This window comes from Terriglobia bacterium (genome assembly GCA_020072815.1).
Taxonomy (GTDB): Bacteria; Acidobacteriota; Terriglobia; order Terriglobales; family Acidobacteriaceae; genus Angelobacter.
In genome coordinates this window covers 114895-172565 of record JAIQGE010000012.1, presented here as the reverse complement: position 1 = coordinate 172565, position 57671 = coordinate 114895, and the positions used below count along the sequence as shown (strand labels likewise).

The following is a 57671-nucleotide window of genomic DNA, read 5'->3' as shown; positions in this document are numbered from 1 at the left end:
ACGCCGGGCACCTCGACGGGCGCGCTGAATGTCACCGTGGTGCGCTTGTTCCAGTCATCGGCTGCTGCTCTGGGAACAGCGAGCATGCACAGCACGGCGACTGACAGTACAGTTGCAAACATCTTGAACGATTTCATGTTGACTCCTGCTTTTCTCCGAATAGCTGCACGGTCGCTGGTACGTTGTGGGACCTATTTGTGCTGTCGGCTCACAAAAGGTGTACAGCCGGGGATCCGGCATCTTCTCAACCGTGAAGAGTGTTATCCATGGCTAGTATCAAGGTCTGACTTCCAGATTACTGATCAATATTGAGCTTAACGGTTCACGTGGGCGCCAGAGATCGCTTTGTCGGCCCCTGAGCACTTATGACCAGACTTCTGAAACCGTGAAGGTTAGGATTGGATCAAGTCCCGATGCAAACCGCTGATGATTGGCGGATGGAAGCTTTGCAGGATTAGGCTCCGGCTCTTGAGGTATCCATGGCGCAGCTGATCGAATTCTACATTCCAACGAATGCCGTCTTGCCCGAAAAGGGGATTCCGCCGAGCGAGCGCGGAAAGATCATCGAGTTTCGTGCCCGCGAGGTCATGGAGGTGGAAGCATGGCTTGTCGCCATCACGCGTGAAGTCACCCAGGGGCCCCCGGCCCAATTGGATTCAGTGAACAATGCGAACGCGGACCATCCTGCAACGGCGTTCGCAAATGCTCTCGATCTCGCAGAGTCGCGCTGAGCTCCAAGCGGCGAGAAGAAGGAATGAATGACCACGTTGCTCTTCACGATAGCCATCTCCGCAGAATATCGCGGCGCCCAAGAGATCTATTCAGCGCAAGCCGTCGCGTGCAACGGAGAGAAGCTCTATCATCTGGCTGAAGCGGCGACAATCTCTGAGGCCCTGCAGAAAGTCGTACAAGAAATGCGCCTCCAGGAAAAAAACAGCGCATCCTTCCGATGAAGGCATAGACCCCATGGCTCCGAGTCATCTCAACATTTCCAAAGTTGTTCCGGAAAAGCAACCCAACCTACCTCATTAATCGTTGAAGTGTGCCGTTTTGACCAGACGTAACTGGAAAATATTTTTACCGTTGTCTGGCGTTGGGAATTCCAGTTGGATACAGCCAGCTTCTGGCGAAAGCAAGACGGAATGCTTGGTTGAAGGCGCGAAGAGAATCAGCCATGCGAGACGCCTCGCAACAGCGCGTCGTGACGCCAAGATTAGATGGGCGTCCTGGAACTGGAAGGCAAGAGGAGTATTGAACTATGCACAGCCAAGAGCAAAGTGAAGCGGGCGTCCATCAGCGGAACGAGAGTATCTGCGGGCCCCTTGCTGCCATCTGCGATCAGGACGACGAGCGCCAGTTGATTGCCAGGGCCAAAGAAGGCAGCGAACAAGCCTTTGCTGCTCTGTTCAACATGCACAAGCGGCGCGTTTACACGTTGTGCCTGCACATGTCCAAGGACACTGCCAAAGCAGAAGATTTGACTCAAGACGCGTTCATGCGAGTGTTCCGCAAACTTCATACCTTCAGGGGTGAAGCCAAGTTCTCCACGTGGCTCTACAGAATTGCGCTGAACACCGTGCTTGCGAATTTTCGCAAGGGCAAATCTGAGGCCCTTTCGGTAGACACGGAAATCCGGGTCGACTCCACGTTTGTAAGACAAGAAGTGGGCCGGGGCGATGCTCAACTCCTGGGAGTGATCGATAGGATCACCTTGCTGCGGGCGATTGAAGAATTGCCGCCCGGCTGCCGCACAATATTCATCCTGCACGACGTTGAGGGGTACGAGCATCATGAGGTTGCTGACCTGCTGGAGTGCTCCGTTGGCAACTCCAAGGCCCAACTTCACAAAGCGAGAAAAAAGATCCGCAATTGGCTGATGCTGCCTGGACGTGGCGAAGCCAGGAAAGTGTCGACCCAAGGCGCAGACCAGCAAAGCGCGGCCCGGGCGCGGTCCGTGGGCCGTCCTGATCTCAGAAGCGCGACCAACTCTTGCGGAGTTAGCGCATTGAAAGCCTCATAAAGCGCACTGAATGTACAGAGAGCGTAAACGGCGTGCCGGAAAAGATATGCAGCGGACGGAAAGGGACATAATACTGTGCCGGTTGGTGCGATTGTCGTTCTTGGTGGTCCTGCGCTGGTAGAACGCACCGCTGTGTCTGCTGGCCCTGCTGCCACGAAAACTGAACCGCTGGATTGTCTGGCCGGAACTCCGATTGCGGCCCTAGAGATCTTGGGGCAATCCGCTCTTCAGCGAACGATCAGATACTTGCAGCAGGTTGGCGTAAAGCCCATTTCGCTGACGGCCGCGGCTGGCCTGCCCGATTTGGCTGGTGCGTCAATATCTTCCGCTGTCAACGTGCTGGTTCATCAAACGGGCAAGGTCTGGCCTGTTCTCGGTCGTGTTGTTGATGAGTACATCAAGGGCGGCGTCAAAACTATCTTGCTGATCCGGCTCGGGGCCTACGTGGAATTTGATTTTGCTGACCTTGTGCAATTTCATCGAGACAAGGCACAGCCCATGACGCAGGTCACTGACGGCGATGGACCTCTGGATTTCTGGATGCTTGACGCCCTTCACTTCAGCACAATCGGGATGCACTTGCTCGAAAAGACATGCGCGGCAGGCAGGGGCTCCATTGCGTACTACGACCAGGCCACCTATGTAAATCGCCTTTCAACGGCCTCCGATGTCAGGCATCTTGTTGTGGACGCTTTCAGTTCACGGCATGCCGTCCGTCCATCGGGGACGGAAATCGGGCCAGGGGTCTGGCTGGACGACAATGCCCGCGTGCATCCCCGCGCTCGCGTTGCCGGGCCCGTCTACATAGGACGTGACACACGAGTTCAGGCAACCGCTTTGCTCGCCAGGTTCAGCAGCGTGGAACGGTCTTGCAACATAGGCTGCGGGACCGTGGTCGCCGACGCCTCGATCCTGGCACATACACACCTTGGAGCGTGGCTTGACGTATCACATGCCGTCATCTACGGCAGCAAGGTTGCCCACCTGCGTCACAACGTTACCGTGGATATTCAAGATGACCGATTGATTCGAAGGCGAACATCAGCGTTTCACCGGTTTCTGCCGTCTTTCCCTGATATTCGCGAGCCCTAGACAGAAGCAGGCTTGCAAACTTTTCTCCCGGCGTCCGGAAGTCGATGAGGCACAAATATGATCAATAAAAGAACCGTAGTCGTCATCGAACTGCCGACGCGCCTCACAACAAGGCACGTTCAACGCTTTCTGCGTGGGATAAATGTTCTCTTTAGGGCTGACCGCCCCCGTATTGTCTTCGACTTTTCTCAAGTCCAGGAGATTGATCGTGCGGGTACGGAAATGCTCTTACATTGTGTTGAGCAAGTGATCAGACAAGATGGTGAATTGAGCCTTGCCTCCGTTCCAGCAGAAGTCATGGTGGTACTGGAACTCACCTGCATTGACCGGCTCTTTGAGATCTTTGCCTCCAACTCTGAGGCCGTGGAAAAACTCTCCGGAATTGCCGGCTGATGCCAAGCAAGAAATGAGGAAAAATGAAAACAACGAAACAAGCGTGGTGGATTGGGACAAGTCTGATTCTCGTGCTGTTGAGCAGACCAGGATGGAGTTTGGCGCCGGCGCAACAGCAGGACGGTTCCGCACAAAAACAATCGGAAGAGGTAAAGCCTGCCGAAACTCAACCACAAAAAGCAGAGCCTGCAAGCCCTGATCCGACTGATGGGGTTTCCCGGAGCGAGTCCAAATCCGGTCCTGCTGAACTACCCAGCGCTCCAGTTGCCAAGACGACGCAGAGCACTGACGAGCAAAAGTCTGCAACGCCCACGCAGGCTGACGCTCAGAAGCCAAGCGGCACCGCCGCTGCGGAATCAGAGAAAATGAGCGGAGTTGCCGCGTCCACACCAACCGGAATGGCCATCGCTCCCGCGAAGCAGCATCGCCGCCGCGCTTTCTGGGTCAAACTCGGGGCCGTTGCGGGAGCGAGCGTGGCCCTGGGGACAACCCTGGCCCTCTCCAGGTCCACGTCTAGCAAACCACCGGGCGTCCGCTAAGCGGTGCCTGACAAGAGCGGCACCATCCACGCGCGGCAAATCGTGCGACGGGGCCATCCTGTCTTACTGAGCTTTTCGGGGATCGACGGGGCCGGCAAGACCACGCAGATCACTGCTCTGCGCCGTCGTCTACATGAAGCCGGCAGCCGGGTATTGCTCCTCAGCTTCTGGGATGACGTCGCGGTGCTTACGCATATCCGCAAGGAGCTAAGCCATAGCATGTTCGGCGGAGACAAAGGTGTTGGCAGTCCGGAGAAGCCTTTAAATCGGCAAGACAAGAATGTCAGATCGTGGTACATGACGGTTGCGCGGCTTGTTTTTTATTCACTGGACACCGTGAGGACCAACCTGACTGTTGCGAAAGCGCGCAGGAGCAAAGTTGACGTAGTGATCTTTGACAGGTATGCCTACGATGAATTCGCAAATCTATCTTCTCCCCGATGGCTGACGGGAATGTGCTTGAAATTCTTGCTGAGGATGACCCCCAGACCGGATATCGCCTATCTGCTCGACGCAGACCCGCGGCTGGCTCGCGAGCGCAAGCCTGAATATCCCATTGAGTTTCTCCAGACAAATCGTGCGGCTTATCTGGCGCTCAGTGCATTGGCCGGGATGACGGTGATCAACCCGCTCCCACCTCTCGAAGTGTCACAAAAGATCATGGAAGAGTTCTGCAAGCTTTGTTCCTGCGGCGACGCAGACCAGCCCTCCAGCGGAGCACAGCAGATGAATTCGTCCCGGCCAGGTGGCTCGCCCATACGCACCGCCTGAGCGGGACAACAGAGGCTCCTCCCACCCGCGCCGCGCCCGCTTGAGGCGCGTCTATACAAATCTACAGGTTCATCATCGTTCGACTTGCCATGCTATGCCGATCCCAAAGTGAGCCATTGTGAACAGACCCGGCCTCGGGAACCCTTTAACCTGATGTGTATGAGATTTAGTTTGGGTGTACTGCCACCCAGAGCCCAAAGTGGGAATTCTGGTTCGGGAACGTGAGAGCAGGGACAGGTCAATGAAAATTTGTCTGATAACCGCGTTTCCACCCAGCCGAGGTGGCTTAAGCGAATACGGGTTTCACATTGCTCGCGAGCTTCAAAATAATTCTTCTCTTAGTCTTACTATATTGGCGGACGAATTAGCGGACGCACAGCCAGAGCTGGAAGGCTTTTCAGTCTCGCGCTGCTGGTCGTTTGATGATCCCAAGAGCTTAGGCAGACTCTGGACCAAAATTCGCGAACTTGACCCTGATGTGGTCTGGTTTAATCTCATTTTTTCCACATTCGGACGTAAGCCGTTGGCGGCGTTTTGCGGACTCACTCTTCCTCTCTTGACCAGGCTCAGCGGGTTCTATACTCACGTAACCCTGCACCACTTAATGGAGGACATCAATCTCAAGGACGCCGGTGTGCGTTTCCCGCGTGCTTACCGGGCCGCCGGCGCGCTCGCCACAAAGATACTCCTCAAGTCCAACTCTGTTTCTGTTTTGGTGCCCACTTATCGGAAGCTTCTTGTGGACAAGTACGGAAGCCGCAATGTGCACGTCCGGGCCCACGGGATCCTTTCTCAGTATCCTGAATATCCAGACTTCTCAAGAAGAGGCAATCCCTCGCAAAGGGTGCTGGCATTTGGCAAATGGGGCACGTACAAGAGGTTGGAACCACTCCTGGAAGCGTTTAGCATGGTGGCCAGTTGCTTACCCAACGCCAAGCTGGTCATTGCCGGTAGCGATCATCCCAGCACGCCTGGCTATGTGGCATCCATGGCCAAGCGGTGTGAGGGCGACCCGCGGATTGAGTTCACCGGTTATGTTGCAGAAGCGGACATTCCAAATCTCTTTCAGAGCGCCTCCGTGGCCGTCATGCCCTATTCATCAGCCGCTGGTTCAAGCGGCGTCGCGCATCTTGCCTGTACTTACGGCGTTCCCATCATCTCGGCTGACATCGCGGATTTTCACGAGATGGCCGATGAAGAAGGCCTTGCGATGGAATTCTACGAAGCGGGGAACTCTCTCGATCTTGCCCGCCGCCTGATTTCTCTCCTGGAGTCTACCGAGAAACAGTTGGAAATGGCGGAGCAGAATTTCTCTGCCGCTTTGCGGATGACCATGCCCAAAGTTACTTACCGGTATCTCCGCCAATTTGATCTCGAGCAGAGGACGAAAGCCTTGAAAGCGATTGCGCGGCTCCGCAAGCTGCCGCGCTGGGTCCTGTCCGGCGCCTTGGCAAACATCTCTACCACCTGGAAGTTCGCGGTTCCCAGATATTGGAACAGCCTGCTTCAGTCTATGCCCAGTGGATTCGAAGCAACCTCACTGAATGGCAACGGATTCAGGAGCGGAACTCTGGGCGGCGCCGGATACAGCATTGGGCAGGGCCGTACAGGAGCCGGGAGAGGCTCTGATCTGCTTGAGTTGGGCCGCCGGGTCGCGCTTGTGGGAGCTGAACACAATGGCCATCAGCGGCATGGCCCTGACCACGAGACTCCCATGCAGCAACAGCCGATCTTTGCTGCCGGTGACGTCGACGCCGCCTGAGGTGGCTCCAAGCAGCACAATAACTCAACTCACGCAGTTCCTCGTGCAACCATCGGCGCTCTATTTGGATGCCGCCTCGCGTCCTCGTGCGAAATAGCCGCTCTTCGTACGGACTTGCAAGTCGTTGTGGCCGGCGGAATGCGCCACCACCTTGACGCGCCGATAACCTCCGCTGGTCTGCGGGTTGCTCGGTTTGTAGGTGATTGCGTACTGGTTGCGGATGTCGTGCGCAACTTCCTGGCTGATTGCATCTACTTCGCTCAGGTTCTGCGGGAAGTACGCCACGCCGCCGGTCTGGACTGCCAACGTCTCAAGCGCGCGCCTGGCTTGACGTTCCTTTTCTCCCCTGCCCATGATCCCGATGCAATAAACCGTTGGACCGAGGTCTTTGTCCTTTTGCACCGTGCGAATCGCGTCATCCAAGGACGCGCGGCTGAAGTTATCTTGCCCGTCAGTCACAACCAGCAGGATCTGCTTGCCGCGCCGCGCGTGGCTGGCCAGATGGTCAGCGGCGGCAATCACTGCATCATACAGCGCCGTGTTTCCCCGGGAATCGATCTGGTCAAGGGCTCGACGCAACAGATCAACGTCGCTGGTGAAATCCTGGTCGAGATAGGGCCAGTCATTGAAGTTCACAATGAAGATCTCGTCCAGGGGATGGCCGGCCTTTACAAAGTTCACGACCGCCTTGCTCACAGCGGCGCGTTTCTCCCGCATGGAGCCGGAGTTGTCCACCAAAATGCCGATGGATACCGGGACGTCTTCTCGCCTGAACAAAGTAATCCTTTGGGGTTGCCCGTCTTCATACACCACGAAATCGCCCTGTGCGAGAGTGGTAACAAGGTGTTGTTTGCCATCGACCACCGTCGCCGGAAGGCTGACCTCCTCGGATTGCACGCGTAGAGTGAAGCCGTCGCCGCGTTTGGTGACTTGACCTTCCGGGCTCGGTGGCTGAACAGCAGGTTCGCTTGGTGGAATAGATTTGGAGTTGGTCGCTGGGGCAATCGCCTGGGCAGGGCGCATCCACAACGCAACCGCCGGATCTAACGGTTCCACCCCCAACGGAAGGGACGCAGCCTGAATCTGCTGCTGGTTCTTTTGACGCGGATTGAGCTCCACCAGCCCTGCTACATCTCCTCCGGAGGGATCGACGGCATGTGCGAGTATGTTGTTGAAACCTTCCTTGAGCTCCGGATACTGAGTCACGTAGGCATTGCAAAGGTTGCGGGCATCGTCTTGTACCGCTTTGGAGTCCGCCGTGCTGGGCACAGAGTATTTAATGTTGAGATCGATATTCGTCCGTCCGCGGACGACACTCATCTCGGTAATCTTGTACGTCCGTCCGTTGGAGGAAAAAGCCGTGGCGCTTCCTTCTTCGGGGATATCTTTTGGCCGCACGATACTGGCTTCCTGGTTGATGGTGGAAAGCAGCTTGGTGCTCATAAAGTTGACCGGCGCCATCAGGTTCCAGGAATTCACGTAGTAAAACCAGGAGTTGTGGTTCTGCCCTTTGGCTTTGTAGTCCCGTGCGCGTTGCAGATACCAGAGCCCATCATGGCCGGCAGCCGATTCCGGGCGAATATAGAACCCCGCCAGCTTCCATCCACCGGCGTCCTGGAAAATCATGGTCAATGCGTGCGGCCCTTCGGCGCCGGCAAGGTCATAGATCACAATCGCGTATTTGCCGGCGGGTAGTCCCGGAATATCAAATTCAGCGCTGGTTGCCGTTTGGCCACTCGCCGCGAAGACGCCGCAATAGAAATGACCGTCTGGAGTTGGAGTCTCGCCGGTAGCCAGCATGAACAAGGTGCGAATCTGCGCGTGGTCGCCGGCGAAGACCGCCTTATGGTCGCTTACGGCCGCGGCAATGCCGCCAAAACTCGATTGCAGAGAAGTGATGGCGCTTGCCCGCATCGCGCCTACATCGCCACGAATGGCTTGATCAAGCACCTGCTGCCCGGCATTTTCTATGGCTTTCCTGGATAGTTCGGGGACCTCGTCCCTGGTTTGGCAGGTCTGCGCCCAGGCAGAAAAACTCGCGAATGCGATGACTGCTGCGACAACAGTATTTCGGGTGAGTAGTCTCATAGTGCTCCTCAAATACCCTGGTGCTCTCGTTCAGGCCTCGGCGCCGGTCTTTGCACCAAAGAAACAAGTCCTCTGGCGTTCACGGAATCAAGAACGTGCATGGGCCGACTTGCGGTTGCGTTGGCACACTGGCAGGTGGGGTTTTCCACGGCGGATTTGCAAAGTCAAAGAACTCCGTCATGTCGGGCTGGGCGGCATCGCGGGCCGTCAGCGCCGGCAGGTTGAAACGGGTCTCAATAAACTTGAGGATGGCCGTGTAGTCCATGACGGTGTGTGAAACAAAGTTCTTCCTGGCAAACGGCGAAACCACAATCAGAGGCACGCGAAAGCCGGTATGGTCGTAGGTGGCCTGGACATCGAACGCCTGCAGGAAGCGCGGTGGAATGTTATCGGGCAGTACGGCGGGCTGAGGCGGCACGTGGTCGTAAAAGTTTCCGCCTTCATCGTAGGTAAAAATGAACGCGGAATCTTTCCAGGAAGTGCTGGCCATCAGCGCATTCATCAGTCCCGCAACTTCACTGGCTCCAACTTCGAGTTCAGTATTGGGATGCTCGTCATTGCCGTCGGGCTCAATCAGAGCCACTTGGGGCAGAGTCCCATTCTGAACGTCCGTCAGGAATTGCGTGCGCGCAACGATGTGGTCCGCATGCTGGGATGCAAACGGCTGGAAATAGCTGAGATAGGTGTGTGCGGCAAGGCCCGTCAAGTCCTCTGAGCCGGCTGCGGAGTAAACCCTCCATGTGATGTGAGCATCTTCCAGCAGTTGAAAGATGTTCTTTGCCGTGGAAGGGAACGGTGTGGGGTCATTGTCGGCGGCGGTGCCTGGAGGATAAACGAAGCCGGCATTTGTTCCGCCGAGCCCAAAGATGCGGTTCAACTGCGTGCGGTTCATCACTGGCGAGAACCAGCGGTCAGAGGTTGCGAACTGAGTGGCCATGAAGTAGTAAAACGGGAGATCGGCCGCGGTATAGAAGCCCATCGCTCGCTTTCCTGCTACGTCATTTTCCAGGTTGTCCATGGCAAACTGTCCAGCAGTTTGTGCAAAGCCGTCCATCGTACCGGTGGAAGAAGTTGGGTCAGAGAGATTGAACGAGATGTGACTTTCATTCCAGAATGGGCTCAAAGACTCGCTGCACTTGTCATTGAAGTGGAAACGCGCCACGGGCCCGCTGCCATCGCGGGCCGCGTTGGTGATCCCGGCGGGCGCAACATCCACGACGGCCGGAAGGCCTTGAGACAGCCGGTAGTTATTAAGGTCCCCAAAATAGTGATCAAAAGACCGATTCTCCTGGTACATGAAAATGATGTGATTGATGGACTGGATGCCGGATGTGGTTGGCGTGGGGGAAGGAGTGGGGCTCGGAGCAAAACTTACGGCCGTTCCTCCGCAGCCCGCGACGGTCAACGCAATTGCCAGTCCAGTTGCGATGTGAAGCAGATAAGAGATGCGTTTCGTCATGAATGTTCCAGGCCCTTTGAATCGTCCAACTGACCCTTCGGTCAATAAAGTGGGAAATCCCGCTGCTGAGGTAGATCGCCTGAGGGATGGCAAGGTTGCCGTTCTCAAAACCATATTTCACTGAATTCCAGACCAGTCAGGAACGGCGCCAGCGTTTTTTCGAGTATTGCGATCATTCGCTCTCTTGAAGCCAGGGCAGCGACTGGAAGACTTTGCCGGAAAGTGACTCATTTTGAACAGACGCGCCCGGCGAAAGTTTTTACTCTTGTCATTGGGATCTCCGATTCCGGGCGCTCAATGGACTATCCGTCTGCCCATCAGTGCTCAGAATGGACATTCCGGGGCCTGCATTAGACACACGAACCGCCGGCGAGGGTCTGGAAGAACTTCACCGGCACAGCACGGCGATACCCCCTTGCTGTCATCGCCGGCCGTGCCTGTCCGTGATGGGCCATTTGCCACCAAGTGCAACGCTGGGCCGATGCGTTGACGCGTCGGCCCAGATTCGGATGCCGCCAACCAAAGAAGGGGTCTCCCCAAAGTTAGGTGACCAGTTCATGAAGTTTCTTCGCGCACTAGCTCTCCTCGGGTGTCTGGCGAGCCTTGAAGCGCTGTCTGCTCAGACCGCGTCATCTCCACAGTCAGCCCAGCCCGCATTGGCCGGTATGTCTTCAGCGGCACCGGTCAAAGACAACGCACCCTTGGATAATTTGCAACCAATGCCCCAGGGAAAGCTCTCCCTGCTGGGAGGAACAATTTACTCCGTTGATGGTGTACGGGATGAGCTTGTCCTCCAGACGTTTGGCGGCGGACGCATGAAGGTCCTCTTCGATGAGCGCACTCGCGTCTACCTTGACCGCCTGACAGTTGGCAAGCAACGCGATCTCCATCGCGGCCAGCGTATTCATCTGGATGTAGCACTCAACGGCACAAAGGTTTTTGCGCAAAGCATCTATGTGTTGAGCCAACTCCCCACCATCGAAAGCAGCGGTCAGGTGGTGAGCTACCAGGCCAGCACCCGGGAGTTGGTGATGAGAGAGTCCTCCTTGCAGACGACGGTGAGAGTGCATCTCTTGCCTGGCACAGTGATCGTCCACAAGGACCGTCCGATGTCCCCGCTGGACATTGAGCCTGGGTCGCTGATCTCGGTGGCCTTTCAGCCGGAAGGCGATGGCCGCGTGGTCGCATCCAGGATTTCCGTTGTGGCTACGGCTGGCGAAACGTTTACCTTTGCCGGCCGCGTGGTTCACCTGGATTTACGCTCTCAACTCGTCGTTCTGGAAACTCTTCAGGACCGCAAGACTTATGAGATCTACTTCGATGCCTCCAGTACGCAAGGCGTCGAGCGCCTTCGCGAGGGAGTAGCCGCCACAATATCGGCCAAGTTTGATGGTTCTCGCTATGTCGCCGGCGCCTTGGTCGTAGATCCATAGGCGCGGGGCTGGCAGTTCCGCAGAATCTGTTGATCGCGTAGCTTCTAGTAAGCGCAATGGCGCCTGGATGCGAGCTTTCAGCGCGTGGTTACGGTCCACAGTAAGAAAGGGATATATGACTTACAAGCGATTATTTCTTGCGGCCGTCATAGTGACCGTACTATGGCTCTCTCGCGATGCCGTGGGTGGAGATCTAAGAATCAGTTTGCCGCAGCGCAGCAAACCAACACCTGTCCAGCGGCTCAATCGAGAAGGGGTCGATGCCGTTCGCAGACATCATTACGAAAAGGCCAAGACCCTCTTCTACCGGGCGTATCTCTTTGATCCTGATGACCCCTTTACCTTGAACAACCTTGGATACATTGCCGAGCTGGAAGGCAACGCTGAAAGCGCGAAACGGTTCTACAGCCTGGCGTTGGAGCGGGCGAGCAACGCGGTCATCGATAAAGCCAGTGCGCCGCAAATAGAGGGTAAGTCGGTGCGAAGCGTCCTTGCCGGCACCCAGGACTTCACACAAGTCAACAGCGCGAACCGCGAGGCTGTCCGGCTCTTGTCGAGAGGCCGCGCCGGAGAGGCCCAATCTGTTTTGCAGCGGAACCAGGGAAACGTCCCCCAGAATGCATTCACCTTGAACAACATTGGCGTTGCCAGGGAAATGCAGGGCGACCTTGAAGGAGCGGCGAAATTCTACGGCGAAGCGGCCAGAGCGCCTCAATCCACGGAGCCGGTAACGATAGCGTCTGAGCCCGCCTGGCGCGGGAAACTCGTGAACGAAATGGCCATGGCTAATGCCAAAAAGGTGCAGAAGCGGCTGCAAGCCGAGAGCAACGAGCACACCCGGGCCGTGCGCCTCAGCTTGCTGGGTGTTTCAGCTCTGAACCGCAATGACCGGGCTGATGCTCGCCGGTACTTTGAAAAGGCATATGCGCTGGACAAAGACTACTCGTTTTCACTTAACAACCTCGGGTATCTTGCAGAGCTGGATGGCGACTTGGAAACAGCCCAGGACTATTACGAACGAGCCCGCAACGCCGAACGGCGTGAAGCGCGGGTCGGCCTGGCCACGAGCAGTTCGGCTGAGGGGATGAAACTGTCAAAAGTTGCCCAAGACAACGACCAAAAAGTAGACGCCAAGATCGCAGCGCAGCGTGACCTCCGGATCCGCGATAAAGTTCCGATCCAACTGAAGCAAAGAGAAGGGACCCGCGCCAACCAACAGCCCCCGCCCTCGCCTGACAACAGCATTCCGCGAAAATGAGGACGTGCGCTTCCCGGCCGGGTTGGGTACGCCCTTGCCTAACTCAACATGTTGGCGTCTATCACGGCGTGACGGCGAGATATCGGACTCTCACGTTACGCGTTGACTCCGGGCGTCTGCAGGAACGCTCTCAGCTCGCGATTGGGATCGTGGGGCATATATCGCACAAGATTCTTGGCGTAGCGCCACAAAGTCGCCACGTTGGTCTTATACCAGCAGCATTCCGTCATCCGGACTGAAAAACCACAGATAAGCCGAAATTGCTTCAGGGCAGCTGCTGGATCCATGAGCATGGCGGCTGCAATCCGGTGATTGCCATCCAGTATTGTCAAAGAAGCGTCTTTGTCGGTCCCGATCAGCAGGACCGTGCGATTGACCAGGTCATCGCGAACAAGAGGAGACAGCCGTTGCAGCTTGGAGAGGAAGCCTGGGTCGAGCTGGTTCCTGGGTGCGGAGCGAATTCTCTCCACCGTTTCCACCAGCTCAAAACTACCCTGGGCAGCTCTTCGCCATGGGGCCCGGGGGAACACTCGCAGCTTAGCCAGGTCTTGCAGAGTAAGCTCAACTTCAAACCACTCGGTGTCGGAGGGCAGTTCGCGCCACATGGAGCCGCGTCGAAGATACAGCAGGCTTCGCCGCAGGCTGTTCTCGCGATGATCGTCAAAGTTTGGCTCGTCCACCACGGCCCTGAACGCTTCTCGATATTCAGCGAATTCATCGCGGTGAAATTCATTTCTTAAGAATTCTGCGATCACCTCGTCTTCCGACAACGACCTCAAAGGCCGGACCGTACCGCGATATTGATCCGCGAGCGGAATGCTCTTAAAAGACAAAGCAAACAGAGCAACTACAACAAAGAGCAATAAGCATATGAGTATGAACTGAACCAAGACCACTTGAAATAAGTTGGCGTGAAAGAAATAGATGCCTGCTATCAGTGCGCCGCTGAATGCAAGTTGCACCCATCCTGTATTGGCGATCTTGCGCGACATCTCGTACGCAATTACCACGCTGCTCAAGGCATAAAGCCCGCTGGTAACTGCATACAACACCACCAAAGAGGAAATACGGCCATAGCTTGCAAGCTCGAATTGCGCACCGTACAGCAGTCTCCAGAGAACATTGGGCATTGCCAGCAGGCCGCCGATCAATAGGGCAAGCACCACAAAGACCAGCGCAAGAGAGATCATCAGCAATGGGGTATCTTTCTTCATTGCAGCCCTTCTGCTGGCGGATACGGGGAACATGCTGTTGACCACCGACCACGAGCAGACGTTGACAAGGCGGCCGACGAGCGCCACGGCTGCGTAGATTCCCGCTTCCTCTGAAGGGAAAAAATGCTTCACTAAAATGATGTCAAAATTGTTGATGACCACTTGTCCCGCAAAAAAGACTATGGCCTGCAAGGCTTCTCGAAAGGGAACGCTTATCGCGTGATTGATGGAGCTTGACGCCACTTTCGGTTTTGCCAGCAGATAAGCGCCGACAATGGCGGCGACACTGGCTTCAACGGCGCCGGTGATTCCCAGGCCTAATTTGATGAGCAGCAGGGCGCCCCCCAGCCGCACTAGGCCTTCGAGAAGAAAGTTTCTTGCCAGAGGAGCAAAAGCGCAGATCCCCTGGGTATATCCACGACGAACTCCCAGCGGTATGTAGAACGCGGTTCCAAGTCCAAGTAATGCTATGAGAAGCGGGTTCGGTAGATTCAGGTACCCAGAGATTGGCCCGCAAATCACGGTCAAGAGCAAGCCAAGCGTGATCCCGACCGTCCAGGACTTGCGATGCAGTTTTACATAAACCCCCGCCTTGTCCGCCGGAGAGTCATGTCCGGCCACCAACTTGGCGCACAAAATCTGAAAAGCCAGCGTGATGGCCGACACCAGCATGAGCAGCGTGAAGACCGCTGCAGCGTGGCCGTAACCGGTGGGCCCCAGCAGTCGCGCGACTGCAATATTGTGGGCAAGGTTCAGGATGCCCACAAGGCCGGTGCCGGCGAGCAAGGTGAGGCCGCCCTTGAGCAACTGGGCGCGAAGAGTGTTCAGGGACGTGGCGACCTTTGCGTTGTTTCCGCTCTCAAACGCCAAAGCGCGGCCCGCATCGTTGTTCGTGACGTAGTCGGGCATGGAGTCAGCTAAGCCTGCAACCTAAAACAGCGTGACGCGTACGACCGGCAGAAAAACATTTCTTCCTTGCCCGCCAAAGTTGTAAAACGTCTGTTGTTGGATGCCGAAGGAAAACTTAGCGGGATAGGAGACGCGCAAGTCGCCATTGCCGTCGTCAAGCGACCTGGTGACCGGCCGTACATAGGAAACCAGGAATTGGCTTCTTGCATTGTCGTAAGCATGGAACCCTTCTCCTCGGGAAAAAGTGAACTGTCCTTGCACGGTCCAATGGGTCCCCGCCTTGTACTCGATTTTTGCGCTGGGGAGAACGGCTTGTGCAATCGCAAACTGAGCGTCCTGCACCCTCCAGGACCGCGCGTATTCTCCCAGCATGGTTACCGTCAACTGCTTTCCAAATTTCCGCTGTAGCCCGATGTAAGTTGAAGTCGTGAAGTATTCGCGGATGGCGGGGCGAAACAGCAAATCTCGTGCTGAGTAACCGGTGATCAAAGCCGTCTTTCCCCAGGGGCGTCCAACAACGAACTCGACGCTCGCGGCCAGATCGCGGGAATGCAGGTTCTGTTGCTTGAACGGACCGCTTTCGTGGATCGCCGAACCATGAACTGAAATCCAGTTGAAGAAAGAATTGGTCGAAAAGTAAAGAAACTGGCGAAACAGGTTTTGATTCAGCGCCAGCGGTGAAATCGTGTCACGGCGCAAGGTGAATTGCACCCCGGGGTTAAAGGCCACGCTGTTGGACCCAAAATGAACAACCGGGGTCACTCCGCCGTTGAGCATCGTGTCGTAGGTGTTGCGATCTTGAATTAAGGAGACACTTGGCAATGACAGCCTTCCCGTCGTCATGCCTTCTCCGGCAAAACCGGTAATTGTCGGAAGACCGTGGAAATGCAGGCGATAGTGAACGGCGCCCAGGTCTTGATAGGAATGCCGTGGTGGAGGCAAGAGGGCGGCGTCCGTTACTCCCAAAAGCTTTGCATCCAGCGTGTAAATATTGATGTCTTCAAGCACGGGCTCTAGAGATGCTTGGGCCAGCAGGCTCAGCGTCTTATTGATCTGCCGGCCTTCTTCACCGGCCAATTCATATTCGGACTGCAGGGACTGCTGGCTATCGTCCTGCCCGCGCAACGCCGTGGCACGAGCAAGGCTGGTGAGCGCGTGGATTGTATCCTGGCGTTCCCGATAGATGTTGGCCTCAGCCATCGTGTAGTCGTAATCGTCCTTGTAGACGGTGCGATCGCCCAGGCTCGCCAATTGGGCCTGTGCTTTCGTGGCATCGCCTTGCGCCAGGTAAGTGTTCGCCAACCCGATGGCTACCTCACGCCGGTCGGCGCCAGCCGATTCTGCCCGTTGAAAATATGTTTCCGCGAGATCGAAATCATGAATGCTCAAGAAGATATTGGCTGCTTGGACGAGATCGTCAGGAGTCGCCGGTTCCGCCTCGCCGATTCGCGCCTCAGCAAGGCCCAGCCCAATCTGCCGTCGGGCATCGTCCCAATGGTTCTTGCGGACGAAGATCTCGGCGATCGCCAGCCGCGTGCTGAGACGGTGCCCGTCTGGAGCATCAAGGGCCGTGCCGAACCTTTGCATCGCTGCGTTTTCATCACCCAAAAACAGGAACGCATTGCCGGTGGTCATCAAGATGTCCGCTTTGCCGTTGCCCAGACGCTCCGCTTCTTGAGCGCTGCGCAGCATGTCTTCACGCTTGTGGACCCTGGCATAAGCTTCCGACATGTGGGCATAGATGAATGGGTTATCGGGAGACAGCTCCAGTGCGATGCGGAGAGTGTCGATGGAATCGCTATAAAGATGCAGATGGTATAGAGCGTCTGCAAGCGCCAACTGCGTGACCAGGTCCCTGGGTTCCTCTTTCAGGGCCGCCCGATACTCGAGCGCTGCCTCCGTCAATTGATGTTCTTGACGGAAGGCTTCCGCCCGTCCTAGATGGAAAATGCGGGACGTTCCCAGGAGTTTCTCAGCCAGATCCAATTGTTTCTTGGCCAGCTGGGCACGATGCTGCTGAAGATAAGCGTACGCCAGTCCCAGATGCGCTTCACCGTATTCGGGCTGGAGCGCGAGCGCTGCCTGAAAATCCATGACAGCTTTCGCCGGCGTGAGCAGATCGTTGAACACATACCCGCGGCTTACATACCCGGTGGCCATGTTCGGATCGCGCGCCAGTGCACGGGTGAAATCACTGAGCGCATCCTGCAGCAACCCGGAACGGGCGTGAACATAGCCCGCGATGAGCGCGAAGTCCTTGTTGTTGACGAGCCTTGGCTCATACCTGGCAGACAGCTCCAGAGCTTCCTCATAACGGCCTAAGTAGTAAAGGTCATAGGCCAGATAGACGGGAGCCTCCGCATCGTCGGGCAACTGCTCGAGCACCTTGAATCCCAGGTTCGCTGACTCCAGATAGGAGCCTTTCCAAGTCAGGTATCGCTCGCGTTCACGCATCACCTGGGGATTCTCGTTGGCCGCTCCTTTCGCGCGGTCCAGCCATTGGGCAGCCAACTCAAGATCGTGAGCTTCCAGAGCAGCGTTGGCGCCGCCCGCGATAATCAAGGGGTTATCAGGCATTCTCTTGTAGGCGGCTTCATAGTTCGCCTCCGCGGATGGGAACGCTCTTTCCGATGCAAACAAGTCCCCCAATGCTAGATACGGGGCATAGTTCTGAGGATGCTGGCGAACCACCAGGGTGAAATATTTTTCCGCGTCCTGGTTGTTGCCGGCGTCGCGGGCCAGATAGCCAAGCGAAGACAAAGCAGCGGGATTGTCAGGGTCTGCTTTGATCGCTTTTTCAAACATCGCGCGTGCGGCATCTGGCTGTTTGAGTTTCCACAACAACGAAGCGTAGCTGAGGATGGTGTTCAAATTGGCCGGCGCCAGCGCCAGCGCTTCTTTCAAGTCTCTCTCCGCGCTGACCAGGTCCCCTGAAGCGGCCTCAATGGCGCCGCGCAGCCGCAGAAACTCGGCTTTCGGTGCGCCCTCGCCTTGCGTCGCTTGGATTTCACCGGCGGCCAAGCGGAGCTGCTCTTTCGCGTTGTCAGGGTCGCCGCTTGAGTCGCACACCTGATAAAGATCAAACCGAAGCTGGATCCGATACAAAGGTCCTTCCGGAACAACGGGCGGAAGGTTGCGCAACGCAAGCTGAAACTCGCGAATGGCGCCCGAAGTATTGTTTGCCTGTTTCTCAATCTGCGCCAGAACCGCGTGGAGACGATAATGATTGGGATTCAGTTCCTGGGCTCTTTGCAGAAAGCCGCGTGCAGCATCCAGGCGGTCTACGTTGATCAAGGCCTGCGCAACGCTGAGTTGCAGCTCGACATTTCCTTTTTCAAGTTTTGCAGCCTGCAGATACGTATCTGCCGCTTGCTGCTTTTTCCCCGCAAGCTCATAGGTGTAGGCCAACTCAGCCAGCACGCCAACCGGTTTGGAAGGCAGGGCCAGCAACATAGAGATGGCCAGCTCGTATTGCTGATTGTCGCGATACTGGCCTGCGATGGCCCGCAGGATCTCCGGATCATGGGGAGCGCGGTTCCTGGCCTGCGTCAAATATCGTCTGGCTTCTTCCGTTCGGCCGGAACGCTGATACGCGCGGGCAAGCAACAACTCAGTGCGCGCCGCAGGACGCAAGCTATTGCTGCGTAACAGAACTTCCGCCGCCCGGCTGGGATCAGAATTCACCATCAACTCGCCTGCAAGTGTGAGGGTATTAACGTCATTCGGAGCAGCCTCAATCACTTGTAGCAACAGCTGGCGGGCCTCATCCGTGCGGCCGGACTTGGCATACGTCTGCGCCAGGCCGCTTAGCCCCTGCGCGGACCTGGGCTGAAGCTGCAGTCCGCGTTTGTAAGCATCGATCGATGTAGGGTACCGCCCGGCGAGCCGCGCCGCATAACCCAGCAAGAACCATAGGTTCGCATCTTGGGGCGCAAGTCTTACGGCCTGTTGCGCGTGACTGGCTGCGGCGGCATAGTCGTTCTTGCCCAGGCTATTTTGTGCGGCCCGAGCTTCGCGGGTGACGTCAATGTTTGATCCCCAGCCGAGGCTTTGCGCTTCCGAGCTTGCATGCTTGGTACCGTTGGGCGGATTATGCTTGTCGGTCCCGTGAACGTCAAACGTCTGCGCTTGGACAAGACCGGCGAGCAGTAAAACGCTAAAACCTGCGTAGCACGAATGGGGCTTCATGCTGTCACCATCCGTTGGCGGATAGGGCATGGTTCAAAAGGACATGGTTCAGGGGCGTTTGCGTGAAGCTGCCGCCGCGGATTGAAGTCAATAACTTGAGTTTGAACCGACCGATACAAGAAGCACCTTTTTCCCCAAAACTCTTCGCGCTATTCCGCAGAGAACGCAAACACAGACCTGCTGCAGACCTCCATTGGATGCCCCTGGCGTGATTTTCGGCCATCTGCCGCCAGCGCCAATATCCGGATTCACGCAAAATAAATGTTGAAAAGATGAGTAAACCAAATGGCCGTTCCAGGGCTCGTATATGTTGCCCACAAATGCATCGCATTTGTTGAGCACCCTATGAACGGTGCAAACCCCTACTCGTTTCGTGCGATTCCGCTGCCCGTTATCGTGCTGGTGGCCCTCATGGTGCACGCGCCGCTGCTGCTGATGCAGCTTCCGGCAGGATCGTTTGACGCGAATTTCCACATCTTCTTTGCGTCGCACTACGCCCATCATTGGTTCAGTCCGTGGAATGACAAATGGTTTGCGGGGTTTTCGCAGACCACCTATCCGCCTCTCACGCACCAGTGGATTGCCCTGCTGTCGAGCGTGTTTGGCCTGAACGCCGGTTACGGGTTGGTTCAGCTCGCCGCTCTGCTGTTGTTGCCGGTGGGCGTCTATCGCTTTGGAAAGCTGTGGGTTGACGATCGTTCGGCCAGTTACGCCGCCTTGGGCAGCATCTTTCTCGGCGCGGTGGCGTTCATGGTCTACCAGGCTGGCCAGTTGGCAACCGTAGCCGCTACGGCGCTCTATCTGAATGCCCTACCTTATTTATATGAATGGTCGCGCCTTGCGGAGTGGCGTTCTCTGGCCAAGGGGCTGGCCATGAGTCTTGCCGCCGCCGCTGCGCATCACGTCTCGCTAATTTTTGGTTTGGTTTTCTTTGCGCTGCCGGTTCTAGGGCTCGCCATGATGGATGCTTCAGCCGGCCAGGATAAGGACAAGAAGAGCTCAACTGGCGTTGCGTTACGCGCAGCTGCATTTGCCGCCTTGGCGGGAGTTGGAATTGGCGTCCTGTTGCTTCCCTATTGGATTTCTCTCATTCGGCATCCTGTCCAACAAATGCCGATCCCTCACGACAGCCGCAGCAATTTCTTGCTCAACTCAATCACCGGATTGAACTATTTTGTTATTCCTTACGGACTGCTGATCCTGGCGCTGCCGTTCATCGTGGTTCGTGGCATGGCAGTCCGACGTTTGCGGCCGCTGTTGCTGGGCTTTTGGCTGGCTTTTATCTTCGGACTGGGTGGCACCACGCCTCTTCCAAGATGGTTATTAGGCCGCGCGTTTGAAGTTCTCACCTTTGAGCGGTTCGCGTTCTGGGCCGCACTGCTGGCCATGCCGATCGCAGGTTTGCTGTTCGTGAAGCTGCTGGACCGCTTCGGAGGCAAAGGCGCCGTCGGGCTTGCGCTCGCATCCGTGGCAACATTCGGAGCGGCGCTGGCTTGGGCCACCAACAACCCTTACCGTCCTGCTTCGGTGCTGGACGTGAACCCAGTGATCTCGTTTTTGAACCGCGACGGTCACGGTGATTATCGCTATCTGACCCTGGGATTTGGGAGCGCGCTGGCCAAAGTATCAACCTACGCGGACGCGAACAGTGTGGACGGAGACTACAACTCCGCGCGACTTCTGCCCGAGATGACTCATCACGGCTCAGCCCAGCTCACGAATGCCAAGTTTTACGGAACTGCCGGCATGGATTCGCTGCGAGACATGCTGAAGCACGCGAATCGCTACGGGCTGAAATATGTCTTCGTGCATGACCCGTACTACGAGCCGCTGTTGACGTTTGCCGGATGGCGAAAGATTGAGACCTATGGCGGAGGAGAAATTACAGCGTGGTCTAAAGGTGACGTGCCGCCGGCGCGGAGTATTGAGTCAGACGCCATGCCAACCCGGTGGGAAGGCTTGATGTGGGGCATCTTGCCCATGGCCAGCAGCGTGCTCGTTATTTTCCTGGAACTGCTGTGGCCCGCTTGGAAACGTTCATTCAAAACCGCGGGCGCTCCCGTTTATGTGCCGGAAAGGTCAATCGCCTAGGTGCATCCATGAAGATTGCTGGTCCTATTCTGATTGTCCTGGCGACCGCCATTCTCGTGGCTCTGGGGTTTGTGCAGCCCAGTCGCGGCGGCACCTCCGTGGGCACTACGTCAGGATCAACATTATCTGTTTTGAAGCCGGCAGCCGCCACGCCGGAACAAGGGATCGCCAATTTTCTGTCTGACGTGCGCCGGCGCGACTGGAGCGCAGCCTATCTCCAGCTTGCTAATTCCGGCGAAGGCGATTCGGGACAACTGGCACGGTCCATTGGCGGCAGTGATGGCAGTCTGCGCTCGCTATCCACCCTGGAGAGATGGGAGCTATCCCCGCTTGGTGAGTCGGCGAATGCTGCCGAGGTTCGCGCTGTCTTGCATTGGTCCACGCCAGTGGGGCCGGCCGATGAAGTTCGCGATGTGAAGACGATAAAGTCAGGCAACATCTGGAAAGTGACGTGGCCCGCGGCACATTCCACCAACGTGCCGGTGCAAATCATTTCCGTCAACTATCTCCGTTGGGACCTTGTCACTCCGCCAACCAGCAAAGACGAATGGGGCGGACAAAACATGGATTCACCCCGAGTCCGCATCCTATCCATGAATGCTGTCGAATACCAGGGTGGATCGGTGGTGATGGGAGAGGTGGTTAACGAAGACACGATTCCGGCCTTCGTAAACGTCAACGCGTCTTTGATTGGCGAAGGCGGCCAGGCTATCGACGAAGAGAGCAGCTTTGACAAAATCTCGCACGTCCTCTTGCCGAAGCAGGTGTCCCCCTATCGCATCGATTTTCCAACAGTGCGGCTGCAGACCGTGAAGAACGTGCACATGGACGTAAACGTGAGCGTGGTTCCGGCAGCGGCTGACCCGGTCATTGGGGTGATGGACCAAAAGCAAGAGACTGATGTTCTTGCAAAATCGGTCCTTCGTGGGACGTTGTTGAATGAAAGCGGCCAGGTAGTGAATGTGCCGCATGTGATTGCCAGCTTTTATGACAACAGCGGGAAAATCATCTGGGTTTCTGATGGATACGTGCAACGAGCTTTATATCCACAAACACCAGAGCCTTTTGCTGTGGAGATTCCGGAACAGATTGCCGGCAAGGTGAAAACGTACCATGTGCTCGTTAATCAGTACAGCATCGGCAAGGACTAGCGCCCTGGGGTTGGCCCTTCTGGTATTTATGGTGATGGCGCTCGCACCGGCATCTTCCGCCCAGGTTGAGGGCCTGCGCGTCCCTGATACTGTGGTCGCGTATAGAGCGTTTTCTGTTGCAACATCCGGGAGTGGCAAAGCCACTTTTTATCTAATCGGACCGAGCCATTCCAGCAAACAAGAGATTCAATTGGGGCAAGAAGTGCACATCCTGGGTGATGAGGCAGCGAGTGCCGGCCGCTATCTGGTCGTCCTGTGCGCGAAGACGTGCCGCAGCGAATCGTTCTATGTGGCGCCCACAAAAATTGCCAGTTTGAGTTTCATGGCCCATCCTTCGCGCGTTCCCGTCCGGGCCGAAAATGCTATCAGCGGAGTTGTGTTCGCTTTCGATGAAGGCGACAACTTGATATTGGCGCCCATGGTAATCGATTTCAAGTTCACCGCCGGCGTCAAGGACCTGGGTTCTCGATCTGTCTCGACGAAGAATGGAGTTGCCTGGTTCAGAGCCAACTCTGGGAGCGTTGCCGAAACCCTACAACTGGCCGCCTCATCGGGAAACATCGTTGTTCAGCGGCTTGTGCGTCAAGTTGCCGCCGATGCCTGTAACCTGCGCCTCAAGGCCACTCGCACTCCACGGGGAGTCGCTCTGGAGACCGATGTAGTACGAGACTGCTCAGGAAACCTTGTGCCTGACGGCACAATCGTCACTTTTACCAAGACTGACGAGAACGGGCAGAGCACCGTGGATGCGCCCGTTAAGCAAGGTGTGGCCCGCGCCCAGATGACGTCGTCACGAGGCGTAGTTTCAGTTGCGTCAGGCGTAGTCCTGGGCAACTCCGTTCGGCTGGGTGAGTAGCCGTGGGTACCCGGCTCAAACAGAAATTCTCGAAGGGCATCTCCACCCGCCGGCTGCTGGTGATGGCGATGCTCAGCGTGTTAGCAGCGGGTTTTGGGGCGGCGCGTGCATTGTCAGGCGAGCCACGGGCACGGGTGGAAACAGACTTCACCAGGGCCGCACCCCGTACCGTGGAAGAGCTTACGCAACGCAGCATTACTCGTGACTATGCCTACGCTTGGGACAATCTTGCCGCCGCCTTGAGTTCCATTTCTCCTGAACTATTGAATGGTTACTTTGTTGGTCCGGCAAAAGCCGGATTTGAGAATGCGATCGCCAGTCAAAAGCGCCAGGGGATCCGCTGCTACTATCTTGAGCCACACCACAAACTGAAGGCGGTCTTCTACGCGCCGGAAGGCGACGTGATGGAGTTACATGACACCGCTGAGCTAGACCTGCGCCTGACTGCTGATGGAAGAGTGATTCACGAGGAACACGTGGTTTTGCACTATGTGGTCCTGATGACACCGGCGGCTGACCGTTGGGTGATTCGTCAACTGCAGGCTGTACCCCAGTTCTGATGCATGCGGAGCCCGATTCTTGCCACCAATGAACATTCGAGGGAAAAAGCTGACACTACCAATGGATAAGTCATGTGCTGATCCGGCCGCCGGACGCCGGCGTCTTCCATGCATCCGCGGACGAGGCCTGCGCCGGCAACAGACGGCCCTTGCGATTCTGCTGATGGGCCTTGTGGTCACCGGTGTCTGCACGACGCGTACATTCGCGCAAGACACGCCGCAAACTCCGCAAGCGTCTCCCAGGAAAATAGCCGTCTACATGCCGTGGTTCGGCGATTCCAGACATATTGACGTGGGGTATTCAAGCCAGGACCGCCATGTCCTTCGTCGTCAAATTGAAGCCGCCCGCCGCGCTGGCATCTCGGCGTTCCTTGTGGATTGGTACGGCGATCGTGGTCCATTCCTCGACAAGAGTTTCAAACTGCTGCAACGCGAGGCCCGAGCGAATCATTTTCAGGTTGCGCTGATGTATGACGAAACCGAGGAGAACAACGGGAACGCCACGGAAGACGCGATAAGCGCTCTCAATAAAGCTTACAAGGAATACATCGGTCCAAAAGCGCGGGACCGCGACGCTTATCTCACCTACAACGGCCGGCCGGTGATTGTTATCTTCCCTAAGCGCGGCAAGACGAATTGGAATTTGGTGCGCGAACAAGTGAACACATGGCCGACGCCGCCGCTGCTGTTCTACAAAGATGGGCCCCCGTCAGAATTCGTCAGCGCTTTTGACGGTTACTATGCGTGGATTCATCCCGGAGATAAAGGGTGGACCGCAGACGGAAGTGACTGGGGCAAACAGTATCTGGAAGAGTTTTACAAGAACATGAAGTCCAAGTATCCCGGGAAAATAGCAATGGGAGCAGCGTGGCCTGGTTTCGACGATTCGAAGGCGCCTTGGGGCCTGAATCGCCACATGGATACACGCTGCGGACAAACCCTTAGCGACACTCTGGAACTCTACCTCCGGTATTACGATGACTCTGCGCCGCTGCCCTTTCTGTTGATCGAAACATGGAATGACTACGAAGAGGGTACGGCCATTGAGCAAGCCAATCTTCTTCACTGCGCATCAGCTGATCAACGTAAGTAGTAACAGCGGTGCATTCCCCTGCGTTCCGCTTCGGACCCATTCATCACTGTCCCAAGAGCGGCGTTTCCCGTCAAAGCGATCAATTATGAACAGAACTGGATTGGAAGCTTCGTTTACGGTTGTTCTTGTGATGAGGAGAAATCATGAAACTCAGCGTAAAAGACACAACAGAAGGTACGATTCACCAGATCAAGGGCAGCGTCAAGGAAAAGACAGGAAAAGTGACGAACAATCCTGATTTGGAATCCGAGGGTGAAGGTGAAAAAGTGGCCGGAAAAGTTCAAAAGAAGATTGGGCAGTTGGAGAAAGCGGTCGGCGAATAACGCGGCTTGCGTTTTGCTCAAACCGGGGAGCCCGGGCGTAACTCAGGATTTGTTCTAAGAAGTGGAGACAGTGATGAGTCCAGCGACAATGTTTTTGCTGATCGTTCTTGCGGTGATCGTGGTGGCGGGCATTGCAGCCCTGATGTTTTTCCAAAAGCGACGGACGGAACGGCTGCGCACACGCTTTGGCAGCCCGGAGTATACCCGCGCCATTGAGGAAAGTGGAAGCCGCAAAATCGCGGAGGCTGGCCTCAACGCGCGTCAGGAGCGAGTCGAGGCTTTGGATATCCGACCGATGTCGGCGGTCGATCACGCACGCTTCACGGAGTCCTGGCGCAAGACCCAGACCCGCTTTGTTGATAGCCCCGGAGGCGCTGTGACCGAAGCCGACCAGCTCCTGAGCGATGTGATGGCCACGCGTGGTTACCCGGTAAGCGACTTTGCGCAGCGCGCGGCAGATATTTCCGTGGACCATCCATCGGTGATGACAAATTACCGCCTGGCCCATGACATCGCGCTACGGCAAACACAAGGTACGGCCAGCACGGAAGAATTGCGCCAGGCCATGATCCACTACAGGACGCTCTTTGAAGAGCTGGTTGGCGAGCCAGAGGCTGCCAACTTAAGGACGGCTTCGTGAGCTCATCTGTACAAGCAACCCGGTGGCCCGTGCCGTCGTGTCAAACCCGGTGCTAGACATGCCACGGCGTGCACGGAAATGAACAACCTGGCTCTTCTCTCCACACTCTTGTTAAACGACGGGAAAGTCCATCAGTCCCGGTCGGTTGAATCAAACGCTGAGAACCGGCAAAAGGCTCTGGCAAGTCTCGTCCGTTTCAGTCCGGCAGATTTCTTGTCCCTCACGAAGTTTGCCAATGATCATCACGTGATCGTGCGTTCTCTGGAGATTCTCGCCGACCTAGTACGCGAAGGCAAAGATCAAAGCCGGATAAAGCGGGTTGACAGCGTTCTCAATAACGAACGAGCACGCATAGCTCACGCTCTGTTTGTCCTGGAGAGCATTTGTCGAGGCTGTGAGGCCAAGGGTCTTGAAGTGGTGGTCATCAAGTCGCTGGACCATTGGCCCGATTTGGGCAGCGACCTGGATCTGTACACGAATGCTGGTCCCGCCGATGTATGCCGCATCATGACCCACGACTTCAACGCCAGGCCCGAAGCGCGCAGCTGGGGAGACCGCCTGGCCGGCAAGTGGAATTTTCGGGTACCTGGGTTGCCGGAGTTGGTTGAATTTCACGTGGGCCGTCTGGGGCAGACCGGAGAGCAAGTCCGCTTCGCCCGGCGCGTGATTGATCGGGCTGTCTTCGCGCAGATGGGTGGCCATCAGTTCAGCGTTCCTGCTCCCGAGGACCGGCTGATGATCAGCACCTTGCAACGAATGTACCGGCATTTCTATTTTCGTTTATGTGACATCGTGGATACGGTGCATCTTCTGGAGCACCAGACCGTTGACTTCAACGAGTTGCGCACGTCCGCGGAGAGGGCCGGCATTTGGCATGGCACGGCGACTTATCTGGCGATTGCGTCAGACTATTCGACAAGATATCGCGGCAAGAGTCTGGATCTCCCGGCATTTGTAACCGCGGCGGCCCGCTTTGGGGGCGATGACGTGAGGTTCAAAAAGGGATTTCTCCGCGTGCCGATCGTGCCCCATTCTATCAAGCTATTCGCGGCCCAGTTGGCGTCCGTTGTCGGGAGCAGAAACATCCGCGGCGCGGCAAGATTGATTTTATTACCGTGGCTTGCCACCACCGCCGCGGTCGCTCAAAAATTGAGCGGGAGCGACAAGGGAATCTGGTAGGTATAGGACTGGCCCCTCGCAGGTGTGCTGTCCCGGTGGTCAAAACCAGGATCGTGGACAAGTATCACCAATAACTAAGAGTTACGTTGTCCAGCCACGCCGAATACGGGTGCTGCGCGAAATCTCCATCCATCTGGAAGGCCACGTTGATTTCTGACGCCGTCACCGGTTTGGCGTTGTAGGTCTGATTGACCAGATGTTTTTGTCCGTCCAGAGTTAAAGCCACGAAAGTGGTTTGATTGCTGTTTCTCTGGAACTCCCAGGTCAAGTGGTGCCAGACACCGGCGGCCGGGACCGGACATGGAACGGCGGTAGCGCGCCACGCGCCGTTGGCGGTGTCCCAAACGTCCCACATGCCGTTACCGCGGAAGTCGCATTGAGTGCCAAAAATGAACTTTGTTGTGCCGTTGGATTGATTCACATCAAACTCCAGCGCCTGCGCAAGTTCGGGAGCGGCGAGATAGAAATCCAAGTCGTACTTGAAATTAGTCGCGCTATTGTTTGCAGCCAGCTGTTTCCACCAAAGCGCGTTGGAATAAGGAGTAGCTCCCCAGATGTTGAACTGCGCTGACTGGCCACTGATGGAAGGAGTCGACTGGTTTTGCAGGAGGGAAAACCCTGCGACAGGCCCGGCGCCATTCGAACCGGCACAAGCAGAGCAGCCTTGCCAGTTGGGCATAGCTTGTATCGACGTGGTTGTGAATGCGCCCGCGGAAGGGGTCGGAGTTGGAATGAGCGGGCTGCTGGCCGTGGCGGGATTTCCTCCGCCGCAAGAGACGAAGGCAAGTATAAGGACGAAAAATGATAAGTAACCGACCGCAATTGGTAGATGCCGCAAAGCGCCTCCTTCAAAACGAGAGATTTGCTCTGGACGAGTGGCTGAAACAATGTACGCGCCATGAGGCGGATTTTAGTTACGTGGAAAGCCTTACATCGGGTAACGAAAGACCGGCTGCGGATTGTCCCAGTCTTTGAATTTGCGGCCAATTGCAATTTCACCGCAAGGGTGGCCAAAGGCACACCCCTGCGATGAACTTTGTTGCGGTGGATCCGGATTTACCAATAGCTGAGGGTCACGTTGTCCAGCCATGCGGAATATGGGTGTTGGGCAAAGTCACCGTCCAACTGGAAGGCAACGTTGATCTCGGTGGCATTCATGGGCTTGGCGTTGTAGGTCTGATTGACAAAAGACTTTTGTCCATCCAGCGTCACAGCAATAAAGATTGTCTGGGTTGCGTTTCGTTGAAATTCCCAAGTCAGGTGGTGCCACACGCCGGCGGCTGGGACCGGACATGGAACAGCCGTGGCACGCCATATGCTGTTTTGGGTATCCCAGATGTCCCACTTGCCGTCACCCCGGATATTGCATTGAGTGCCAAAAATGAACTTTGTAGTGCCATTGGATTGGTTCACGTCAAACTCCAGCGCCTGGGCAAGTTGCGGCGCCGTAAGGTAAAAATCCACGTCATATTTGAAATTGGTGACGGAATTCACTCCGCCGAGTTGTTTCCACCATAGCGCGTCAGCGTAGGGTGTGGTGCCCCAGATGTTGAATTGAGCTGACTTGCCGGTGAGCGCGGGCGCCGCCTGGTTTTGGACAAGAGAGAATCCGGCAACCGGCCCTGTGCCGCCCGGGCCGGCACAAACAGTGCAGTTTTCCCAGCCGGCCATCGCTTGAATTGCGGTCTTTGTGACGACGTTTGCAGGGAGACTCGAATCAACCGTGATGGCCAGCGCCTGTTTGTAAACTGTTCCGGCTGAGTCCCAGGCTTGCACGACCAGAGAATGGGGACCCGCGGCGGCGGTAACAGGCGTATCGAGACTGCTGGCTGGCGTCATGAAAACATTGTTGTTGTCCAGATAGATGGCCATCTGGGTAATGGGCAAGGCAGCTGAAGCGGAGGCAACAACTCGCACGGGAGAAGAAACCGATGAACTGTTGAGTGGCGAGCTGACGCTTAGACCGCCAGCGACCGTCAGGTTTTGCGAAGCCTTGAAGACGGCGCCGCTGGAGTCCCAAGCCTGAATGACCACCAGGTGAGTTCCGTTGGCCAAAGGCACGAGCACATCGAGGGCATTGCTTGAATTTGCGTAAACGCTGACGTTGTCCACGTAGATGCGCATCGCCGTGACCGGCAATGTGGAAGAAGCTGAAGCCACAAAGTGGACCGGCGATCCGGAAACGGACGCAGGCAAAGGAGAATTGACCGTAACCCCAGCCCATGCAGCTGTGGCCAGAGATAAGATTCCCAGTGAGATTCGACCTAGATTTTTTATCAAAACATGAACTCCTATAAAGTCCAAGATTGACCAGACTGGCGCGCCAATATAGCTCCCACAAAGTCACAAGACACGCCGACAAGTCATGAGCGATCAAAAAACAGTACAGCACCCCAAAAGTGAGAGCAGGAACGGTGAAGAAGTCCATCAGCAGCGATGGCTTCGTAATGGTTCTGCGAAAGACCGCAGCGGCTGGCAGGCCCCTGATCTCCTGGAAGAGTTGCTCCGGATGATCAGCGGGTTGCCCCGGGACGAATGGTGTGTGACAAGTGTACTGGGGACGCGCGATTCTCTAGTACGCCAAACGCCTGAGATTATGCGATTAAAGACAACTATGCCTGCCCCTAGTGGTTTCGGCGTGAAACTGTCCCTAAGTGGCCACTTTCAAGGGCATTACGGGTTGCGATGGCAGCTTGCGGCCGAAGAAAAACAATGCACCCCGTCGCTCAATCGGCAAAAGTGTCCCGGATTGCACAGATTGGAGATAAGAAACGCCGATAGAATTAGGGTGGAGCCCGCCGTGGACAGCCAGGGCAGGAGGTATCCAAAATGCCCCCAAAGAAGAAAATCCGCGCGGCATCCCTAAAAAAGCTGCCTAAAGCTGCCACCGGCATCCAGGGTTTCGACGAAATTACCTGGGGCGGGTTGCCGCAAGGCCGCCCCACCCTGATCAGCGGAGGGGCCGGATCTGGAAAGACGCTTTTCGGACTGGAGTTCCTGGTCCGGGGCGCAACCCAATTCCACGAGCCCGGCGTACTCATTTCGTTTGAGGAAACAGCCCAGGACCTGAGCAAGAATGCAGCTTCTCTGGGTTTCGATCTGGACCGGCTGGTTGCGGCCAAGAAGATCTTCGTTGACTACGTTCATATTGAGCGAAGCGAGATTGCGGAAACCGGCGAGTATGATCTTGACGGCCTCTTCATTCGCATTGCCGACGCGGTCAAGCGGGTGGGGGCGCGGCGCGTTGTCCTGGACACCATTGAAGCGCTCTTCGGCGAGTTGCCCAGCCCGAATATCCTGCGTGCCGAAATCCGCCGGCTGTTTCGTTGGCTAAAGGAACAGGGGCTGACCACCGTCATTACCTCTGAGCGCGACCGGGAAGACAAACTGACGCGGCATGGCATCGAGGAGTTTGTCTCTGACTGTGTGATTCTGCTGGACCTGCGCGTCCGGGAAGAGATTGCCACCCGGCGACTGCGCATCGTCAAGTACCGGGGCTCCACGCACGGCACCAATGAGTACCCGTTCCTGATTGATGAACACGGCATTTCAGTTTTCCCCATCTCCTCACTGGGCCTGGACCATTTGGCGACCGCCGAACGAATGTCGAGCGGCTTGGTCCGGTTGGATGGCATGCTGGGCGACAAGGGTTTTTATCGCGGCAGCAGCATTTTGGTGTCCGGCACCTCCGGTACCGGCAAGACCAGCGTTGCGGCACATATGGTGGACGCGGCCTGCCGCCGCGGTGAGCGCTGCTTGTTCTTCGCGTTTGAGGAATCGCCCCGGCAGATCATCCGCAACATGCGTTCGATCGGCGTTGATCTTGATGTGTGGGCGAACAAAGGGCTGCTGGAATTCCATGCGGCGCGTCCCACCTTTGGGGGGATCGAGCAGCACCTGGCAACCACCCACCAGCACATTTCAAGTTTCAAGCCCAGCGTGGTTGTGGTGGACCCTGTGACCAATCTGCTCATGGTCGGCAGCTCGAATGAAGTGCGGTCCATGCTTACCCGGCTCGTGGATTTCCTGAAGACCCAGCGGATTACTTCAGTCTTCACGAGCCTCACAGTTGGAGGCGGCCCCCTGGAAGCCAGCGAGGTAGAGGTCTCCTCTCTGATGGATACCTGGCTTCTTCTGGAAAGCATCAAGGTGGGTGGAGAGAGGAACCGCGTGCTGTGCGTGCTGAAATCGAGGGGCATGGATCATTCCAATCAAATTCGGGAATTCGTGCTCACGGACGACGGCCTGCGATTGCTGGATGTTTACCTGGGACCGGAGGGCGTGCTGACCGGATCCGCGCGGCTGGCGCAAGAAGAACGCGAGAAATCCGTTGCCTCATCCGGGCGGCAGGAACTGGAAAGCCGCCAGCGCGAACTGGAACGCAAGCAGCAGATCTTTGACGCCCGTATGACCATGCTCCGGGCGGAGTTTGAAACGGAGCAGGAGAGACTTCAACAGATCATCGCCGACACAGAATCATCCGAGAAGAAAGTCGTGCTGGACCGCGCCGTGATGGGACGGAGCCGCCAGGCGGACTCTCCACCCGGGGAAAAAAACGGGCACGCCAAACCAGGGCGGAGGCACTGAAATGCGGGTAGCGATAAAAAAGAGACAGACGAAAAGCCTGGCGCGGGGCCGCAAGCAGGACCGGCAAAGCCCGGAGGTCTGGGACCTGCGTCTCTACGTCGCAGGGCAAACTCCCAAGTCGATTCGCGCCTTTGCCAACCTCAAGATGATGTGCGAAGAACGGCTGAAGGGCCGCTATCGAATCAAGGTGGTTGATCTTCTGGAGAATCCGCGACTAGCGCGCGGCGACCAGATCGTTGCCATTCCAACGCTGGTAAGAAAACTTCCTGCGCCGGTCCGGAAGATCATCGGCGACCTCTCCAACACCACCGGGTTGTTAGTGGGCCTGGATTTGCGAAAGTCTGATTGAAGCAGCTCAAGAAGGTCCGCGTGAAGAAGTCTCCGAAAAGAAGCAGCCCGGCAGCGAAGCGGAAGTCCGTGCGTCGTCCCAGCACAACGGCATTTGCCGCGAAGCTGGAGCGGGCCGGCTCCCAGGCTTTCCATCCAAAGTACGTGTTGCGTTTGTACGTAAGTGGGTCCACGGCAAAATCTGCGCGGGCCGTGGAAAACATCAAGCGGATTTGTGAGGAGCGCTTGCCCAACAGGTACGAACTGGAAGTCATTGATATCTACCAACAGCCCCAACTGGCCCGAGGCGAGCAGATTGTGGTGGCGCCAACGCTCATCAAACGGCTCCCTCCCCCCCTGCGCAGGCTTATTGGGGACATGTCAGACCAGGAGCAAGTGCTCATGGGGCTGGCACTGAAGAAGCGAGAGTAGCAGCCGATGGAAGGTGGAAAGAAGTTGGCGAAGAGCAAGAAAAACGGCGCTTCGCAAAAACCCGCAGGGCTGTCGCGCCGGGAGCTGCTCGTACGCTTGCACGAAGCCGAGACCACCCTCCACGCCATTCGTTCCGGCGAAGTGGATGCCATTGTTGTGGAGGGCCCCGGCGGGGAAAAGGTGTTCACGCTCGAAGGGGCCGATCATATCTACCGGGTTTTCGTGGAGCGGATGAACGAGGGCGCCGCCGTCCTAAGCAGTGACCACACCGTGTTGCACTGCAACAACCGGTTTGCCCAGTTGCTGGGCAGCGAACTCCAGAGTGTCATCGGTTCTTCCATGGAGGGCGTGGTTTGGCCCGACGACCTTGCCAGGTTCAACGCCTTACTGCGTTCCGCGGGCCAAAAGCCCTGCCGGGGGGAGATCCATTTGCAGTCGCAGGATGGGGCCCGTTTGCCGGTCCGCCTCTCCTTGAATCCTCTCCGCCAGGGAGGCACGCGAACTGTCTGCATGATCGCCATGGACCTCTCCGAAGTGCACCGCGCGGAGCAGGAACTGCGTACGTCCAACAGGCAATTGCGGGTTCTTGCGGCGCATTTGCTCTCGGTCCGCGAGGAGGAGCGGACCAGGATCGCCCGCGAAATCCACGATGAACTGGGCCAGTCGTTGACTGCGGTCAAAATCGACCTCTCCTGGATTGCGAGCCGCATGTCTTCGCTCGACATCCCGACGCTCAGCAGGATCCGCTCCACTCTGCAACTGGCGGACAACCTCATCAAATCTGTTCGCAAAATCTCCACGGAGCTACGGCCGGGCATTCTGGATATGGGTTTGGCGGCCGCCATGGAATGGCAGGTCCATGACTTTCAGGCCCGAACCGGAATCCAGTCCACACTCATTCTGCTTACCCGGGAGGTCTTTGCACCGGACGTTTCTACCACCGTGTTTCGTATTCTGCAGGAGACTCTGACCAATGTCGCACGGCACGCCGGGGCCACGCGGGTCCAAGTGGTCAAACGGAAACGTCGCGGCCATCTGGTCCTGACAGTCCGCGATAACGGACGGGGCTTCGATCCAGCGGCCGCTTCCGCGTCGAAATCCCTGGGTCTGGTTGGCATGCGGGAACGCGCGGCGATGCTGGGCGGCAAGGTGGAAGTCTCCAGTGCTCCGGGAAAAGGGGCCAGCGTGAACGTCTGGATTCCGCTCCTGTCCGTGAAGAAACGCGGGGCGACGGCATGATGCGAGTCCTCATTGTTGACGACCACGCGATTCTCCGGCGTGGTTTGAAGGACCTGCTCGCCGATGAATTCCACGGGGCCGCGTTTGGCGAAGCCGCCGATGCCCGTCAGGCGATCGAACAGCTTCAGAAAAAGGACTGGGACATGCTACTGCTCGACATAACTCTGCCGGGCAAGAACGGCCTGGACCTTCTCAAGGAAGTGAGGATCGCGTGGCCCAAGCTCCCGATTCTGGTCCTGAGTGTCTACTCTGAAGATCAATTTGCCGTTCGTGTGCTGAAGGCGGGGGCTCAGGGTTACATGACAAAGGAAAGCGCTCCTGAGGAGTTGGTGAATGCGGTCCGCAAGATTCTGGCCGGGGGACGGTACGTAAGTCCCGGGCTGGCCGAAAAACTGGCCCAGACGGTAGGTCACGATTTCACGCGCACCCCGCATGAGACACTTTCCGACCGCGAGTATGAAGTCATGTGCCGCATCGCTGCAGGCAAAACGGTGACGGAAATCTCCGGAGAGCTGTCGCTTAGCGCAAAGACGGTCAGCACCTATCGCACGCGGATCCTGCAAAAACTGGACGTTAAGAACAACGCCGAAATTACCCGATACGCGATCCAAAACAAATTGGTGATCTGAGACCGTTCTCGGGGTTCGCGGTGCGCAGCATCTCGTGCCACGTTCTCGTACCGAAACAGCCTCAGGTGCTCCAAGCTACCTCAGTGCTCCAAAAAAATGCTTCAGTACTCCAAACTACCTCAGTCCTCCAAGCTGCCCCCATTCTAGTTGGCGACGTGAGCCATGGGTCCGAAGGCGACGGGATACATGTACTTCTTCGCACTCGACATAGCGAATAAAAAGAGGTAAAATACTTCACTCAATCAGGGCCGATGGAAGACAAGAAGGCCACTCATTCCGCCGAGGCGGGATGTAAGACGGCCTTTGACAATAAGCCGGCTTTTGGTCTGTGGTCTTTGGCCAGGAGCAACACAGTAAAGCACATATTATCAGTAGGTTAGACGGTAAATTTACTTGCTGGTTAACAGTTGGGTGACCGTTGGGTCGAATGAGATAAGGGCAATAATATACTTGACTGACAGGGGGTAAATTTGCTAAAGTTTCGGTATGAAATCAAGAGAGCCGGAAACGCTTCAGCAAGCAATCGCCCACTTCTCAGAGTACGAAAACTGCCATCGCTTCATGGTAGAGCTTCGCTGGCCCGATGGCAAAGTGAAATGCCCACGGTGCGGCTCTGAGGAAGTCCAATGGCTTCCGAATGCCAAGGTCTTCAAGTGCTACCAGAAGCACGAGAAACAAAAATTCTCACTCAAGGTTGGAACGATCTTTGAAGATTCTCCGATTCCTCTTGAGAAGTGGCTTGTTGCTGTCTGGCTCATGGTCAACTGCAAGAACGGAATCAGCTCTTACGAGATTCACCGCGACCTGGGCGTGACGCAGAAATCGGCATGGTTCATGGCGCATCGCATTCGGCTGGCAATGAAGAATAACTCGCTGATGAAACTCGGCTCTGAGGGTGGCCCGGTCGAAGCAGATGAAACCTTTGTCGGCCCTGACCCGCGCAGGATGCACAAAGACCGCAGAGCGCGGATTCTGTCCATTGCTGGCAATGACCGCGAGAAGAATCACCGCGCACCGGGAAAAACTATTGTTATGGGAATGCTTGACCGGAACATGAGACAGGTTCGGGCGATGGTCATTCCCAACGTAAAACGTGCCACGTTGCAAGAGAAAATCCTTGGGAACATCGAAGCGGGAGCGCACGTCATTACCGATGATTTTCCAACTTACCGCTACGCGCTAGCTGACAAATTCGCGCATGACGTAATCAATCATGTAGAGTCTTACGTGCAAGGGCAGGTTCACACAAACGGGATTGAAAACTTCTGGTCGTTGTTCAAGCGCACTTTGCGCGGGACTTACGTCGCGGTCGAGCCGTTCCATCTTGATCGTTACGCGGATGAGCAAACATTCCGTTTTAACAATCGGGCGACGAAAGACAACCCGCTGAATGACTCAGATCGCTTTACCCTTGCAATGTCTCAGATCGTGGGTAAGCGTTTGACCTATCAAGAACTCACAGGAAAAACCGCAGATGGCCGCAGTCAGGCGTTCTAAGTTTTGGATGCCCGGTCGCGGGAAGCGTGGGAGGCGGGCGAAGTCTTAGCCCGCTTTGATTTCTTGTTTTTCTCTGGCAAAATCGCTGATTTAGGAACGGAAATGATTTGCTTCATTGCGTTGCGGAATCTCGCGTAAGCCTCTGGCCCCTCGTGCATCTCATTTCTTTTGGTGCTGCTCATTGCTTTATCCTAGCACGGTTCAAAAAACAGAAAGGCACAATATGTCAACGCTTAGAAACCCATTCCTTGGGCATGGAAACCTCACGCCATCGTGTGGAGAACTCATCGATGTCATTGCTGCCGATATAGAGTTGCGGCGGCCAAAGGACTGGCGTTCCATCGCTGGGCCACAGTTTGACAGTGGCACCCCGCCAGTGGTTTCCCTCCGCGAGTCCTGGAAACCTCCCGAGGACAGCGGAGAGGTGGGGATTGCTCCATCGCGAAGCAACCACTTGGATACCGAAGTACCCGATAGCGAATGTACCCATGTACATATCGAAACGTTGGATGACTTCCGCTGGCAAGCGCCCTAAATAGCCATTCACTTTCGCGGTTAGCCTGCCGGGAGTGTTAAGAGCAAAAAGCCACATTTGAACGCCGTCTGGCACCTTCAGAGTCTTTGCAAAACCGTAACGATCTGCTTCGCTGAAATAGGGTTGATTCTGATAACCCGTGTAGTTGGCGATCGCTGCCATTTTGAATCCAAAAGCTGCAATTGAAGCAATGCCCCTCGGGAGAAGCGAGATAGCTCCTCCGTATCGAATCATGTCAGTGAGTGTTGGCTTAGCCTCATTGTGCTCAAACGCGCTCATCCATCCGTTGTTGCATTTAGCGCAAGCGACTTTGGCTGTGTAGTTAACCCCGAACGTTGTCCATTCTTTCATTGGGCCATCGGGTGAAGTTCTTCTCCGGTTAGTTGTAGGAGTTGGCGGAATGATTCTGTTAATCCAATCGCCAAAAATATGCTCGCGGGTCAACTTAGTGGAAGGGCAGAATGCGCACTTTCGCATAGCATCAAGTGGAGCATAGAACCGTTTTGTCAGGCAAGTATATTATTGCCGAGATAAGTCCCTTTGTTCGCAACGGAGCAGGGAGGGGGAGGGTGGGGTGTGGGTTTATCAGATGATTGATGGCGATTTAGTTAATGGGTAACGGTCGTCGTTTGTTGGCTCGCGAAGCGCAGCGGAACTGATCCGTCCAGCTCAGCGTTGTAGGACAAACACCTACAAGCCATTCAGGCGCCGTCCTACAAAACAATCATCCTGTACTGATGGCACCCGGCAGAGACGGGATTTACTCTTGAACAGTCGGCGCCATACAGCGCCGGTTGTATCCAAGGGGCGCGTAGCCCCTTTGCAGGCGGAGACTGGCTCTCCGCAGGGAAGCCAGGCTTCCAAGGGAAAATGGGGCAAATATGGTGTTTGCAACGAACCGGTACGCTAAAGAAATAGTGGGATCATGACTGCTGTTAGAGCAATTGGCGCGACGCGTGGGTTCAATCTTGACGGATTTCTGGCAACGATCGGCGAGGGCAAGAGAATCTCGCCTTTTCAGAAGAAACAGGCGATCTTCACACAAGGCGACGAGGCGGACGCTATCTTCTATGTCCAAAAAGGCAAAGTCCGGCTGACCGTGGTATCAACAGGCGGCAAGGAAGCGACCATCGGCATTTTGAATGAAGGGGATTTTTTCGGGGAAGGCGCTCTGGCAGGCCAGGTCATTCGCATGGGATCTGCGATGGCCATGACGGATTGCGAGGTCCTGCAGATTAAGAAGAAGCCAATGATGGCCGCGCTTCATCGCGAACACGACTTATCCGATATGTTCGTTGCGTATTTGCTGGCGCGCAACATACGGTATGAAGAAGACCTGGTTGACCAGTTGTTTAATTCCAGCGAAAAACGGCTGGCCCGTATTCTTCTCTTACTCGCTCACTTCGGCAAAGAAGGAATACCCGAGACCGTGGTCCCCAAGATCAGCCAGGAAACGCTGGCAGAGATGGTCGGCACCACTCGATCGCGCGTATGCTTCTTCATGAACCGGTTTAGAAAACTGGGCTTCATTGACTACGCCAGCGGTGAAGAAGGCGGGTTGCAAGTCCACAGCTCGCTGCTCAACGTGGTTCTCCACGACTAGTTCCCGTGTCGCTGCTATTCGCGATGCATGCAGGTGGAAAGAATCAGGACCGCAACCTGCGGCTTTTACTGGGACGACGTTCCAGCTACCGCCCCGCCCAGACGTTCCTGCTTTTTATATGCGCGATTTCGATCGCGTCCTGAGCAGGTATTCATACTCAATGTGCACTAGTGGGCAGATTCAAGCGCTTCAGGCTGGCTAAGATTCGAGTGTCAACAAAGTTCTAACAAAAAGGAGTACCCCATGCCTCTCAGTCCAAAAGAAAATTGGGATGAAAGCGCTTCGCCAGAGCTGGACATTCAGCAAACCACGGACAAGGCTGCGGTGGAAGAGACAACGTCTGGATTCGAAAATGCGCTGGTTGCGGCATCCAGTGTGCCCCGGTTCGGCTATCGCATTCTGGTGGTGGATGACGAACCGGCCGTGTGCGAGACCACAAAGCTCATTTTAGAACGTGAAGGTTATGAAGTTCTTACCGCGGCAGACGGGCTGAATGGCTTAGAGGCCCTCAGCAAGTCGTTGCCCGATTTGATTATTTCTGATCTGAATATGCCGCGCATGAGTGGATTCGAATTTCTGGCGATCGTACGGACGCGGTTTCCTCACATCGCAACCATAGCGATGAGTGCAGCATATTCACCCGGGAAAGTTGGGAGCCTGTCCGACGCATTCCTGTCCAAAGGGCAATTCACAGTCAAAGAGCTTTTCCAGCAGGTCAAGAGGCTTCTGGCGGCTTCGCCTATCAGGTCCCAAAGAGAGAAAAGGGACATTGCTCCACTCTACGTGCCGCGAGACAGCGCAGGATACCTGATACTCACCTGCCCCAGATGCTTGCGTCCCAACAAGCTTGCGGCGATGAGCTTGGATGGCGGAATCCACCAAACTACTTGCCAGTCCTGCCGCATGCCCGTGAAATTTGAAATCAATCACGAAGTCGAGCCGTTGATGAAACGCGAGTCGCTCGAGTAGTCACTTCTCCAGTCCACATCCCAGACAACTTGTTGCCGTATTCAGACCCGCCTGGGGCCTTTGGTGGCCACCAGCACCGCCAATATCGTGGCGGTGTTGCGAAGGCTTCTGGCGATGGCTACGAGCGCTTCTGAGACCGGCGGATGCAGCTCCGCCAGGTCTTCAAGGCGCGTGCTGGCGCCATGGATCTGCTCAATTTCAGTCAGGATCGCGTCAAAAGGCATGGATACACCGCTCTTCGAAAGCAACCTAAGATGAGGAAAAACTTCAGATGGACTGGCTTAGGTCAGAAGACCTGAAAGAGGGGAAGGTGGTAACCACCTCAATTCAAACATAACACACCCTGCGGATGTCGGGGGTCCAAATCCGACTTTGGTTCTGTAAACGCATCGCGCAGCCGCCTTCGAGTGCTTCGGCGTTCTGCGGCCAGAGGCCCATTGTGTCAAGCGCAGGTGTTGGGAAATGGTCCAATTTCACGCCGCACACGGATCCGATTGTCACTCGCTGCAAGGCGCGCACACCGGACCTGAACAACTGGGTACTAAGGTTCGAGACAATGCCCCTGGTCAATCAGACGAAGAAGTAGATTGCCGACTAACGAGCCGTCGCACTGGCTTCAGCGCGAATCTCAATCAGAATTCCGTGCAGTTTAACGGCGCCACGGCCGCGATAATCTCAGCCTCATCCAACCAACTGGTAGTAACAGTTCCGAATGGAGCCACTACCGGGCCCATCTCTGTGACATCGCCAGCGGGTTCAGCCACCACCGCGTCCAACTTCACCGTGGTTGCTCCGGCCGGACCGCCGGCGATATCTGGCTTTGCGCCTGTCATTGCCATGCCCGGCACAGCCGTGACAATTAATGGAACAAATTTCGATCCGAATCTCCTGAACGACCGGATCAGAGTTAACGTGTCAGCGGCCCTCCCCGCGTCGGCTACGCCAACCTCTATAGCCACAACAGCTCCGCCTGTGTTCACCTCAGGCCGGGTAACGGTTGTGACTCCAGCAGGAATAGCGGTTAGCAGCCAGGATTTGTTCGTTCCGTTTCTGGCTCACGTCATAACGGACGTCGCGTATACGGGCCGCAGTGCCTTCGGCTCGAACCAGACCGTAGCGCTCCCGGCTGGCAAGATCGGGCTGTTGCTCTTCGACGCCACCGCCGGACAGCGCGTCAGTCTCAACCTGACCAGCTCAACCTACCCGACGTCATGTTCTCTCTATCTCTTCGCGCCAGACGGATCGCAAATGCTGCGTTGGTCGTTGGCGACGTTGGCGATCCCCTACCCCTCCCCGGTCATCCCCGGAAAATAAGGACTTAACTCAAGTCATCCCCGGCGATGATTTTTCCCATCACGCGATCATAATCCGATCACCGATCTTGAGGGGAGTACCCCTCCCCCCCGGTTTCACCCAATTTCACCCAACCTCACCCAATGTCACCCAAGAATCGGCTGAGGGTTACCACTTTTTGCCACTTGCAGAATTTCATAGATCCTTTACAGTCTGCCCTAGGGTAGAAAAAGCCAATTGCGTCTTTAGTTTACCATTTATTCGCCTATATATCCACAGCGAAAAAGGACAACGCCAAGGTCATGTTTTGCCACTCCCTAAAAACACCTTGACAACGTCTAGTTCGCGCATTAAGGTTCGCGTGCTTCACCTTGCTGGCTCACCCCCACGATGCCCGCGGACACCGCAACCCTACCGTCATGGTCGTGGCCGGGCCCAAGATAGTCCTCGCGATCACCAACACGGTAGTCGGCAGCCAAAGTTACAACTAGGTGATTCCCGTTCTGTCGTTGCCCGGTCGCAATGGCCTGGACTTGAATCTCAATCTTTATTACAACAGCCGCATTTGGGACGTCGACACCGCCGGCGGAACTATCACCTTCAATGCAGACCGCGACTTTCCTAGTTACGGTTTCAGACTGGATTTCGGATATATCGAGCATATTTACACGGCTGGTGCTTGGATTCTCACAGAGGGCGACGGGACCAAACGTCCGCTGCCGTCCATGGACGGCAGTTACATCGTTTTCAACGATGTCTCCAATGTCTCGACCTATAAGAACGGAACAACCGTCCAATATGAAGTGTTCCCCAGTCAGGTCGGTCAGCAACATCCCGCTCTCTTTCGCCCCATCAAGATCAAAGACACCAACGGCAACTTTATTTCAATACAGTATTTATCTGGGCACGACCAGTTCATCCAGTATGTCACTGACACTTTGGGCCGCGTTGTGACGTTCAACTATGACCCAAACACCAATCAGCTGTTGAGCATCAGTCAAAACGTGCAGGGTGGCGTTCATACTTATGTGAATTTTACTTGGACGTCCAACAGTCTGTACGCGCCTAATCAGCTGTGGTACGGCTTTTCCGGTCTTACCGTGAATGGCGCTCCCTCCAACGATCAGGTCAAGGTCCTGACAGGTTGCACTTACGCCAACGGCGCAGGATACAGGTTTAACTACGGCGACTGGGCCATCATCAACAAGATTGAGACCCTCAGCGCCAGCGGGGCCACGCGCAGTTATGTCAGCTACAACTTTCCGTTGCGCAGTCAAGGCGTACTCACCGATGCGCCTCCTTACACCCAGCAAACCGTGTCCCCGGACGGCACCGCTAATAACCTGTCAGCCTGGACTTATACTCCCACCAAAACAGGGACCGGCGTGGTCACCAGCATGACGGTCGCCGATCCTTTGGGCAACAGTTCCATTGTCAACCTTGATCAGTCTACTGGCTTGGTCTCTTCCGTACAGATCAAGGAGGGCGCGAACACGCTTCGCACTCTGAATTACACCTGGCTGCCTTTGCCTGTCGGCAACGTGGTGGCCAGCCTCACCACCGTGCTCAATGACACCGGGCAGCAGTCTTCGGTCTCATACAGCTATGATTCTTTCGGAAGCGTCAGTGACGTTTACCAATATGATTTCGATGGACTACTGAAGCGCCACACGGTTACCACTTACTCCACGGCAACCCATTCATGCTCCGCAACATGGACAATCTGCCCGCGCAAATCCTGGTCAAAGACGGCAACGGCAACATCGTGGCCCGCACAGATTTTGCTTATGACGCCACCGATCTCACCTCCATCACTGGCGTCAGCAATCACGATGACACCAACTATGGCTCGGGCATGACCACGCGTGGCAACGTCACCTCAATCACGCGCTACTCCAACGCGGCGGCTGGCACGGGCGCGGTCACGCGCAACTTCACATATGACTCGCTGGGCAACCTCCTGACGGCCCAATTGGATTGCTGCAATCAGGAATCAGTTCACTACGTCGTCGGCAACCAATACAGCTATCCCGACACCGTCACGCGCGGCCCCGCCGGCGGGCCGCAGTTCGCCACCAGCGCCACTTACAATTTCGATTACGGCCTGGTAACAAGCTCCACCGACGAAAACAGCCAAACCACGCAGTATCAGTATGACAACATGATGCGGCTGATCGGGACCACCCTGCCGCCCCAGAACGGCGTCGCCGTACAGCTCAATACCGTTTTTGATGACGCCGCGCAGGTACCCACGGTCACCAATTCCACCGCCAACAGCGGCAATACGGGCATCAGTGTGGCCACTCTTGATGGCCTGGGCCACGTCATGCAAGTGGACAACAAAGACGGCACCACGCTCATCAGCACCGTCAAGAACGTCTATGACCAGATCTGGCGGCGCACCCAGGTTTCCAACCCATTTACCACCGGGAACCCGCTCTACACCACGTTCATCTATGACGGCCTCAGTCGCATCAAGCAAGTGACTCCGCCCAGTGCCGGATTCACGCAGTACCAGTATTCCGGCAACTCCGTCCTGGTCACCGATCCTGCGGGCAAACAGCGAAAGAACTTCAGTGACGCTTTAGGCCGCCTGATTGAGGTGGATGAACCCGGATGGGGTGATGCTCTGACCAGCCACGGTTCCGTCATCATTGATGGATTTGAGGGCTCGACCTGCCTGTTGGTGGATGGCTGCGACTTCCCCTGGCAGTACGTTTACGATACCGGCACGGTGAGCATCACGGTTAATTCGTCCACGAAATCGGCCAGCTATTTCAGCTCCAGTACCCCTTCCAGCATCGCCGTAGACTTGGCCAACGCTATCAACGCTGATTCCGCTTACCCTGTAACCGCCAGCATCACCGGAGCCACCGTCTATCTCACCTCCCGGCAAGGCGGTACCAGCGCCAATTACTCGCTTTCGGCTTCTTCGTCCACCAACGATCCCGGCGACTTCGGCTCGGCGTCATTCAACGGTACCCGCTCCGGGCCCAATCTCACCGGCGGCCAGGACGCCGTGTCCCCGGGTACTCCCAGCATCAGCCGCCCGCTCATGACCACCTACGGCTATGACGCCCTGGACCACCTGCTGTCGGTCTCTCAGGCAGCCATGCAACTCCTGAATGGCAATCCTGTTTCCGGGCAGCCCCGCGGCTACAGCTATGACAGCCTGGGCCGTCTCACAAGCACGACGACTCCGGAGTCTGGGACCGTGAGCACCTACTACACCACGTCAGGCGGGGCCAACTGCGCTGGGGACCCCTCGCGGCCTTGCCGCGTTCAGGACGCGCGCAACATTTGGAAAACCTTCACCTATGACGGCATCAACCGCCCCTCGGGCGTCTCCTACAGTGACGGGACTCCGAGTGTGACCTACACTTATGACAACGGGTCTTTTGCCCTGGACCGTCTCACCAAGATCACTGAAGGTGCAAACTCGCAGACGTTTACTTACGACAATTTCGGCCGCATCACGCAAGTGGACAACCTCATTGACACCACCCATTACCTGATCGGGTATGCGTACAACAAGCTCAGTCAGCCCACGTCCATTACTTATCCCAGCGGCCGCGTCGTCGCGCAGAGCTTTGACAGTGTCGGCCGTTTGTGTGCCATAGGCGCTGCCGGCAGCACTTGTACCGCGGGAACCAGTTACTTGAACGGGCTCAGCTACAACGCCGCCGGTGAGGCCCTGGGTTTCACGCTGGGCAACAACGTGCAAAGCCAATTTACGTACAATGACCACTTGCAGCTTGCTTCGCTCCGCTATTTCAAGTCCGGCAGCCCGGACATTTTGAACCTCGGCTACGACTACACTTCAACCGCAGTTCCCGGCAACAACGGCCAGATCCAGGCCGTGCATTTTTACACTGCACCCGGTACTGAAGACGCCACCAAGTCCGAATACTTCACTTACGACGCGTGGTCGCGCCTCAAGGCCGCCAACACCGGCACCGTGAGCGCCAGCGTTCCCGGAACGTGGAGCCTCACTTGGGGGTATGATCGTTTGGGCAACCGCCTCACCCAGGCTTTTGTTGGGGGCAACCTGCCGGGCGGCATCGGCCAGCCCAATTTATCCATTGATACGGCCACCAACCGTATCCAGACCAGCCCCTACGTTTTTGATAACGCTGGCAACATGACGCACGACGCGACAGCTGCATACTCCTTCGACGGCGCCAACCGCATGACCAGCGCCAACAGCGGCGCTGCGACCTACACATATTTCGGCCCCTTGCGCATCAAGAAGGCAGTCGGCGGGACCACCACAACGTACGTCTATTCCGGCGTCAAGCCCATTGCCGAGTACGTTGGCGCCAGCCTCAGCAAAGAGTACATTTACTCGGGCGGACGGCTTCTGGCCACCATTGCCGGCAGCACCACCACGTATCACCATCCTGACCATCTCTCCAACCGAGCAGAGACCGATGCGACCGGAAACATTGTCCGTTCTTTCAACCATTTCCCTTATGGCGAAACTTGGTACGAGCCCACGGGGACAGACAAGGACAAGTTCACCAGCTATGAGCGCGATTCAGCCACCGGCGAGACCGGCCTTGACTACGCGATGTTCCGAGGCTATTCATCTGGGCTGGCCAGATTCATGAGCGCTGATCTCCTGAGTGGGCGGTTGGATGCTCCGCAATCTCTGAACCGGTACGGCTATACCGGTAACGATCCGATTAACTGGATAGATCCGCTGGGGCTGGAAACCGTGTATTTTATGCTAGGGAACTGTGTCTATTCGTACGAATCGACGAGTTCGGTAGGATCAGACGGCAAGACAACGGTTACCGCTGGTCCCAACCACCTGGAAAACTGCTCACCAGGAAGCACTCCCGGTAGCACCCCCGGCGAGAACCCACCCGGGGTCGGGGGCGCCACGGGATCTCCCCATCCGCCGCTTCAGGACAGTCCTAGTGGCCCCGGCGGCGGAAACCCAAAGGGTAAGCAAAAGTCGGCGCCACGGCAAAAGTGCGAACAAGATGCACAGCAGAAACACGCCAATGCGCGAGCAAAAGTACCGGTGATTGCCCTCAACGGAGCTGCAATCGCCATGTGGGTGGGAATCGGACTTGCGGCAGGTGGTGGCTGTGCAATCGGAGCTACTGGAGGTGGGGTCGTGGGCGGGATCATATTGAACGCACCTGGGGCAGGCCTAGGGGCGGTAGGAGGATGCATCGACGGGGCCGCTCTTGCAGTCACAGCAGCGGCTCCCGAGATCATTCTGACGATGACTCTAGTTGGCGGAATCACCTATGTGGTGGAAAGGCACGACGCCGAGTTAGAGTTTCGAGACGACTTGGCAGTTTGTGCCCAGATTCCGTAAGGAAACAAAACATGCGAAGTACAACCAGATTGGAAATATGGCAAGCAACACGGGCGGCGGTACGAACAATGATACATCAGACGCGCCTCCCCCGGATCGCGGCACTGATATTGCTGATCCCGATATGGGTGGTGTTGAGTAGGTACGAACCATTTCGGTCTCACATGTGGATGGCCTTCCTTGGTTCTGTGGTGTCGGGAATTATCGCTGGGATCTTCATCTATTGGTATTGGAGTAGCCGCAAAAAACGCGGCAGCCCGGCAGCATGAACGAGCTTCCGAGACCGGCCTCATTGCAAGGACCGGGCGGGTGGCCCACCCTTCCCCCGATTCTTTCTCTGTCTCTCACCATACTCGTGGGTGCCCCATCCTTTCGCGGAAGTTGGCTGTTGGTTTTTCAGCTTCGGCGAAAGGGCGGGATATTAAGTCTGGCGGTATTGGCCAGCCCAATTTGTCCATTGATGCGGCCACCAACCGTATCCAGACCAGCCCCTACGTGTTTGACAACGCTGGCAACATGACTCACGACGCAACGGCAGCCTACACTTTTGACGGTGCCAATCGGATGACTAGCGCCAACAGCGGCGCCGCGACGTATACTTATTTCGGCCCCTTGCGCATCAAGAAGGCCGTCGGCGGGGTCACAACAACGTACGTCTATTCCGGCGCCAAACCCATTGCCGAGTATGTGGGCACGACCATCAGCAAAGAGTACATTTATGTCGGCGGACAACTCCTGGCGACCATTGTCGGCAGCAGCATCACGTATCACCACCCTGATCATCTCTCCAACCGCGCCGAGACCGATGCGACCGGAAACATTGTCCGTTTTTTCGGCCATTTCCCTTACGGCGAAACCTGGTACGAGCCCACGGGGACAGACAAAGACAAGTTCACCAGCTACGAGCGCGATTTGGGCGCCGGCGAGACCGGCCTTGACTACACGATGTTTCGAGGGTATTCATCTGGGTTGGCCCGGTTCATGAGCGCCGATCTCCTAGGCGGGCATCTGGGTACGCCACAGTCGCTCAACCGCTACTCGTATGCCTTAAATGATCCGATCAACCTAGTTGACCCGACGGGTCTGGATGGGGATCACGAAGATGCTCACTTTACTGGATCCGGCTGCATGTATACCACTGACGGAGTGCTTATTGAGTGTTGGGGCATGGATCAGGAGGGCAACCTCAGTTTTCAGGATTGGGGAGATCCTGGGATATCCAGTGTAAGCGCCCCTCCTTCAGGCGGCGGCATTCCTGCGGACCCATGCGGCGGCGGGCCTTGCGGCGATAGCAGCAACTCCGGCGGAGGTGACGTCAAAGGTGCCAATAAGCAGATAGTATGCGTTGATAAGAACGTACTTAGTTGGATCGAAAAGGCACAGTTGGATGCCGCCGAAACTTATGCAAAGCTCACAGGATGGACTTTCGGTTTTGGAGCAGGGTTGGACGCCGCGGGCGGCATAGGACCCGGCAAGCTGAATTTCGGAGTTGGGGGTTCCGCATCGACCGTCATCGTAGCTGATCAGACAGGCAATAGCGGAATACTCAACTCATGGTCAATCGGGGGTGCTGGTTTTAAGGGTTCGAGCGGCTCCCGTTGGGGAGCCGGTGGTGCCCTCGGCCTGACGGTGCTAACCTCGCCTAATCCGATTGATGATATTAGCGGTCCGAGTTTCAGTATAAGTGCGGCAGGAGGGGCTGTTCTCGGTGCTGGCGGGACCATTACAAGTAGCGGGGCAATCACGGGGACCTTTGGCCTCGGTGCTGGTGCTGAAGTGGGTATTGGTGGTCAAATCGGTCCTAGCATCTTCATACCCTTCTGCAAGAAATGAGGTTTCAAATGGGCTCCAGGCTCGAACAGCGCGCATATCAGCGAGCGGTTAGGTCATATCATGCTTTGCCTGCATTTACCGTGGTCCTTTTGGTTGCGCTGTACATTACTGCGTTTTATCTGACAGGAAATACGGTTCTATCCGGGGTTGTAGCAGGGATCCCTTCGCTCTTCTTGCTGTGGCGCTGGATTGTTGTGGCTCGACAGATAGATGAACGAGTATGCCCGCAGTGTGGGCAGTCGTTCAAGAAAGCAATACCTTGGATCTATCCTCCTAAGATTTGCAGGCATTGCGGCAAGTCAATCTTTGAGGACAAGTGAAAAACAAGGGATGGGTGTTCTATAAAAGGGAATGGCGGGTGGTCCACCCTTCCCCCGATTCTTTCTCTGTCTCTCACCATACTCGTGGGTGCCCCATCCTTTCGCCGAAGTTGGCTGTTGGTTTTTCAGCTTCGGCGAAAGGGTGGGATATAAAGTCAAGTCGTGTCCAGAGCGATGTTCTGCAGAGATGAGCCGCCAAGACGGCAATCCTGAATGCCAGGCCCTGATCCAGATAAAAGACCGCTACGGCAATACCATCAAATTCACCCGCGTGCCGGCCCCGTCATGTGCGCTCACGAGAATTACCTCGCCAACGGCCGCTACATCAACCTGGCTTATGATGCGCAGAAGCGCATCACCCAGGCGACCGACATTTCCGGACGGACTGTCGGCTACACCTACGACCTGGCAGGCAGGCTCTCGGACCACCGCTCGCTATGCGGCGACTGGTTGCGCGTGGGGTCTGTTCGGGGGCGCTTTCGGGTGGGCAGTTCAAGTCACTGCTGAGGCGGCCTTTCGCTTAGGGGCAGCGGCAATTGTTTCCGTCGAAGCATGGGCGTCCGCCGATGCGGCTGCTGGACAAACTGCCAACGAGATTGGCGTAGCTGGGGAGAATATCGTGTCCGACACCATCGGTATTCCAAGGAATATCGGGCCTGGCCAAGCGACGGTGCCTGGAACGGGGCCAGGAGGATATCGCGTTCCAGACTTCGATCCAGATCTGACAGTTCAATCGCGTGGAACCGTCGTGGAAGTCAAAAATGTACAGGATCTTCAAACTCGCAAAAGAAATTGGACGCAGTTTGCTCCTCAATGAAGAAGCTGAGCGCAAACTGCTTCTTTTTTGTGGACCGCTGTTGCGCGACATCATTATTTTGCTGCGTGATACAGGAATGCGACCAAAGAAAGAACTGTTTCCAATGCGGATCGAGAATCTGGATTGGACTAGCCGGGTCATTTTTGTTCCTGACAGTAAGACTCCGACCGGGCGCCGGTTCATTCCGATGAGTGATCGGGTGCTGGATCTACTGATGGTGCGATGTGCCGGCAGGCGTGAGGGCTGGGTCTTTCCCGCTGACTCTGCGTCAGGCCACATCACCACCATCGATAAACAGTTCCGAAAAGCACGAGCAGATGCCGATTTGCCATCTGGACTAAAGCTCTACTGTAGCCGTCACGATTTCGGAACAGAGATGCTACAACGCACTGGCAACCTCGCCTTGGTAATGCGAGTCATGGGACAGACCAGCACCAAGGCAGCAATGCAGTATCAACACCCCGACCTGGAACACGTAAGGACGGCGCTGAACGCGGCGCGCGCCAAACCTGAGCAGGAAAATCGGGTCAATTGAAAACTACGTCACATTTTACGTCACAGTTACTAAACAGTAAACTCGGTAACTTATTGATTCATATGGTGGGCGGTCACGGACTCGAACCGTGGACCTCCTGCTTGTAAGGCAGGCGCTCTAACCAGCTGAGCTAACCGCCCCGCCGCCAGCGCGGTGCTGCATTGAAGTATAGAAGTACCGCCGCCCCTGGTCAAAACGCTGGGGAAGGACCCCGAACCCTCCAGCCCGCTGTGCTGAGGGGTGTTTTCGCTGGTTACTAAAGTGACTGGTGGCCCGCCGTAAGGTCTATGTCCCCCTGAGACCCCTGTGCTACGCTCGGCCCAGCCTTGAGTTGGGCGCAAGATGCCTGCATTATTCGACAAACTTCCCACGATTTTAGTACTGGCCGTACTGGTGGGAATCTTCGTGGCCCTGCGTCGCCGGGTAAATTCGGCGCGCATGAATCTGTGGACCGTGGCCTGGATCCTGATCTTTGTCCACTTCGTCGTGGGCATCTTTGAGCCCGCGGACCGCAACCTGACTCCTGAGCAGTTCATCGCGGACCAAGGCGCTCTTCTGCTGGCATCGTTGTTCTTCATTGCTTCACTGACCTCTTTCTTTGAGAACAAGAAGCTGACTGCCGGGTTGGTGGCTCTGGCAGGTGTGCCCATGCTGGGATACACGGTGGCCTATGCGTTTGAGAGCCACTGGCGCGCCCTCTATATCGTCTGCATTGCCTTGATCTTTTATGGCGCTCCGGTCTTCGTGACCACGTTCAGAAAGCCTACGGGTGAGGCCCTGATCTGGATGCCGCCGGTCATTGTTGCGGGCACGTTCTCTATTTATCGAATCTGGCATCATGACTACGACTTCGGCCTGCTGGCGTTGCTGACGGCCGGCTTTGGCCTGCCAGCTTTCCTCTATTGGCGGCGCTACCGCCGCTGGACTCCCGGCGTCATCACCAGCGCAGGCGGCTTTTTGCTGTGGGGCATGGTATTTCCCCTGGGGCAATTCCTTGACGTCCACTTCCCGAACCTAAAGATCAGCCCTGAACTTTGGAATACACCCAAGCTCTTCGTGGCATTCGGCATGATTCTCACCTTGCTGGAAGAGAAGTCAGAAGTGTTGCAGGTGGCCATCAATCGCGAATACGAAGTCAACGAGCAGATGCAGAAGTTTGCCGGCATCACTTCGCGCCTGCTGACTGGCGTGGACGTAAACTCGCTGAGCCAAGAGATTGCCCTGGCCATCAGTGAGACCAGCACTTTCCGGCGCGTGAGCATCGTGCTCTGCAGTGACAGCCGCAACCTTTATTCGGCCGGGTGCGCGGGCATGACCGAGACAGAGGTGGAGCAGATCAGAAACAACTGCGTCAGCCTGTGGACCATGGAAGATCTCGTCAAGATCTTTCATAAAGGGACCCGGTTGGGCGGGACCTCACGCCTGGTCCGAGCACACGAACTCACCGCGTATCACTTGACGGTGAGCGAACTTGAGATTCCTGATGACCCGCGCTGGAGCAAAGGAGACCGGCTGTTTGTGCCGCTACAATCCACACGCGGGGCCTACGTGGGCGTGATTTCCCTCGACGATCCCCGCGACCTTGCGCGCGTGAACGCGGAAGAGATGTCCAAGATTGAACTGCTGGCCGGCGACTTGGCGGTGACGGTGGACAATGCCGCTCTGCACCGCCAACTGGTGCGCTCAGAAAAAATGGCGGCGATTGGCCAGTTGGTGGCCGGCGTGGCCCACGAGCTGAACAACCCGCTGGCTTCCATCATCGGCTACTCCGAACTTATGACCGACGACCTCAAGTCCGGTCCGGCCCGCCACAAGCTGGACAAGATGATCCGTGAAGCCCAGCGCATGCGGCGCATCATTGAGAACCTGTTGCGCTTCGCCCGGAAAAACAGTTTGGAAAAGAAGTCGGCCAACCTGCAAACGCTGCTGGTGGAGGTGCTGGCGCTGCGCGAATACCACATCCGCAACAATGATGTTGACGTGCAAATGAACGTGGCCTCTGATCTCCCGCAGGTGGCGCTCGATGAAGACCAGTTCAAGCAGATCCTGCTCAACCTGCTGAATAATTCCATGGACGCCCTGGAGAGCAACCGCCAAAAACGCATTCGCATAGAGGCGGCCCGCCGCGGCGACCGCGTGGTCATGTTCTTTGACGATAACGGCCCCGGATTTACCGATCCCAACCGCGTTTTCGATCCTTTCTATACCACCAAGCCCGTCGGCAAGGGCACCGGGCTGGGCTTGAGCATCTGCTACGGCATTGTGAAAGAGCATGGTGGTGAAATTCACGCCGTGAACCTGGAACCCGGCGGCGCCCGCGTCGCTCTTGAACTGCCGGTGCTGGCGGTGGCCAGCGCGGAAGCGGCCGTGGCGTCCTGATCGCCGGCATTCTGTCTTAAATCCCTTCGCAAAAAATCAGAACACTTTCCGTTCTCCTGCAGTCCTTCTATTCAGGAAGGCATAATGGCTGGGCAGGCAATTCTGGGAGAGACGGTCCTGAAACAGACAAGCGTCAGCGCGGCGCAAACCCCGGGAGTAATCGTGGAATCCCTGGTGGCCGAGCACACGCTGATGGTTTTCCGCATCGCCTACTCCATCCTGCGCAACCATCATGACGCGGAAGATGCCGCGCAGGAATGCTTCCTCAAGGCGCTGAAGTCGGCGCAGCGATCCAAAGATCTCTTAGCGCAAGTGCGCAATACCAAAACGTGGCTGGCGCGCGTCGCCTGGACCACCGCGCTGGACCGCCGTTCGCGACGGGCTGTATCCGGAGACCATGAGGTTTCAGCGGAAGCCGCAGTCGAAGCATCTGGCGATGATTTCTTAGGACACGCGGCGCTGGAACAAATTCCTGACAGCGCGGTGGCGCCTGACGAGCAAGCTGCCGGACGCCAGATGGCGCAACTGCTGGAAAAGCTGATCGCCGGCCTTCCGGAAGATTTGCGCCAGCCGCTGGAGCTTTCCACCGTGCAGGAACTGAATTCGGCGGAGATCGCTGACGTGATGGGCATTCCGGAAAGCTCGGTGCGCACCCGGCTGATGCGCGCGCGCCGCCTGCTGAAAGAGAAGTTTTCCGCATTGCTGGAGGTGAAGAACCGTGCCTGAACAGAGAAAAGACAAGCAGGATAAAGACGAAAAGCTGGACGCAATGCTGGACAGCCTGCTCTCGTCGTACTCTTTGGCGGAGCCGCGTCCCGGACTGGAGACCCGCATTCTGGCGAATCTGCAGGAAGAGTCCGTAAAGACCAGCGGGGGATGGAACCTGATCTGGATGTGGGCTGGAGGGGCGGCCGCCGCGGTGGCTGCAATTCTGCTGGCAGCTTATCTCTTCCGGCCGGCGCCGCAGCAGGCGCCGCAAGTCGTGGTCAATCCGACAGCGCCCCAGATTGTCGCGCCAACCCATACGCCGCCGCAGGAAAGCGCAAGCCAGAAAAGCACAAAAGAAGCGCAGCCGCGCGCGGCTCATCGCAAACTGAGTCCGGAAGTCCAAGTGGCGGATGTACGGAAGGATGTCTTTCCTTCACCCTCGCCGTTGTCCGAGCAGGAAAAGCTGTTGCTCAGCTACCTGAGGGCGACGCCGCGGGAAGAACTGGTCGCTCAGAGCCATCCCGATGAGCCGCCGGCCGACGGGGCGCCGCAAGATCAATCGGCCTTGCCGGCTCGCGGATCTACAAATCAACCCAGCAATACTCGATAGGAGAGGTTTATGAAATCACTATGGAAAATTGTGGTTATCCTTGGATTAGTCCCTGCGCTGTTTGCCCAACCCCCGGCCAAAAGCGCAGACCAGTCCGCCAAGAAAGACGCCCCGGAGCAAGAATCCAAAGCGTCCTCTACAGAAAACTTCTACAAATTAAGTTTTGTCATCTCTGAAGCGGAAGACGGCAAACGCATCAACCAGCGCGAATACAGCATGATCAGGAGTACCAGCGGCGGTCCTCCGGCGACCATCCGCGTGTCTACGCGGGTGCCTATCTACGTGGAGGAAAAGAAGCTCCAGTACATTGATGCCGGCCTGGAGCTTCGTTGCTGGCTGAAAGAGCCCCTGGCCGGCAAACTGCCCGTGCAGTGCGACATCAACATCAGCAACTTTGTACTGGAGCAGCAGTTTGCTGACCCTAAGAACAGCGCAGGACCGATGCTGCGAACTGCCAGCGTCAGCACCGGGACTGTTGTGATTCCGGGAAAGCCTACCATTCTCTCTACCATCGATGACGTCAACAGCAAAAAGCGTACGCAGATTGAAGTTACGGTAACCAAGGTTGACTAGAGTAAGAGCGGAACCGGGGGCCGGCTGCGCCCCCGGTTGGTTAGTCTAACCTTCTAGTTTGCTAGAATTTGCCCTTAGCCGCTCGGTAGCTTTGTTGTAAGATGACCGCATGATTCCCCGCATAGTGCTCGTATTGTGTCTTTCTGCCGCTGCCTGGAGTCAAGTTGCCTCTGGTGGCAAGCTGGCCGATCCTTCCTCACCGCCGCCGGCTGTTTCCTCCGCCGCTGAGAGCCCGCTTGCGTCCGCACGGGCTTTGTTCAAAAAGGGCAATTACCAAGATGCCGCCGGCGCATTTAAGGCCGTTGTAGAAAAAACTCCTGAGTCCCCTGAGGCCCAAGCCGGGCTGATTCGCAGCTTGTTGCGCGCCCACAAGGTTGATGAGGCCGGAGAAGCCGGCAAGAAAGCGGTGGCTGCTATTGGCGCGTCGGACCTGGTGCAGGCTGCGGTAGGGGACGTAGCTTTCCGCGCAGGCAAACTCGGCGACGCGGAGTCCGCCTACCGGGCAGCTGTCAAGGCGGATGCGAACTCCGCCCGCGGTTTGTATGGCATGGGCCGCATTTATGACACGGTATCAATGCACAAGCGCGCCAGGGACGTCTTTGCCCGGGCGCACGAACTAGCTCCTGATGACGATGAGATCTACGAGCACTGGCTGGAGCTTCTGACTCCTGCGGAACAGCTCGACAACGAAAAAAAACGGAACGGCGACCATCCTTCCGGTCGGGAAGGCGAGAGGATCAAGTACCTTACTGCCATCACGCAGAAGAAACCTTGGGTGATGTCCAGCGAGCTCAAGCCGATGGAAATGAAAATGTTGCCATACGGCAGACAGGAAACCGGCGTCTATGACATTAGACGCAGCGGGCCGGTGACGATCAGCAAAGGATACGGCCTGCAAGTGAAGTTCAACGATCGCGCATCCGCTGTGCTCCTGCTGGACACGGGAGCCGGCGGCATTACCATTGGGAACAAGCTGGCGGAGCGGGCCGGCGCAGTCAGGATCGCGGAAACCCGTATTGGAGGCATCGGCGATCAGGGTCCGGTACGCAGCTACGTGGCCTGGGTGGACAAGATAAACATCGGCGGCCTGGAATTCCGCAATTGTACAGTCATCGTCTCCAGCAAAAACAATGTGGCGGACGAAGCTGGGCTGATTGGTCCTGATGTTTTTGACAAATTCCTGATTACGCTCGATTTTCACGACTGGAAAATGAACCTCACGCCCTTGCCCAGGAGTCCGACGGCGCCAGACGATGACATGGCCGCGCAGGACCGCTACATCGCTCCTGAGATGCAGGCATTTACCAAGTTCTACAGTTTTGGGCATGACCTGGTAGTTCCCGTGGTTGTCAGCGACAAAGCCGTTGCCAACTTCATCCTGGACACTGGATCAGAGCTCAACGTGATGAGCCCCACAATCGCCGCGCAAGTTACTACGGCTAGTTATGACGGCGACTATGAAATGAAGGGCGTCAGTGGCAAGGTGCAAAAAGTCATGACCGGCAAGAAAGCGATCTTGCAGTTTGCCAAAATGCGGGTTGAGAGCCACGACATACCGGTGTTCTCCACGGACTCCATCAGCAATTCTGAAGGTACGGAGATCGCCGGCCTCATCGGGATCAGGACCCTGGTGCAAATGAAGATGACCATTGACTATCGTGACGGGCTCGTCAATCTTGAGGTGTATCAATTCAAGAAGGCCCAGGAATAGACAATTTCACCCAAACTCCGAGCTGCAAGAAGTCGGTCCGCTCAAGGTCCGCTGCGCTTCGTTCGGCCGCTTTGGCGGGCGTATTTCTTCTGGCTGTAGTGTTATTGCCAGGGCAAGGGAGTGGTCCCCGGCCAACTCCGTCCCCGGTTGAACCACAGGTATTGTTTCGCCACGGCGACTTCCGCGCCGCTGCCGACGCATATCGCGTGCTGGCAAGCCGTAACCCTTCGCCGGATCCGTACGCCGGCCTGGTGCAGAGCCTGCTCAAACTGGATGACGTGGCAAGCGCGGAAGACGAATCGCGCAGAGCGCTGGAACATTTTCCCCAGTCCGCGCTGCTACACTCGACGCGCGGCGACGTTTACTTCCGCCGCGGGCTGATGGCGGAAGCCGAAGCGGAGTACGAGTCCGCCAGTAAACTGGACGCGAAGTGTCCCCGTGCGTGGCTGGGGAAAGGGAAGCTCTTGCTGGCGATGTCTCGCCAGGCCCAGGCCCAGGCGGCGTTCACAAAGGCTCATGAGTTGGCCCCGGATGACGGAGACATCCTCTACAACTGGGCGGCGCTGCTGCCGTATCCGGAGAACGTCCGCGGGCTGGAAAAGCATCTGGCGGAATACCGCTCTGACCGCGACCAAGAGCGCCGCGAGCGCGATTTTGTGGAACTGCTCCGGCACATTGCCGGCCGCAAGTTCTGGGTCGCGGCGAAAGACGTGAGCCAGGCGGAAATCAAAATGGAAATCGTCACGCCCCGCCCGCGGATGGTGCGGGGCGCGGGCCTGCGCGTCAGGTTCAATGATTCCACCAGCGCCACTCTGCTGCTCGACACCGGCGCCACATGGGTCACCATTCCTCGCAAGCTGGCCGAAAAAATTGGCGCCAGGAGGATTTCCGACTACGGACTGGAAGGCGCCGGCGAGTCCGGGCCGGCAGCCGGGTATTTTGCCTGGGTGGACAAGGTGGCCATCGGCGAACTGGAATTCCACGATTGCCTGGTCCACGTCTCCATGAAGGGCGACATGGGAGACATTGAAGGCATCGTGGGTGTCAACGTTCTTGCTCAGCATCTGGTCACGCTGGATTTTCCCGCGCACCGCCTGCGCCTGACACCGTTGCCCGCGCCTTCCGCCGCGCCAAGTGAAGCCCGCGTCCGCGCCGATGCTCCGGCAGAGCGGGTGCGGCTGTTCTTCAGCTTTGGACATCTCCTCCTTCTTCCCACGCTGGTGAATGGCTCTGCCAACGGCCTCTTCCTCCTGGACACGGGGGCCAATGCCAGTTCCATCACCACTGCATTGGCCCGGCAAGCCGGCAAACTGCGTGACGCTACGCCCCACGTCAGCGGCATGAGCGGCGAAGTAAAAAAGGTATTTGCCCTGGACGACGCCGCGCTGCGCTTTTCTCCCGCAACCCAAACGGTGGACACTCTCGTGGCCTTTGATCGCCCGTCGCTCAGCAAGGAGCTGGGGACGGAAGTCTCCGGCTTCATCGGATACGATCTTCTGCAAAAGATGAAGGTGACGCTCAATTATCGCGACGGCGTGGTGGAGCTAGGCAAGTAGCAATTGGCAATTAGCAATTGGCCAGATCATCGCCACGATTCAATTGGCAATTGTTTCCTGCCGTTCTGGTCCGGCTGCGCCCGTCGAAACACTCCTATTGTTCTTCGGCTAATTGCTAGTCGCCAATTGCTATTTGCTCCTTCCCCCCATTTGCTAATTGCCAATCGCCCTCTTATCATGGCTCGCCTGATCCTGAGGAGCGCCACCTGCCATGAACTTCCGGAAATTAGTTGTCGTCGCCACTCTTGCTGCTTGTGGAACGCTCGGTTTTGGTCAGCCGAAACCGAAACCGCCAAAAGCAACTGCAACTCCGCAGCCTCCACAGATTGACGAAAAGCTGTTCAACGCCATGCGCTGGCGGCAAGTGGGCCCGTTTCGCGGCGGGAGAGTGCTGGCCGTGACCGGCGTGCCGGGCGAGCCTAGCGTCTTCTATTTTGGCGGAGCGTCCAGCGGCGTCTGGAAGTCCAGTGACGCCGGCGCCAACTGGCAGCCCATCTTCGATAAGCAGCCGATTGCGTCCATCGGGGCCATCGCGGTTGCGCCCTCGGACCACAACATTATCTATGTCGGCTCCGGCGAGGCCTGTATCCGCGGCAACATTTCTTACGGCAACGGCGTGTACAAGAGCCTGGATGGCGGAAAGACCTGGAAGAACATTGGCCTGAAGGACACGCGGCACATCGGCGCCCTGATTGTTGATCCCAAGAACGCGAACATCGTCTTTGTCGCGGCGCTGGGCCACGCTTATGGTCCCAATGAAGAGCGCGGCGTCTTCCGCAGCACTGACGGGGGAACTACCTGGCAGAAAGTTCTCTTCAAAGATGCGAAGACCGGCGCGATTGATGTGGTCTTTGATCCCAGCAATTCCAGCACGCTGTTCGCCGCGATGTGGGAGGTCTATCGCACGCCGTGGAGCCTGAACAGCGGCGGCGCCGGCAGCGGTCTCTACAAATCCACGGACAGCGGCAGCACATGGACGCACCTGGAAGGGAACGGCCTTCCCGCGGGCCTTCTGGGACGCATTGGCGTCTCGGTTTCCGGAGCCGACTCCAGCCGCGTGTACGCCATGATTGAGAACAAAGATAACGGCGGCCTGTATCGCTCTGACGACGGCGGCGAAAACTGGGCTCGCGTGAACGACGAAGGCCGTTTCCGCCAGCGTGCCTG

General features: G+C 56.6%; 49 protein-coding genes and 1 tRNA gene (2 of these 50 only partly in view). 38 read left to right on the top strand and 12 right to left on the bottom strand.

Features of this window, described 5'->3' with window-relative positions:
- A protein-coding gene (locus tag LAO20_16015; protein MBZ5532935.1) for a hypothetical protein crosses the window boundary here: on the bottom strand, positions 1-137 show its 5' end (the start). It extends 634 nt beyond the left edge of the window; 137 of the gene's 771 nt are visible here — the first part of the coding sequence; it begins with the start codon at positions 135-137; its stop codon lies off the left edge, out of view.
- A 342-nt stretch (positions 138-479) separates the two neighbouring features.
- Between LAO20_16015 and LAO20_16010 the strand changes: the two genes are divergently transcribed.
- From LAO20_16010 to LAO20_15975, 8 genes are all read left to right on the top strand, one after another.
- Positions 480-731: a hypothetical protein gene (locus LAO20_16010; protein ID MBZ5532934.1), complete on the top strand. Its 252-nt coding sequence runs from the start codon at positions 480-482 to the stop codon at positions 729-731.
- A 27-nt stretch (positions 732-758) separates the two neighbouring features.
- Positions 759-953, top strand: coding sequence for a hypothetical protein (locus LAO20_16005; GenBank protein ID MBZ5532933.1), 195 nt, complete (start codon positions 759-761; stop codon positions 951-953).
- A 305-nt stretch (positions 954-1258) separates the two neighbouring features.
- Positions 1259-2020 carry an RNA polymerase sigma factor gene (locus LAO20_16000; protein ID MBZ5532932.1) on the top strand — a complete coding sequence of 254 codons (762 nt, stop codon included), beginning with the start codon at positions 1259-1261 and terminating at the stop codon, positions 2018-2020.
- A 75-nt stretch (positions 2021-2095) separates the two neighbouring features.
- The gene (locus LAO20_15995) at positions 2096-3112 is read left to right on the top strand and encodes a hypothetical protein (protein MBZ5532931.1); all 1017 of its coding nucleotides are present in this window, start codon (positions 2096-2098) and stop codon (positions 3110-3112) included.
- Positions 3113-3169: 57 nt separating this feature from the next.
- Entirely contained in the window at positions 3170-3505 is a 336-nt protein-coding gene (locus LAO20_15990) for an STAS domain-containing protein (GenBank protein MBZ5532930.1), read from the top strand.
- A gap of 23 nt (positions 3506-3528) precedes the next feature.
- Positions 3529-4044 (top strand): hypothetical protein, encoded by a 516-nt coding sequence (locus LAO20_15985; protein ID MBZ5532929.1) that lies wholly within the window; start codon positions 3529-3531, stop codon positions 4042-4044.
- Between the two features lie 3 nt (positions 4045-4047).
- Positions 4048-4815, top strand: coding sequence for a thymidylate kinase (locus LAO20_15980; protein ID MBZ5532928.1), 768 nt, complete (start codon positions 4048-4050; stop codon positions 4813-4815).
- Between the two features lie 241 nt (positions 4816-5056).
- A complete protein-coding gene (locus tag LAO20_15975) occupies positions 5057-6577 on the top strand; it encodes a glycosyltransferase (GenBank protein MBZ5532927.1) in 1521 nt (506 codons plus the stop codon).
- Positions 6578-6637: 60 nt separating this feature from the next.
- Here LAO20_15975 and LAO20_15970 read toward each other — a convergent pair whose 3' ends face one another.
- Positions 6638-8665, bottom strand: a complete 2028-nt coding sequence (locus LAO20_15970) for a VWA domain-containing protein (GenBank protein ID MBZ5532926.1) — start codon at positions 8663-8665, stop codon at positions 6638-6640.
- Positions 8666-8744: 79 nt separating this feature from the next.
- Positions 8745-10124, bottom strand: coding sequence for a hypothetical protein (locus LAO20_15965; GenBank protein MBZ5532925.1), 1380 nt, complete (start codon positions 10122-10124; stop codon positions 8745-8747).
- 557 nt (positions 10125-10681) lie between these two features.
- On the opposite strand from LAO20_15965, the gene LAO20_15960 reads away from it, so the two are divergent.
- Together LAO20_15960 and LAO20_15955 are read left to right on the top strand one after the other, a co-directional pair.
- Complete coding sequence (locus LAO20_15960; GenBank protein MBZ5532924.1) at positions 10682-11557, top strand: DUF5666 domain-containing protein; 876 nt, start codon at positions 10682-10684, stop codon at positions 11555-11557.
- A 115-nt stretch (positions 11558-11672) separates the two neighbouring features.
- Positions 11673-12815, top strand: coding sequence for a hypothetical protein (locus LAO20_15955; protein MBZ5532923.1), 1143 nt, complete (start codon positions 11673-11675; stop codon positions 12813-12815).
- A gap of 95 nt (positions 12816-12910) precedes the next feature.
- On the opposite strand, the gene LAO20_15950 is transcribed toward LAO20_15955, so the two are convergent.
- Complete coding sequence (locus LAO20_15950; protein ID MBZ5532922.1) at positions 12911-14938, bottom strand: oligosaccharide flippase family protein; 2028 nt, start codon at positions 14936-14938, stop codon at positions 12911-12913.
- A 21-nt stretch (positions 14939-14959) separates the two neighbouring features.
- Positions 14960-19126: a tetratricopeptide repeat protein gene (locus tag LAO20_15945; GenBank protein MBZ5532921.1), complete on the bottom strand. Its 4167-nt coding sequence runs from the start codon at positions 19124-19126 to the stop codon at positions 14960-14962.
- Between the two features lie 345 nt (positions 19127-19471).
- Here LAO20_15945 and LAO20_15940 point away from each other — a divergent pair, with 345 nt between their 5' ends.
- The 8 genes from LAO20_15940 to LAO20_15905 all read left to right on the top strand — a co-directional run bounded on the left by LAO20_15940 (position 19472) and on the right by LAO20_15905 (position 27019).
- Positions 19472-21217: a hypothetical protein gene (locus LAO20_15940; protein MBZ5532920.1), complete on the top strand. Its 1746-nt coding sequence runs from the start codon at positions 19472-19474 to the stop codon at positions 21215-21217.
- Positions 21154-22368: a hypothetical protein gene (locus LAO20_15935; protein MBZ5532919.1), complete on the top strand. Its 1215-nt coding sequence runs from the start codon at positions 21154-21156 to the stop codon at positions 22366-22368. Before LAO20_15940 ends, LAO20_15935 begins: the two co-directional genes overlap by 64 nt.
- 190 nt (positions 22369-22558) lie before the next feature.
- Complete coding sequence (locus LAO20_15930) at positions 22559-23224, top strand: hypothetical protein (GenBank protein MBZ5532918.1); 666 nt, start codon at positions 22559-22561, stop codon at positions 23222-23224.
- Between the two features lie 2 nt (positions 23225-23226).
- Positions 23227-23784: a hypothetical protein gene (locus LAO20_15925; GenBank protein MBZ5532917.1), complete on the top strand. Its 558-nt coding sequence runs from the start codon at positions 23227-23229 to the stop codon at positions 23782-23784.
- Positions 23785-23803: 19 nt separating this feature from the next.
- On the top strand, positions 23804-24877 hold the full coding sequence (locus tag LAO20_15920) for a hypothetical protein (GenBank protein MBZ5532916.1): 1074 nt from the start codon (positions 23804-23806) through the stop codon (positions 24875-24877).
- Between the two features lie 143 nt (positions 24878-25020).
- Positions 25021-25200, top strand: a complete 180-nt coding sequence (locus LAO20_15915) for a CsbD family protein (protein ID MBZ5532915.1) — start codon at positions 25021-25023, stop codon at positions 25198-25200.
- 73 nt (positions 25201-25273) lie between these two features.
- Complete coding sequence (locus LAO20_15910) at positions 25274-25840, top strand: hypothetical protein (GenBank protein MBZ5532914.1); 567 nt, start codon at positions 25274-25276, stop codon at positions 25838-25840.
- Positions 25841-26053: 213 nt separating this feature from the next.
- Positions 26054-27019: a nucleotidyltransferase family protein gene (locus LAO20_15905; protein MBZ5532913.1), complete on the top strand. Its 966-nt coding sequence runs from the start codon at positions 26054-26056 to the stop codon at positions 27017-27019.
- Positions 27020-27083: 64 nt separating this feature from the next.
- On the opposite strand, the gene LAO20_15900 is transcribed toward LAO20_15905, so the two are convergent.
- Together LAO20_15900 and LAO20_15895 are read right to left on the bottom strand one after the other, a co-directional pair.
- Entirely contained in the window at positions 27084-27698 is a 615-nt protein-coding gene (locus LAO20_15900) for a hypothetical protein (GenBank protein MBZ5532912.1), read from the bottom strand.
- A gap of 377 nt (positions 27699-28075) precedes the next feature.
- The gene (locus LAO20_15895) at positions 28076-29215 is read right to left on the bottom strand and encodes a hypothetical protein (protein ID MBZ5532911.1); all 1140 of its coding nucleotides are present in this window, start codon (positions 29213-29215) and stop codon (positions 28076-28078) included.
- Positions 29216-29848: 633 nt separating this feature from the next.
- Between LAO20_15895 and kaiC the strand changes: the two genes are divergently transcribed.
- From kaiC to LAO20_15865, 6 genes are all read left to right on the top strand, one after another.
- A complete protein-coding gene (kaiC, locus tag LAO20_15890; GenBank protein ID MBZ5532910.1) occupies positions 29849-31606 on the top strand; it encodes a circadian clock protein KaiC in 1758 nt (585 codons plus the stop codon).
- Position 31607: 1 nt separating this feature from the next.
- Positions 31608-31955 (top strand): circadian clock KaiB family protein, encoded by a 348-nt coding sequence (locus LAO20_15885; GenBank protein MBZ5532909.1) that lies wholly within the window; start codon positions 31608-31610, stop codon positions 31953-31955.
- A 68-nt stretch (positions 31956-32023) separates the two neighbouring features.
- Entirely contained in the window at positions 32024-32365 is a 342-nt protein-coding gene (locus LAO20_15880; protein MBZ5532908.1) for a circadian clock KaiB family protein, read from the top strand.
- Positions 32366-32389: 24 nt separating this feature from the next.
- The gene (locus LAO20_15875) at positions 32390-33604 is read left to right on the top strand and encodes a PAS domain S-box protein (GenBank protein ID MBZ5532907.1); all 1215 of its coding nucleotides are present in this window, start codon (positions 32390-32392) and stop codon (positions 33602-33604) included.
- Positions 33601-34233 carry a response regulator transcription factor gene (locus LAO20_15870; protein ID MBZ5532906.1) on the top strand — a complete coding sequence of 211 codons (633 nt, stop codon included), beginning with the start codon at positions 33601-33603 and terminating at the stop codon, positions 34231-34233. Before LAO20_15875 ends, LAO20_15870 begins: the two co-directional genes overlap by 4 nt.
- 486 nt (positions 34234-34719) lie before the next feature.
- Positions 34720-35730, top strand: coding sequence for an IS1595 family transposase (locus LAO20_15865; GenBank protein ID MBZ5532905.1), 1011 nt, complete (start codon positions 34720-34722; stop codon positions 35728-35730).
- Here LAO20_15865 and LAO20_15860 read toward each other — a convergent pair.
- Positions 35727-35912, bottom strand: a complete 186-nt coding sequence (locus LAO20_15860; protein MBZ5532904.1) for a hypothetical protein — start codon at positions 35910-35912, stop codon at positions 35727-35729. The two genes, LAO20_15865 and LAO20_15860, sit on opposite strands and share 4 nt — an antisense overlap.
- A 44-nt stretch (positions 35913-35956) precedes the next feature.
- A complete protein-coding gene (locus LAO20_15855) occupies positions 35957-36616 on the bottom strand; it encodes a hypothetical protein (protein ID MBZ5532903.1) in 660 nt (219 codons plus the stop codon).
- A gap of 574 nt (positions 36617-37190) precedes the next feature.
- Between LAO20_15855 and LAO20_15850 the strand changes: the two genes are divergently transcribed.
- Both LAO20_15850 and LAO20_15845 read left to right on the top strand, forming a co-directional pair.
- A complete protein-coding gene (locus LAO20_15850; protein MBZ5532902.1) occupies positions 37191-37868 on the top strand; it encodes a Crp/Fnr family transcriptional regulator in 678 nt (225 codons plus the stop codon).
- 243 nt (positions 37869-38111) lie between these two features.
- Positions 38112-38837 carry a response regulator gene (locus LAO20_15845; protein ID MBZ5532901.1) on the top strand — a complete coding sequence of 242 codons (726 nt, stop codon included), beginning with the start codon at positions 38112-38114 and terminating at the stop codon, positions 38835-38837.
- Between the two features lie 41 nt (positions 38838-38878).
- Here the strand turns inward: LAO20_15845 and LAO20_15840 are convergent, their stop codons facing one another.
- Positions 38879-39061 carry a hypothetical protein gene (locus LAO20_15840; GenBank protein ID MBZ5532900.1) on the bottom strand — a complete coding sequence of 61 codons (183 nt, stop codon included), beginning with the start codon at positions 39059-39061 and terminating at the stop codon, positions 38879-38881.
- Positions 39062-39469: 408 nt separating this feature from the next.
- Positions 39470-39676 (bottom strand): hypothetical protein, encoded by a 207-nt coding sequence (locus tag LAO20_15835; GenBank protein ID MBZ5532899.1) that lies wholly within the window; start codon positions 39674-39676, stop codon positions 39470-39472.
- Here LAO20_15835 and LAO20_15830 point away from each other — a divergent pair.
- The 5 genes from LAO20_15830 to LAO20_15810 all read left to right on the top strand — a co-directional run bounded on the left by LAO20_15830 (position 39675) and on the right by LAO20_15810 (position 48967).
- Positions 39675-40151 (top strand): IPT/TIG domain-containing protein, encoded by a 477-nt coding sequence (locus LAO20_15830; GenBank protein MBZ5532898.1) that lies wholly within the window; start codon positions 39675-39677, stop codon positions 40149-40151. The two genes, LAO20_15835 and LAO20_15830, sit on opposite strands and share 2 nt — an antisense overlap.
- Positions 40152-41832: 1681 nt before the next feature.
- A complete protein-coding gene (locus tag LAO20_15825; GenBank protein MBZ5532897.1) occupies positions 41833-45462 on the top strand; it encodes a hypothetical protein in 3630 nt (1209 codons plus the stop codon).
- A gap of 381 nt (positions 45463-45843) precedes the next feature.
- The gene (locus LAO20_15820; GenBank protein MBZ5532896.1) at positions 45844-47295 is read left to right on the top strand and encodes an RHS repeat-associated core domain-containing protein; all 1452 of its coding nucleotides are present in this window, start codon (positions 45844-45846) and stop codon (positions 47293-47295) included.
- Between the two features lie 605 nt (positions 47296-47900).
- On the top strand, positions 47901-48122 hold the full coding sequence (locus LAO20_15815; protein ID MBZ5532895.1) for an RHS repeat protein: 222 nt from the start codon (positions 47901-47903) through the stop codon (positions 48120-48122).
- Positions 48123-48376: 254 nt separating this feature from the next.
- Positions 48377-48967, top strand: coding sequence for a tyrosine-type recombinase/integrase (locus LAO20_15810; protein ID MBZ5532894.1), 591 nt, complete (start codon positions 48377-48379; stop codon positions 48965-48967).
- 63 nt (positions 48968-49030) lie between these two features.
- Here LAO20_15810 and LAO20_15805 read toward each other — a convergent pair.
- Positions 49031-49107: transfer RNA gene (locus LAO20_15805), tRNA-Val, on the bottom strand.
- A 202-nt stretch (positions 49108-49309) separates the two neighbouring features.
- Here LAO20_15805 and LAO20_15800 point away from each other — a divergent pair.
- The 7 genes from LAO20_15800 to LAO20_15770 form a co-directional block, all read left to right on the top strand.
- The gene (locus LAO20_15800) at positions 49310-51346 is read left to right on the top strand and encodes a hypothetical protein (GenBank protein ID MBZ5532893.1); all 2037 of its coding nucleotides are present in this window, start codon (positions 49310-49312) and stop codon (positions 51344-51346) included.
- A gap of 84 nt (positions 51347-51430) precedes the next feature.
- Positions 51431-52072, top strand: coding sequence for an RNA polymerase sigma factor (locus tag LAO20_15795; GenBank protein MBZ5532892.1), 642 nt, complete (start codon positions 51431-51433; stop codon positions 52070-52072).
- Positions 52065-52664 (top strand): hypothetical protein, encoded by a 600-nt coding sequence (locus tag LAO20_15790; GenBank protein MBZ5532891.1) that lies wholly within the window; start codon positions 52065-52067, stop codon positions 52662-52664. The genes LAO20_15795 and LAO20_15790 overlap by 8 nt, the downstream gene beginning before the upstream one ends.
- Before the next feature lie 9 nt (positions 52665-52673).
- Positions 52674-53237, top strand: a complete 564-nt coding sequence (locus LAO20_15785) for a hypothetical protein (GenBank protein ID MBZ5532890.1) — start codon at positions 52674-52676, stop codon at positions 53235-53237.
- 109 nt (positions 53238-53346) lie between these two features.
- Positions 53347-54948 (top strand): aspartyl protease family protein, encoded by a 1602-nt coding sequence (locus LAO20_15780; protein ID MBZ5532889.1) that lies wholly within the window; start codon positions 53347-53349, stop codon positions 54946-54948.
- 161 nt (positions 54949-55109) lie between these two features.
- Entirely contained in the window at positions 55110-56504 is a 1395-nt protein-coding gene (locus LAO20_15775; protein ID MBZ5532888.1) for an aspartyl protease family protein, read from the top strand.
- 211 nt (positions 56505-56715) lie between these two features.
- Positions 56716-57671 carry the start of a glycosyl hydrolase gene (locus LAO20_15770; protein MBZ5532887.1) on the top strand. Its footprint extends 2227 nt past the window's final position, so only the first 956 of its 3183 coding nucleotides appear in the window; its start codon is at positions 56716-56718; its stop codon lies off the right edge, out of view.

Coding starts and splice junctions, on each gene's coding strand:
- LAO20_16010 (MBZ5532934.1), top strand. CDS start 480: ATGGCGCAGCTGATCGAATTCTACATTCCAACGAATGCCGTCTTGCCC.
- LAO20_16005 (MBZ5532933.1), top strand. CDS start 759: ATGACCACGTTGCTCTTCACGATAGCCATCTCCGCAGAATATCGCGGC.
- LAO20_16000 (MBZ5532932.1), top strand. CDS start 1,259: ATGCACAGCCAAGAGCAAAGTGAAGCGGGCGTCCATCAGCGGAACGAG.
- LAO20_15990 (MBZ5532930.1), top strand. CDS start 3,170: ATGATCAATAAAAGAACCGTAGTCGTCATCGAACTGCCGACGCGCCTC.
- LAO20_15985 (MBZ5532929.1), top strand. CDS start 3,529: ATGAAAACAACGAAACAAGCGTGGTGGATTGGGACAAGTCTGATTCTC.
- LAO20_15975 (MBZ5532927.1), top strand. CDS start 5,057: ATGAAAATTTGTCTGATAACCGCGTTTCCACCCAGCCGAGGTGGCTTA.
- LAO20_15970 (MBZ5532926.1), bottom strand. CDS start 8,665: ATGAGACTACTCACCCGAAATACTGTTGTCGCAGCAGTCATCGCATTC.
- LAO20_15965 (MBZ5532925.1), bottom strand. CDS start 10,124: ATGACGAAACGCATCTCTTATCTGCTTCACATCGCAACTGGACTGGCA.
- LAO20_15960 (MBZ5532924.1), top strand. CDS start 10,682: ATGAAGTTTCTTCGCGCACTAGCTCTCCTCGGGTGTCTGGCGAGCCTT.
- LAO20_15955 (MBZ5532923.1), top strand. CDS start 11,673: ATGACTTACAAGCGATTATTTCTTGCGGCCGTCATAGTGACCGTACTA.
- LAO20_15950 (MBZ5532922.1), bottom strand. CDS start 14,938: ATGCCCGACTACGTCACGAACAACGATGCGGGCCGCGCTTTGGCGTTT.
- LAO20_15945 (MBZ5532921.1), bottom strand. CDS start 19,126: ATGAAGCCCCATTCGTGCTACGCAGGTTTTAGCGTTTTACTGCTCGCC.
- LAO20_15940 (MBZ5532920.1), top strand. CDS start 19,472: ATGAACGGTGCAAACCCCTACTCGTTTCGTGCGATTCCGCTGCCCGTT.
- LAO20_15915 (MBZ5532915.1), top strand. CDS start 25,021: ATGAAACTCAGCGTAAAAGACACAACAGAAGGTACGATTCACCAGATC.
- LAO20_15910 (MBZ5532914.1), top strand. CDS start 25,274: ATGAGTCCAGCGACAATGTTTTTGCTGATCGTTCTTGCGGTGATCGTG.
- LAO20_15900 (MBZ5532912.1), bottom strand. CDS start 27,698: ATGCCCAACTGGCAAGGCTGCTCTGCTTGTGCCGGTTCGAATGGCGCC.
- kaiC (MBZ5532910.1), top strand. CDS start 29,849: ATGCCCCCAAAGAAGAAAATCCGCGCGGCATCCCTAAAAAAGCTGCCT.
- LAO20_15885 (MBZ5532909.1), top strand. CDS start 31,608: ATGCGGGTAGCGATAAAAAAGAGACAGACGAAAAGCCTGGCGCGGGGC.
- LAO20_15870 (MBZ5532906.1), top strand. CDS start 33,601: ATGATGCGAGTCCTCATTGTTGACGACCACGCGATTCTCCGGCGTGGT.
- LAO20_15865 (MBZ5532905.1), top strand. CDS start 34,720: ATGAAATCAAGAGAGCCGGAAACGCTTCAGCAAGCAATCGCCCACTTC.
- LAO20_15860 (MBZ5532904.1), bottom strand. CDS start 35,912: ATGAGCAGCACCAAAAGAAATGAGATGCACGAGGGGCCAGAGGCTTAC.
- LAO20_15855 (MBZ5532903.1), bottom strand. CDS start 36,616: ATGAAAGAATGGACAACGTTCGGGGTTAACTACACAGCCAAAGTCGCT.
- LAO20_15850 (MBZ5532902.1), top strand. CDS start 37,191: ATGACTGCTGTTAGAGCAATTGGCGCGACGCGTGGGTTCAATCTTGAC.
- LAO20_15845 (MBZ5532901.1), top strand. CDS start 38,112: ATGCCTCTCAGTCCAAAAGAAAATTGGGATGAAAGCGCTTCGCCAGAG.
- LAO20_15840 (MBZ5532900.1), bottom strand. CDS start 39,061: ATGCCTTTTGACGCGATCCTGACTGAAATTGAGCAGATCCATGGCGCC.
- LAO20_15830 (MBZ5532898.1), top strand. CDS start 39,675: ATGCCCGGCACAGCCGTGACAATTAATGGAACAAATTTCGATCCGAAT.
- LAO20_15835 (MBZ5532899.1), bottom strand. CDS start 39,676: ATGGCAATGACAGGCGCAAAGCCAGATATCGCCGGCGGTCCGGCCGGA.
- LAO20_15825 (MBZ5532897.1), top strand. CDS start 41,833: ATGCTCCGCAACATGGACAATCTGCCCGCGCAAATCCTGGTCAAAGAC.
- LAO20_15815 (MBZ5532895.1), top strand. CDS start 47,901: ATGTGCGCTCACGAGAATTACCTCGCCAACGGCCGCTACATCAACCTG.
- LAO20_15810 (MBZ5532894.1), top strand. CDS start 48,377: ATGTACAGGATCTTCAAACTCGCAAAAGAAATTGGACGCAGTTTGCTC.
- LAO20_15800 (MBZ5532893.1), top strand. CDS start 49,310: ATGCCTGCATTATTCGACAAACTTCCCACGATTTTAGTACTGGCCGTA.
- LAO20_15795 (MBZ5532892.1), top strand. CDS start 51,431: ATGGCTGGGCAGGCAATTCTGGGAGAGACGGTCCTGAAACAGACAAGC.
- LAO20_15785 (MBZ5532890.1), top strand. CDS start 52,674: ATGAAATCACTATGGAAAATTGTGGTTATCCTTGGATTAGTCCCTGCG.
- LAO20_15780 (MBZ5532889.1), top strand. CDS start 53,347: ATGATTCCCCGCATAGTGCTCGTATTGTGTCTTTCTGCCGCTGCCTGG.